The sequence below is a fragment of the Undibacterium sp. WLX3042 genome (genome assembly GCF_049544825.1).
Classification (GTDB): Bacteria; Pseudomonadota; Gammaproteobacteria; order Burkholderiales; family Burkholderiaceae_D; genus Undibacterium.
Window position 1 is genome coordinate 3,284,955 of record NZ_CP186698.1, and the last position, 57,671, is coordinate 3,342,625.

Annotated in this window: 48 protein-coding genes, 2 pseudogenes and 2 riboswitches (2 of these 52 cut by a window edge); of the genes and pseudogenes, 31 read left to right on the forward strand and 19 right to left on the reverse strand. The window is 51.0% G+C overall.

The window, feature by feature from the left end:
- Window positions 1-1,416, reverse strand: the 5' portion of a protein-coding gene (locus ACPAOP_RS14860) for a phosphoethanolamine transferase (RefSeq protein ID WP_423708531.1). The gene continues 459 nt to the left of window position 1, outside the view; only the first 1,416 of its 1,875 coding nucleotides appear in the window; the start codon lies at window positions 1,414-1,416; its stop codon lies off the left edge, out of view.
- 513 nt (window positions 1,417-1,929) lie between these two features.
- On the opposite strand from ACPAOP_RS14860, the gene rpsL reads away from it, so the two are divergent.
- The 6 genes and pseudogenes from rpsL to ACPAOP_RS14890 all read left to right on the forward strand — a co-directional run bounded on the left by rpsL (window position 1,930) and on the right by ACPAOP_RS14890 (window position 6,874).
- Complete coding sequence (rpsL, locus tag ACPAOP_RS14865; RefSeq protein ID WP_153236384.1) at window positions 1,930-2,313, forward strand: 30S ribosomal protein S12; 384 nt, start codon at window positions 1,930-1,932, stop codon at window positions 2,311-2,313.
- Between the two features lie 144 nt (window positions 2,314-2,457).
- Window positions 2,458-2,928, forward strand: a complete 471-nt coding sequence (rpsG, locus tag ACPAOP_RS14870) for a 30S ribosomal protein S7 (RefSeq protein WP_423680633.1) — start codon at window positions 2,458-2,460, stop codon at window positions 2,926-2,928.
- A gap of 128 nt (window positions 2,929-3,056) precedes the next feature.
- Window positions 3,057-5,162, forward strand: coding sequence for an elongation factor G (gene fusA / locus ACPAOP_RS14875; protein ID WP_423680634.1), 2,106 nt, complete (start codon window positions 3,057-3,059; stop codon window positions 5,160-5,162).
- A 77-nt stretch (window positions 5,163-5,239) separates the two neighbouring features.
- Window positions 5,240-5,347, forward strand: a pseudogene (locus tag ACPAOP_RS14880) (GTP-binding protein); the annotation flags it as partial.
- Window positions 5,347-5,460, forward strand: a pseudogene (locus ACPAOP_RS14885) (biopolymer transporter ExbD); the annotation flags it as partial. The pseudogenes ACPAOP_RS14880 and ACPAOP_RS14885, both read left to right, overlap by 1 nt.
- A 166-nt stretch (window positions 5,461-5,626) precedes the next feature.
- On the forward strand, window positions 5,627-6,874 hold the full coding sequence (locus ACPAOP_RS14890; protein ID WP_423708532.1) for a hypothetical protein: 1,248 nt from the start codon (window positions 5,627-5,629) through the stop codon (window positions 6,872-6,874).
- Between the two features lie 94 nt (window positions 6,875-6,968).
- Here the strand turns inward: ACPAOP_RS14890 and ACPAOP_RS14895 are convergent, their stop codons facing one another.
- Window positions 6,969-8,498 (reverse strand): transglycosylase SLT domain-containing protein, encoded by a 1,530-nt coding sequence (locus ACPAOP_RS14895; RefSeq protein ID WP_423708533.1) that lies wholly within the window; start codon window positions 8,496-8,498, stop codon window positions 6,969-6,971.
- 336 nt (window positions 8,499-8,834) lie between these two features.
- On the opposite strand from ACPAOP_RS14895, the gene ACPAOP_RS14900 reads away from it, so the two are divergent.
- Window positions 8,835-10,520, forward strand: coding sequence for an amidohydrolase (locus tag ACPAOP_RS14900; protein WP_423708534.1), 1,686 nt, complete (start codon window positions 8,835-8,837; stop codon window positions 10,518-10,520).
- A gap of 95 nt (window positions 10,521-10,615) precedes the next feature.
- Here the strand turns inward: ACPAOP_RS14900 and ACPAOP_RS14905 are convergent, their stop codons facing one another.
- Window positions 10,616-10,990, reverse strand: a complete 375-nt coding sequence (locus ACPAOP_RS14905; protein ID WP_423679913.1) for a VOC family protein — start codon at window positions 10,988-10,990, stop codon at window positions 10,616-10,618.
- A gap of 94 nt (window positions 10,991-11,084) precedes the next feature.
- A complete protein-coding gene (locus tag ACPAOP_RS14910; RefSeq protein ID WP_423708535.1) occupies window positions 11,085-12,887 on the reverse strand; it encodes an ABC transporter transmembrane domain-containing protein in 1,803 nt (600 codons plus the stop codon).
- A gap of 305 nt (window positions 12,888-13,192) precedes the next feature.
- On the opposite strand from ACPAOP_RS14910, the gene ACPAOP_RS14915 reads away from it, so the two are divergent.
- The 6 genes from ACPAOP_RS14915 to ACPAOP_RS14940 all read left to right on the forward strand — a co-directional run bounded on the left by ACPAOP_RS14915 (window position 13,193) and on the right by ACPAOP_RS14940 (window position 21,702).
- Window positions 13,193-14,545 (forward strand): DUF2799 domain-containing protein, encoded by a 1,353-nt coding sequence (locus ACPAOP_RS14915; RefSeq protein WP_423708536.1) that lies wholly within the window; start codon window positions 13,193-13,195, stop codon window positions 14,543-14,545.
- A 295-nt stretch (window positions 14,546-14,840) separates the two neighbouring features.
- Window positions 14,841-14,948, forward strand: a riboswitch (glycine riboswitch).
- Between the two features lie 9 nt (window positions 14,949-14,957).
- Window positions 14,958-15,096: riboswitch (glycine riboswitch) on the forward strand.
- A 75-nt stretch (window positions 15,097-15,171) separates the two neighbouring features.
- Window positions 15,172-16,302 (forward strand): glycine cleavage system aminomethyltransferase GcvT, encoded by a 1,131-nt coding sequence (gcvT, locus tag ACPAOP_RS14920; protein WP_423708537.1) that lies wholly within the window; start codon window positions 15,172-15,174, stop codon window positions 16,300-16,302.
- Window positions 16,303-16,419: 117 nt separating this feature from the next.
- A complete protein-coding gene (gene gcvH, locus ACPAOP_RS14925) occupies window positions 16,420-16,797 on the forward strand; it encodes a glycine cleavage system protein GcvH (RefSeq protein ID WP_186883752.1) in 378 nt (125 codons plus the stop codon).
- Between the two features lie 89 nt (window positions 16,798-16,886).
- Window positions 16,887-19,766, forward strand: a complete 2,880-nt coding sequence (gcvP, locus tag ACPAOP_RS14930) for an aminomethyl-transferring glycine dehydrogenase (RefSeq protein ID WP_423708538.1) — start codon at window positions 16,887-16,889, stop codon at window positions 19,764-19,766.
- A 177-nt stretch (window positions 19,767-19,943) separates the two neighbouring features.
- On the forward strand, window positions 19,944-20,609 hold the full coding sequence (leuE, locus tag ACPAOP_RS14935) for a leucine efflux protein LeuE (RefSeq protein WP_423679920.1): 666 nt from the start codon (window positions 19,944-19,946) through the stop codon (window positions 20,607-20,609).
- A gap of 148 nt (window positions 20,610-20,757) precedes the next feature.
- Window positions 20,758-21,702, forward strand: coding sequence for a prenyltransferase (locus tag ACPAOP_RS14940; protein WP_423708539.1), 945 nt, complete (start codon window positions 20,758-20,760; stop codon window positions 21,700-21,702).
- Window positions 21,703-21,739: 37 nt separating this feature from the next.
- Here ACPAOP_RS14940 and ACPAOP_RS14945 read toward each other — a convergent pair whose 3' ends face one another.
- Window positions 21,740-22,285: a lipocalin family protein gene (locus ACPAOP_RS14945; protein WP_423708540.1), complete on the reverse strand. Its 546-nt coding sequence runs from the start codon at window positions 22,283-22,285 to the stop codon at window positions 21,740-21,742.
- A 498-nt stretch (window positions 22,286-22,783) separates the two neighbouring features.
- On the opposite strand from ACPAOP_RS14945, the gene ACPAOP_RS14950 reads away from it, so the two are divergent.
- The 3 genes from ACPAOP_RS14950 to ACPAOP_RS14960 all read left to right on the forward strand — a co-directional run bounded on the left by ACPAOP_RS14950 (window position 22,784) and on the right by ACPAOP_RS14960 (window position 25,942).
- Window positions 22,784-23,671: a hypothetical protein gene (locus tag ACPAOP_RS14950; RefSeq protein ID WP_423708541.1), complete on the forward strand. Its 888-nt coding sequence runs from the start codon at window positions 22,784-22,786 to the stop codon at window positions 23,669-23,671.
- Entirely contained in the window at window positions 23,661-24,989 is a 1,329-nt protein-coding gene (locus ACPAOP_RS14955) for a choice-of-anchor X domain-containing protein (RefSeq protein ID WP_423708542.1), read from the forward strand. Before ACPAOP_RS14950 ends, ACPAOP_RS14955 begins: the two co-directional genes overlap by 11 nt.
- 200 nt (window positions 24,990-25,189) lie before the next feature.
- A complete protein-coding gene (locus ACPAOP_RS14960; protein ID WP_423679927.1) occupies window positions 25,190-25,942 on the forward strand; it encodes an SDR family NAD(P)-dependent oxidoreductase in 753 nt (250 codons plus the stop codon).
- A 183-nt stretch (window positions 25,943-26,125) separates the two neighbouring features.
- Here the strand turns inward: ACPAOP_RS14960 and phnE are convergent, their stop codons facing one another.
- The 8 genes from phnE to prpR all read right to left on the reverse strand — a co-directional run bounded on the left by phnE (window position 26,126) and on the right by prpR (window position 33,495).
- On the reverse strand, window positions 26,126-26,947 hold the full coding sequence (gene phnE / locus ACPAOP_RS14965; RefSeq protein WP_423679928.1) for a phosphonate ABC transporter, permease protein PhnE: 822 nt from the start codon (window positions 26,945-26,947) through the stop codon (window positions 26,126-26,128).
- Window positions 26,947-27,810 (reverse strand): PhnE/PtxC family ABC transporter permease, encoded by an 864-nt coding sequence (locus ACPAOP_RS14970; RefSeq protein ID WP_423679930.1) that lies wholly within the window; start codon window positions 27,808-27,810, stop codon window positions 26,947-26,949. The genes phnE and ACPAOP_RS14970 overlap by 1 nt, the downstream gene beginning before the upstream one ends.
- Before the next feature lie 14 nt (window positions 27,811-27,824).
- Entirely contained in the window at window positions 27,825-28,703 is an 879-nt protein-coding gene (locus ACPAOP_RS14975) for a phosphonate ABC transporter ATP-binding protein (protein ID WP_423679932.1), read from the reverse strand.
- On the reverse strand, window positions 28,703-29,611 hold the full coding sequence (locus tag ACPAOP_RS14980) for a putative selenate ABC transporter substrate-binding protein (RefSeq protein ID WP_423708543.1): 909 nt from the start codon (window positions 29,609-29,611) through the stop codon (window positions 28,703-28,705). The genes ACPAOP_RS14975 and ACPAOP_RS14980 overlap by 1 nt, the downstream gene beginning before the upstream one ends.
- A gap of 137 nt (window positions 29,612-29,748) precedes the next feature.
- Window positions 29,749-30,768 carry a diguanylate cyclase gene (locus ACPAOP_RS14985; protein ID WP_423679935.1) on the reverse strand — a complete coding sequence of 340 codons (1,020 nt, stop codon included), beginning with the start codon at window positions 30,766-30,768 and terminating at the stop codon, window positions 29,749-29,751.
- Window positions 30,768-31,379 carry a chemotaxis protein CheX gene (locus ACPAOP_RS14990; protein ID WP_423708544.1) on the reverse strand — a complete coding sequence of 204 codons (612 nt, stop codon included), beginning with the start codon at window positions 31,377-31,379 and terminating at the stop codon, window positions 30,768-30,770. The genes ACPAOP_RS14985 and ACPAOP_RS14990 overlap by 1 nt, the downstream gene beginning before the upstream one ends.
- Complete coding sequence (locus tag ACPAOP_RS14995; RefSeq protein WP_423679937.1) at window positions 31,379-31,741, reverse strand: response regulator transcription factor; 363 nt, start codon at window positions 31,739-31,741, stop codon at window positions 31,379-31,381. Before ACPAOP_RS14995 ends, ACPAOP_RS14990 begins: the two co-directional genes overlap by 1 nt.
- Before the next feature lie 104 nt (window positions 31,742-31,845).
- Complete coding sequence (gene prpR, locus ACPAOP_RS15000) at window positions 31,846-33,495, reverse strand: propionate catabolism operon regulatory protein PrpR (RefSeq protein ID WP_423679938.1); 1,650 nt, start codon at window positions 33,493-33,495, stop codon at window positions 31,846-31,848.
- A gap of 219 nt (window positions 33,496-33,714) precedes the next feature.
- On the opposite strand from prpR, the gene prpB reads away from it, so the two are divergent.
- The 5 genes from prpB to ACPAOP_RS15025 all read left to right on the forward strand — a co-directional run bounded on the left by prpB (window position 33,715) and on the right by ACPAOP_RS15025 (window position 42,113).
- A complete protein-coding gene (gene prpB / locus ACPAOP_RS15005) occupies window positions 33,715-34,605 on the forward strand; it encodes a methylisocitrate lyase (RefSeq protein WP_186883795.1) in 891 nt (296 codons plus the stop codon).
- Window positions 34,606-34,755: 150 nt separating this feature from the next.
- A complete protein-coding gene (prpC, locus tag ACPAOP_RS15010) occupies window positions 34,756-35,904 on the forward strand; it encodes a bifunctional 2-methylcitrate synthase/citrate synthase (protein WP_212678618.1) in 1,149 nt (382 codons plus the stop codon).
- Between the two features lie 133 nt (window positions 35,905-36,037).
- Window positions 36,038-38,629, forward strand: coding sequence for a Fe/S-dependent 2-methylisocitrate dehydratase AcnD (gene acnD, locus ACPAOP_RS15015; RefSeq protein ID WP_423708545.1), 2,592 nt, complete (start codon window positions 36,038-36,040; stop codon window positions 38,627-38,629).
- Window positions 38,630-38,695: 66 nt separating this feature from the next.
- Entirely contained in the window at window positions 38,696-39,886 is a 1,191-nt protein-coding gene (prpF, locus tag ACPAOP_RS15020; RefSeq protein ID WP_423708546.1) for a 2-methylaconitate cis-trans isomerase PrpF, read from the forward strand.
- A gap of 331 nt (window positions 39,887-40,217) precedes the next feature.
- The gene (locus ACPAOP_RS15025; protein ID WP_423708547.1) at window positions 40,218-42,113 is read left to right on the forward strand and encodes a propionate--CoA ligase; all 1,896 of its coding nucleotides are present in this window, start codon (window positions 40,218-40,220) and stop codon (window positions 42,111-42,113) included.
- An 82-nt stretch (window positions 42,114-42,195) separates the two neighbouring features.
- On the opposite strand, the gene ACPAOP_RS15030 is transcribed toward ACPAOP_RS15025, so the two are convergent.
- A complete protein-coding gene (locus tag ACPAOP_RS15030) occupies window positions 42,196-43,077 on the reverse strand; it encodes an HDOD domain-containing protein (protein ID WP_423679942.1) in 882 nt (293 codons plus the stop codon).
- A 266-nt stretch (window positions 43,078-43,343) separates the two neighbouring features.
- A complete protein-coding gene (locus ACPAOP_RS15035) occupies window positions 43,344-45,185 on the reverse strand; it encodes a DUF885 domain-containing protein (protein WP_423708548.1) in 1,842 nt (613 codons plus the stop codon).
- A 192-nt stretch (window positions 45,186-45,377) separates the two neighbouring features.
- Between ACPAOP_RS15035 and ACPAOP_RS15040 the strand changes: the two genes are divergently transcribed.
- A complete protein-coding gene (locus ACPAOP_RS15040; protein ID WP_423679944.1) occupies window positions 45,378-46,367 on the forward strand; it encodes a fumarylacetoacetate hydrolase family protein in 990 nt (329 codons plus the stop codon).
- Window positions 46,368-46,481: 114 nt separating this feature from the next.
- Here ACPAOP_RS15040 and ACPAOP_RS15045 read toward each other — a convergent pair whose 3' ends face one another.
- Complete coding sequence (locus ACPAOP_RS15045) at window positions 46,482-48,659, reverse strand: patatin-like phospholipase family protein (RefSeq protein ID WP_423708549.1); 2,178 nt, start codon at window positions 48,657-48,659, stop codon at window positions 46,482-46,484.
- A gap of 198 nt (window positions 48,660-48,857) precedes the next feature.
- Between ACPAOP_RS15045 and ACPAOP_RS15050 the strand changes: the two genes are divergently transcribed.
- The 4 genes from ACPAOP_RS15050 (at window position 48,858) to ACPAOP_RS15065 (ending at window position 51,318) form a co-directional block, all read left to right on the forward strand.
- Complete coding sequence (locus tag ACPAOP_RS15050; protein ID WP_423708550.1) at window positions 48,858-49,799, forward strand: CysB family HTH-type transcriptional regulator; 942 nt, start codon at window positions 48,858-48,860, stop codon at window positions 49,797-49,799.
- A 93-nt stretch (window positions 49,800-49,892) separates the two neighbouring features.
- The gene (locus ACPAOP_RS15055; protein WP_423708551.1) at window positions 49,893-50,546 is read left to right on the forward strand and encodes a class I SAM-dependent methyltransferase; all 654 of its coding nucleotides are present in this window, start codon (window positions 49,893-49,895) and stop codon (window positions 50,544-50,546) included.
- 89 nt (window positions 50,547-50,635) lie between these two features.
- Window positions 50,636-50,932 (forward strand): SCP2 sterol-binding domain-containing protein, encoded by a 297-nt coding sequence (locus ACPAOP_RS15060; protein WP_186883713.1) that lies wholly within the window; start codon window positions 50,636-50,638, stop codon window positions 50,930-50,932.
- Window positions 50,933-51,018: 86 nt separating this feature from the next.
- Window positions 51,019-51,318, forward strand: coding sequence for a 2Fe-2S iron-sulfur cluster-binding protein (locus tag ACPAOP_RS15065; protein WP_423679948.1), 300 nt, complete (start codon window positions 51,019-51,021; stop codon window positions 51,316-51,318).
- On the opposite strand, the gene ACPAOP_RS15070 is transcribed toward ACPAOP_RS15065, so the two are convergent.
- Window positions 51,305-52,333, reverse strand: coding sequence for a CapA family protein (locus tag ACPAOP_RS15070; RefSeq protein ID WP_423708552.1), 1,029 nt, complete (start codon window positions 52,331-52,333; stop codon window positions 51,305-51,307). The two genes, ACPAOP_RS15065 and ACPAOP_RS15070, sit on opposite strands and share 14 nt — an antisense overlap.
- A 2-nt stretch (window positions 52,334-52,335) precedes the next feature.
- Entirely contained in the window at window positions 52,336-52,689 is a 354-nt protein-coding gene (locus tag ACPAOP_RS15075; protein WP_423708553.1) for a hypothetical protein, read from the reverse strand.
- Window positions 52,690-52,789: 100 nt separating this feature from the next.
- Between ACPAOP_RS15075 and ACPAOP_RS15080 the strand changes: the two genes are divergently transcribed.
- The 3 genes from ACPAOP_RS15080 (at window position 52,790) to ACPAOP_RS15090 (ending at window position 55,370) form a co-directional block, all read left to right on the forward strand.
- The gene (locus tag ACPAOP_RS15080; RefSeq protein WP_423708554.1) at window positions 52,790-53,101 is read left to right on the forward strand and encodes a hypothetical protein; all 312 of its coding nucleotides are present in this window, start codon (window positions 52,790-52,792) and stop codon (window positions 53,099-53,101) included.
- Between the two features lie 127 nt (window positions 53,102-53,228).
- On the forward strand, window positions 53,229-53,432 hold the full coding sequence (locus ACPAOP_RS15085) for a cold-shock protein (RefSeq protein WP_162021796.1): 204 nt from the start codon (window positions 53,229-53,231) through the stop codon (window positions 53,430-53,432).
- 219 nt (window positions 53,433-53,651) lie between these two features.
- On the forward strand, window positions 53,652-55,370 hold the full coding sequence (locus tag ACPAOP_RS15090; RefSeq protein WP_423708555.1) for a methyl-accepting chemotaxis protein: 1,719 nt from the start codon (window positions 53,652-53,654) through the stop codon (window positions 55,368-55,370).
- Window positions 55,371-55,434: 64 nt separating this feature from the next.
- Here ACPAOP_RS15090 and ACPAOP_RS15095 read toward each other — a convergent pair whose 3' ends face one another.
- Window positions 55,435-56,340, reverse strand: coding sequence for a LysR family transcriptional regulator (locus ACPAOP_RS15095; RefSeq protein WP_423679952.1), 906 nt, complete (start codon window positions 56,338-56,340; stop codon window positions 55,435-55,437).
- 176 nt (window positions 56,341-56,516) lie between these two features.
- Here ACPAOP_RS15095 and ACPAOP_RS15100 point away from each other — a divergent pair, with 176 nt between their 5' ends.
- Window positions 56,517-57,194, forward strand: coding sequence for a haloacid dehalogenase type II (locus ACPAOP_RS15100; RefSeq protein WP_423708556.1), 678 nt, complete (start codon window positions 56,517-56,519; stop codon window positions 57,192-57,194).
- 31 nt (window positions 57,195-57,225) lie between these two features.
- Window positions 57,226-57,671, forward strand: partial view of a malate synthase A gene (gene aceB / locus ACPAOP_RS15105; protein ID WP_423679954.1) — the start only. It continues 1,141 nt past the right edge of the window; 446 of the gene's 1,587 nt are visible here — the first part of the coding sequence; the start codon lies at window positions 57,226-57,228; its stop codon lies beyond the right edge, outside the window.

The window sequence follows — 57,671 nt, forward strand, 5'->3', positions numbered from 1 at the left end:
GGAATTGTCATAGCTGTTGCTGAGCGCCGCTTTGTTGTTCAGATCGGTATAGGCGGGGTTGTCAACACCGAACAGCGAGGGCTTCCAGTGGTCGTATTCTTTCGGGTAGCGGTGGCTGTAATTCCAGTGGTTGCCCAGTGTATGCAGAACGATCAGCTTTTTAGGAGCGGCATCGTTCATCGCGCGACTCATGGGATCGAGCAGGATGTCGTCGAAACTGGAATTATTGGTGAAGCCGCCGAGATTCAGAAACTGCGTGACATCGGCTTCTTTGGCGAACACTGAGATCGGTGTATCAAACTGACCAAAGCTCATCTGGTTCGATATCCAGAAGGTTTTGAATCCCGCTTCTTTAAATGCAGACAAAAACGATTTTTCAGAGAACCCCGCCTTCAGACTTTGTGCCGCCGGCTTGCGCGAAACGATGACAGGCACGGATAAGCGTGTCGCAGCGACGGCAGTAATCATGTCGCTGAAGCTGACCAGATTGTCTTCCAGTGACAATAAGGGATTGGTTTCACGTTCGTAGCCATTCAGGCTCCAGCGGTCGTAGCGCGATGATTCTCCGAGCACAACAACGATAGTCTGCGCTAACTTCGGGTCACCTTGCAATGTCGCGTTGAAGCGGAAGTTGCGGCTTTTTTCAGACAGCTTTGATAAATATCCACGTTCGCTCCAGAAATCTGCGATGCGCACCGCGAGACCGAATGGCCAGGTGCTGGTGAAGACATCGTCGTCATAACGTATTCTGGCCCAGGATGGCAGTGGCCCGAGTAGTTTGCTTAATGTCTGACGCTGATGTTCCAGCCACGCCTGCGGAATCACTTTGCCCGTTGATTGTGTGCTTGCAGCTGGTGCCGGCGTATCCTCGTCGTCAGTACTATCGCTGGCGCTGGCCGTCACCGCCGGAGGCGCTGCCCGCACGCCGACATATTCGCCGTAAGCCCAGATCCCGCAGCCCATCACCACCATACTGATCAATGCCCAGCGGCTTGGATGCTGCCAGTGCAGTGCTGGTGTATTCAACGCAATTTTCAGTAGACTCCACCACCACGCCGTAATCATTAACGTCAGAAATAACAGTAACCAGACTTTTTGCCCAAGAAATTCAATCGCCTCTTTGGGGCTGGTTTCCAGTAAAACGCCGAGGTGATGAGTGGAAATACTCTGCCCGAAATACAGTCGCAGATAAATCTCTATCGGTATTGCCAGCATCGCCGGCAGCAACAAAAAATGAAACCAGCGCGGATGTTTGAAGACTGCCCACAGTACCGGCCAGCAGATCACCTCCATCGCCAGCAACTGCCAGCCTTTCTCAACCGGCTTTCCCAGTACCAGAGAGAAAAACGGAATCGCTGAGAGCAGCAGATAACTCAACAGGAGAAAAAGGGGGCTGGGACGGAGTAAAGAACGCATCGGGATGGTAGCTGGCTTGCTTGCGGTAGTTGCTGGGCGAGGGGGTATCGCCATCGACTGCAATAGAGAGTGTGAAATGGTCGCTTAAATAATTCAGGCCGACAATATAAATGATTTATGAAAACATGGTGCGGCTGCCTAAGCGCCTTTTTCGCTCAGGACGATGCAAAGAGTCATGCAAGCTTAAATGAAAACAAACAAAAATCCGGAAATACTTGATTTTCTTATGAAATTTCCTACTCTGATCTGCCACATGCAGGCAGCGTGGGCAACCCGTTGCGTACCGAAAATCGTTGACATGGCTGGATCAGGCGACATAAAATTGCGAGTTCTCGATTTTGGGTTTGCAGTTTTCAACATGTTTCTAGCGGTTTTTTGCGAAAAAATATGCTTAAAAAGCAGGCAGATATTGGGCTCGTCTGAATAATTCGGACGTAAAAAAATTGATTTTTAGTTCCCGGGCAACCGTTTCCGGGTTTGTGTTTAACGTTGTATTTTGTTGGATTAAAAACGATGCCAACCATCAATCAACTGATTCGCCAACCACGTGTTTCTGCAGTGGTTAAGAGCAAATCGCCGGCGCTGGAAAACAGCCCGCAGAAACGTGGCGTTTGCACCCGCGTTTATACGACAACTCCAAAAAAGCCGAACTCGGCTTTGCGTAAAGTTGCCAAAGTTCGCCTGACTAATGGTTTCGAAGTAATTTCGTACATTGGCGGTGAAGGCCATAACTTGCAAGAACATAGCGTAGTCCTGCTGCGCGGTGGTCGTGTAAAGGATTTGCCAGGTGTTCGTTACCATATGGTTCGAGGTGCTTTGGATACTCAAGGCGTTAAAGACCGTAAGCAAGCTCGTTCCAAATATGGTTCTAAGCGCGCTAAGGCAGCTAAGAAGTAATTATCTCGTAATTTAATCTCCGTAAAGTATTACGGATCAGTGTCGGTTCGGAATGAGCCGAGTAAGTGACTGGCTATGATGGCCTGTCGCGAGTGCCGGGTGAATTGTTGCTCAGCGCTCAACTGAAGATTGAAAGGAATTGAAATGCCACGTCGTCGTGAGGTCCCGAAACGGGACGTATTGCCAGATCCAAAATTTGGCAATGTAGAAGTTGCAAAATTTGTTAACGTATTGATGTTGTCAGGCAAGAAGTCTGTTGCTGAAGGTATCATTTACGGTGCTTTTGATCACATCCAGCAAAAATCTGGTAAAGATCCTCTGGAAGTGTTTGCATTGGCTATTAACAATGCTAAACCACTGGTTGAAGTAAAATCCCGCCGTGTTGGTGGCGCGAACTACCAGGTGCCTGTTGAAGTGCGTCCGGTTCGTCGTCTGGCTTTGTCTATGCGTTGGTTGCGTGAAGCTGCAAACAAGCGTAGTGAAAAATCCATGCCACAACGTCTGGCTGGTGAGTTGTTGGAAGCCGCAGAAGGCCGCGGTGGCGCAATGAAGAAACGTGATGAAGTGCATCGTATGGCTGAAGCCAACAAAGCCTTCTCTCACTTCCGCTTCTAAGAGTAAGAGCAAGGAGCCTTTGTGTGATAATTATGCAATGGTTCTGGCAAATATTTTGAATCAGGCCGGGCGCGATTTTTACAAAAAATTGCGCTCGGTTTTGTCTATTAAAAGATTTAGGATTATCTATGGCCCGTAAGACCCCCATTGAGCGCTACCGCAATATCGGTATCTCGGCTCACATTGATGCAGGTAAAACGACGACGACGGAACGTGTTCTGTTCTACACCGGTGTTAACCACAAAATCGGTGAAGTGCATGATGGCGCTGCTACCATGGACTGGATGGAGCAAGAGCAAGAGCGTGGTATCACTATTACTTCTGCAGCGACAACTTGCTACTGGAGTGGTATGGCGAATAATTTCGCTCCGCACCATATCAACATTATTGATACACCGGGTCACGTTGACTTCACTATCGAAGTTGAGCGTTCCATGCGTGTTCTCGATGGCGCCTGCATGGTTTACTGTGCAGTCGGTGGTGTTCAGCCTCAGTCTGAAACCGTATGGCGTCAGGCTAATAAGTACAAAGTCCCACGTTTGGCATTCGTCAACAAGATGGACCGTACTGGTGCGAACTTCTTCAAAGTATACGATCAAATGCGTGCACGCTTGAAGGCGAATCCTATTCCTATTCAAGTGCCTATTGGTGCTGAGGATTCGTTTGAAGGTGTTGTTGATCTGGTTAAGATGAAAGCAATTATCTGGGATGCAGCTTCCCAGGGTATGAAGTTTGAATACGGCGATATCCCTGCGCATCTGGCAGCAGACGCTAAAAAATGGCGTGAAAACATGGTGGAAGCAGCAGCTGAAGCCTCTGAAGAATTGATGAACAAATACCTCGAAGAGGGTGATTTGTCTGAGGCTGATATTAAAGCAGCACTTCGTCAACGTACGATCGCCGGTGAAATTGTTCCAATGATGTGTGGTACTGCCTTTAAAAACAAAGGCGTGCAGGCGATGTTGGACGCGGTTGTTGAATTCCTGCCATCTCCAGTGGATATTCCACCTGTACCTGGTACAAATGAAGATGAAGAGCCAGTGGTTCGTTTGGCAAAAGATGATGAGAAATTCTCTGCGCTGGCATTCAAAATCGCAACCGATCCATTCGTTGGTCAACTGTGCTTTATCCGTTGCTACTCCGGTACTTTGAACTCCGGCGACTCAGTCTATAACTCTGTTAAAGGTAAAAAAGAGCGTATCGGTCGTATTGTTCAGATGCATGCGAATCAACGCGAAGAAATCAAAGAAATGATGGCTGGTGATATCGCTGCGGTTGTTGGTCTGAAAGACACAACAACTGGTGATACGCTGTGTGATGACAAAGCGATCGTTATTCTGGAACGCATGGTATTCCCAGAGCCAGTTATTTCTCAGGCAGTTGAGCCAAAAACAAAAGGCGACCAGGAGAAAATGGGCCTGGCACTGAATCGTCTGGCTGCGGAAGATCCATCTTTCCGTGTGCGTACTGATGAAGAGTCCGGTCAGACTATCATCGCTGGTATGGGTGAATTGCATCTGGATATTATCGTTGATCGTATGAAGCGTGAATTCAACGTGGAAGCGACTGTTGGTAAGCCACAAGTTGCTTACCGCGAGACTATCCGTAAGACTTGCGAAGAGATCGAAGGTAAATTCGTTAAGCAATCCGGTGGTCGTGGTCAGTACGGTCACGTTGTTCTGAAGATCGAACCACAAGAGCCAGGTAAGGGTTTTGAATTCGTCGATGCGATCAAAGGCGGTACAGTTCCACGTGAATACATCCCTGCGGTTGAAAAAGGTGTGCGTGAAACACTGACATCCGGCGTGTTGGCTGGTTATCCAGTGGTTGACGTTAAAGTGACCTTGTTCTTCGGTTCCTACCATGACGTTGACTCCAACGAAAACGCGTTCCGTATGGCGGCTTCGATGGCGTTTAAAGATGGTTGCCGTAAAGCTTCTCCAGTTATTCTGGAGCCAATGATGGCAGTTGAAGTTGAAACGCCAGAAGATTACGCTGGTACAGTCATGGGTGATTTGTCCTCCCGTCGTGGTATGGTTCAGGGTATGGATGAAGTTGCTGGCGGTGGTGGTAAGATCATTAAGGCTGAGGTTCCTTTGTCTGAAATGTTCGGTTATGCCACTTCATTGCGTTCCGCAACACAAGGTCGTGCAACGTACTCGATGGAATTCAAGCATTACTCCGAAGCGCCGAAAAATGTTATCGACGCAATCGTGACATCCAAAGCTAAGTAATTCGTAATCTGAAAGCCTGCTCCTTGCCCGGAGCAGGCATCTTATTGATAAATCGTTCTTTTTGAAGGAAGAATAAAATGGCAAAAGGTAAGTTCGAACGCACCAAGCCGCACGTCAACGTAGGTACAATTGGTCACGTTGATCACGGTAAAACAACATTGACAGCAGCGATTGCAACAGTATTGTGCGTCCGAATGCGGTGGTGCCGTACAAGTCGGTAGCGGCGGTGATGGCTTCGGCACAGCGTCTTGGTGTGACCAAGATCGGTATGGTCGGCAATGAGCAGTTCTTGAAGTGAGCCATATAAATCAAGCTCTGGACACTTCAATGGTCAATTCTTGATGTATTATAAAAAATGGCAGGGGCATCCCTGCCTTTTTTCATATTTGCCAGAATGTGTACTTTCGGGTCACGAATATGTACCTTTCTGAGTTTATTTAATTTATTGATTGAGAGATCAACATATGAAGCAACTTCGCTTTTCTCGTATCGCTGTCATGCTGGCAGCAATCGGCTTTGCTGCCGTACCAGAATTAACCAATATCGCTGCTAATACTGCTTACGCTCAGGAAGCAATGCGTCCTGAAATCGGTCGTATCGTACAGGCGGCAGGTGACTTGTTTAAGGCGAAGAAATATAAAGATGCTTTGTCTAAGATTCATGAGGCTGATAGTGTCAGCGGTAAAACCGTGAACGAAAATTTCACGATAGAGCGTATGCGTTTGTCGATTGCATCTGCTGCCGGTGATAACGATACGGTAATCCGCGCTGCCGAAACGATTATTGCCGCCGGAAAATTGCCTTCAAAAGATCAGTTGCAGATGATACAGGTACTGGCGAATGCTTACTATAAGTCAGGTAATTACTCCAAAGCAGCCCAATGGTACAACCGCTATTATGCCGATGGCGGTACAGATCAGTCCTTGCGTCCTTACCTGATCCAGGCGATGAATCAGGGTGGTGACAGTGCCAAGGCGCTGAAAGAGGTGACGGCAGATCTGGCTGCAGATGAAAAAGCCGGACGTACGCCTAGTCTGGCTAATCTGGAGTTTTATGCTGATGCAGCGCGTAAACAAAAAGATATGGCTGGTTACTCCAGTGCGCTCGAAAAAATGGTCGCATACCACGGTAAGAAAGAATACTGGGTCAACTTGCTGAACAACGTGGAGCGTAAGCCAGGTTATTCCGCACGCCTGAAACTCGATTTATTACGTCTGAAACTGGCTCTGGGTCAGATCACCAAAGCAAATGACTTTATGGATTTGTCTTTGATGGCAATTCAGGCGGGTTATCCTGCCGAAGCAACGAAAATTATCGAGGCAGGTTACAAGGCGGGTGCTTTAGGTACAGGTAATGATGCCGAGCGCCATAAGCGCTTGCGCGATATGGCAGCCAAAGCGCTTGATGAATCAAACAAAGGTGCGGCAGCAGCTGAGACCGAAGCAAAACAAAGTAAAGACGGTAATGGTCTTGTTAATGTCGGTTTTGCGAATGTCACTGCCGGTAAATTTGATCAGGGTCTGTCGATGATGGAAGAGGGCATCAAAAAAGGTTCTCTGAAAAATCCGGAAGACGCTAAATTGCATCTGGGTATTGCGCAATTCCAGGCTGGTAAAAAAGCTAATGCAATCAAAACCTGGAAAACCGTGCAAGGCAATGACGGTACTTCAGATCTGGCGCGTTACTGGGTCATTTACGCGAATCAGAAATAACGCATTTTTACAAGTAAAAAAGGGTGCTGATCACAGCACCCTTTTTTTATTGACTCAGCTTTACAGGTTCATCATGCGGTAATGAAAACCACAATTAACCATGAGGCTTCCTGCTGCTTTTTGCATTTGCGACTAATGTTTTTCCGCTTGATGCCACAAGCTTATTGCGATGTGCTGGCTTAGAGTGAGAGGCAACTGTGATGTGGCGGGATTTTGCGAGAACAGGGACCTGGATTTGCAAATTTTGTCCTGCGTTGACGTTATCACGCTTCAGATTATTCCAGCTCTTTAAATCGGCAATGCTGACCTTGTAGCGCTGGGCGATGCTATTCAGATTGTCTTTTTTTCCAACGCGATAATGTAGTTGGCGCGTGGTTATTCCTTTTTCTATCACCAGTTGGGCTTTGTCTGCGATCTCGGGAGAAATATCCTGATCCGGCGCTTTTTCTGATTTTGGAACCAGAATAGTCGAGCCCGCTTTGACCAGCATACTCGCCGGAATCATATTCACTTCACGGATAAATTCAGGTTTATGTCCGAGTCGGTGTGCAAGTGATTCGATTTTTTCAGTTTTGGCGACGGTGTAAGTGGACCAGCTTGACAGCGGACCTTGCCATTTACTGAGGTTTTCCTTGAACAAAGCAGCATTATCTGTCGGTAATAAAATCTTGGTATCGCTGTTGCCGGTAATGACAGGGCGATTGAATTGCGGGTTGAGTGCCGTGAACTCGTCCATCGACAGTTCTGCCAGCTGAGCAGCCACGCGGACATCGATGTCACGGGTTTTTTCAACGGTGACGAAGTAAGGCTGATTATCGAGCTTGGGCAGTGCAATATTAAATTGCTCAGGATGCGCAATGATGTTTTTGACTGCCTGTAACTTTGGCAGATAATTTCGTGTTTCCAGCGGCATCAGCGGTGACATGCTGTCAAAGTCGATCGGCAATCCCAGTGCCTGCTGTTTTTTTATTGCGCGCTGAACCGAGCCTTCGCCCCAGTTATAGGCAGCAAGTGCAAGCTGCCAGTCTCCGAACATCCCGTACAGGCGTTCAAGATAATTCAAGGCTGCGTCTGTTGAGTCCAGAACACCGCGTCTGTCATCCTTAAACATGTTTTGTTTAAGATTGAAATCTTTCCCGGTGGCCGCCATAAATTGCCACATGCCACTGGCTTTAGCGGTTGAAATCGCTTGCGGATTAAAGGCTGACTCGATGAATGGCAGTAACGCCAGTTCAGACGGCATGCCGCGCTTTTCCAGCTCTTCAACAACATGATACAGATAGCGAGATCCACGCTGAACCGTACGCAAAATGTAGTCGGTTCGTGTGCTGTACCAGGTCAGCTGATTATCCACCAGCTTGTTGCTCAGATCCGGTATCGCATAACCAGCGCGTATACGCTCCCACAAATCGGCTTCCTGATTCGTGTAAACGAAAGGCGTGATTTCGGCCGGAGAATTAACTACAGAGGGGGAGGTGTTGCGACTGATGCTGGCTTCTGGTGCGTTACTCAGAACAGCGAGTGAAGATGAATCTGCGTGGCTGATATTAGGAAGTGCCCAGAATAGTAAGGCAGAGGCCGTAAAAGCAATCAGAGGGCGGGTTTGGTGTCGTAATCGTTTCATAGGCGGGATGATGTGCTCATCGACCATGGTCGACTTTGATAGAAGAATCGTAAGAGTGTACGCAAGGGCAGGCGGGTGCGTCAAGGGAAATGTCGTCGTGCTGACATTTTAACCGGCCTCATAAAGGAGATGCGTGGAGTTAGCGTCTCAATGGCACTACGTTAGATGTGACTTGAATAAAGATGCGGCTTTTGTAATTGTTTGTGACTGTTTTAGTCCTTCTTTTTTAGCTCTTTCTATGAAGTGCGGATAGCTTGAGTGCGGATACAGAATCCTCGATGTCTATTCCGCCATTTATCCTACAATGAATGCCTGTAATTTTCCGACTGGCTCTTTATGATTTTAATTAAAACAGGTTTGTCTTTGATCGTCTTGACGGCGTTGACCTCGATATCAGCGTACGCCACGGCGGATACGATGATTGAAAATGCAAATGGCTATACATTAAACCGTCAGCAAAAGTTGATCCGCTTTGATGCGCTTGTTTTTGATGATAGTGGAAAAATCACCGCGGTCGGGCATAGTAAAAAACTGCTCCGGCAATTTCCTCTGGCGCAGCGTATTAATCTTCACGGCAAAACCTTGTTGCCGGGGCTGATTGACGCACATGGACATGTACTGGCGTTGGGGCACCATCAGGCGCAGTTAAGTTTGCGCGAAACGCGGACGTTGGCTGAGGCGCAGGGGCGCATCAGCGATTATGCACAACGCTTTCCGTCACAGCTATGGATACTTGGCGGTGAATGGAATCAGGTTAACTGGGATTCGGGCCGCTTTCCAACCGCAAGCGATATTGACACCGTTGTCAGCGACCGTCCGGTCTGGCTGAGCCGGGTGGATGGTCATGCAGCGTGGGCAAACAGTCGTGCGATGCAACTGGCTGGTATTGGCCGTGATACGCCTGATTCCGTTGGCGGCAAAATAGAGAGAGATGCGCAGGGTAATCCTACCGGTATATTGATCGACAATGCGATGGATCTGATTCAAGCGGTCATCCCTCCCGCCAGTGATGCCGGTAACCGTATGGCGTTGGATGCAGCTTTACTCACACTTGCGCAGTCCGGTCTGACCAGCGTGCATGACGCCGGTGTGTCTGCCGAAGCTGATCGTTTGTTCCGTGAATATGCTGCAAATAGCAAGCTCAGTGTTCGTATTTACGGCATGATCAGTGGCACCGATGATTTTTTTGAGCGCATTTCCAGAGAGGGGCCTTTACTCAGCGATGGACAGGATCGCTATGCTTTGCGTGCCGTTAAATTGTTTGCGGACGGTGCGCTCGGTAGTCGTGGTGCAGCGCTGGCGGCGCCGTATTCCGATGCGCCCGACACTTCGGGCTTATTGTTTCAAACGAAGTCGGCTATGGCTGCGATGATAAAAAAAGCGGCTGACAAAGGCTATCAGGTCAATGTGCATGCGATAGGCGACGCGGCCAATCGCCAGATACTGGATGGTTTTGCGGCATTACCTGCAGCAGCACGAAAGTTGGCGCGGCACAGGATAGAGCATGCGCAAGTCCTTGCTGTTGAGGATATTCCTCGTTTTAAGTCGCTCAATATTATTCCCTCCATGCAGCCTGTACATGCGACTTCGGATATGAAGATGGCGGAACAAAGGGTGGGACATGAGCGCATCAAGGGGGCTTACGCATGGCGACGCTATCTGAAGCAAGGTTCGCGCATTGCCTGTGGTTCAGATTTTCCGGTCGAGTCAGCCAATCCGTTCTGGGGGATACACGCGGCAGTAACGCGCCGCAGTCGCGATGGTGAACCTTTGCATGGCTGGTATGCCGATCAGGCAATGACTCTGACCGAAGCTTTCCGCTGCTTCACGCTGGATGCCGCGTATGCCGCCCATCAGGAAAATATCATCGGCAGTCTGGAGAAGGGAAAATGGGCTGACTTTATCGTTGTTGATCGTGATATGTTCACGATTCCGGCTCAGCAGATCCATCAGATTCAGGTAGTACAGACCTGGCTTGCGGGGAAAGTGGTTTATCAGAATGAAGCGCCTTCAGTGAAATAAACGCTTCGTCAGATCTGTTGCTATGTGAATCGTATGTTGAATAAGTGTGCCTGCATTCTGGCGAGGTGATGCAGCAGAAATGCAGGCGTCCTTGATCAGGCACTCATGCAGAATACGTTCAGTTTATTGCCATCGAGGTCACGGAAATATCCGGCGTAGAATCCGCTGTCTCCGCGCGGCCCCGCCGCGCCTTCGTCTTTGCCGCCGAGTTCAATCGCTTTGTTGTACACCGCATCCACTTTTTCTTTTGAATCGACGATCAGTGCGACCATCACGCCGTTGCCGACCGTTGCTGCTTGTCCGTCGTAAGGTTTGATAATGCTCAGTCTGGCCTGATTCGGGTTATTGCCCCAGGCGATAAATTCCGGTGATTCCATCGCGCGTTTAGCGCCGATGACCGCCAGTAAGTTGTCATAGAATTGTGCTGCACGTTCAAAGTTGTTTGTTCCTAATGTGACGTAGCCGATCATCTTCTTTCCTTTAGTTTTTAGTATCGTGTCAGGCGCTGAGGCGCATATTTTTATTGCATCAGTATTGTGCCAGCAAAAAGACAGCCTTGCCGGCTCAGGCGTTTTCCGATGTCAGGTTGAACTGCAATGCAGCCAGTTTGGCATAGACGCCGCCTTGCGCAACCAGACTGGCATGGGTGCCGGTTTCAACGATGCGACCATGTTCCATCACGATGATTTTATCGGCCCGCTGCACTGTCGCCAGGCGGTGCGCAATAATCAGCGTGGTGCGGTCTTGCATCGCGACTTCCAGTGCACCTTGCACCAGACGTTCTGATTCTGCATCCAGCGCGCTGGTGGCTTCGTCGAGTAATAGTAATGGCGGATTTTTCAGCAAGGCGCGCGCGATCGCAATCCGCTGCCTTTGTCCGCCCGACAGGCGCACGCCACGTTCACCGAGAAATGACTGATAGCCTTCCGGCAGCTTTTCTATGAATTCATGTGCTGCCGCCATTTTTGCAGCGGCGATCACTTCAGCATCGCTGGCATCGGCGCGGCCATAGCGAATGTTGTCCATCGCATTCGCCGAAAAGATGATGGTCTCTTGCGGTACGACGCCAATCGCATTGCGTAAGGTGTGCAGATCGAGGTCGCGGATATTCACCCCATCGAGCTGGATTTCTCCGCTTTGCGGATCATAAAAGCGCAGCAGTAATTGGAATAAAGTCGTTTTTCCTGCGCCGGAAGAACCGACGACAGCAATCGTCTGTCCGGCGGGAATATCCAGCGTGACACCGGCAATCGAGGCAGTATCCGGGCGGGATGGATAATGAAAGCGGATGTCGCGTATCGATAAACTGGCGCCGCCCGCTTGCTTCACCGTACGTTGCGGCAACTGCAGCGGACGTGCCGGATTTTGTATCGGTGACTGCACTTCCATTAATTCCAGCAGGCGTTCAGTTGCACCGGCAGCGCGTTGGGCGTCGCCCATGACTTCCGATAAAGCGCCCAGCGCACCGGCGACGATGGAGGCATACAGAATGAATTGTCCGAGTTCGCCGCCGCTCATCGTGCCGTCCATGACCGCGCGGGCGCCCAGCCACAGCACAAAGACGATGGCACCGAACACCAGCAAAATCGCCATCATGGTCAGCAGCGAGCGTGCGCGTATGCGGCGCATAGCAGTGCCAAACGCGTTTTCGACCGAATCTGCAAAGCGTCGTGCTTCGATGTGTTCATGTGTAAATGCCTGTACAGTCGGCATTGCATTCAGAATTTCACCGGCAATCGCAGACGCATCAGCGATTTTGTCTTGCGAATCGCGCGACAGCTTGCGAACCCGTCGGCCAAACAAAATGATTGGCAACACCACCAGTGCCAGCATCACGATGATGATGGACGAGAGTTTGATGCTGGTGATAAAGAGCATCACCAGACCGCCGATAAACAGCAGGACATTGCGCAGCGCCATCGAAATGCTGGTGCCGACCACCGTTTGTATCAGTGAGGTGTCGGTGGTCAGGCGCGACAACACTTCGCCGGTTTGCGTTGTTTCAAAAAACTGCGGGCTCTGCGTGACCACATGCGAATACACGGCATTGCGGATGTCGGCGGTGACACGTTCACCCAGCCAGGACACCATGTAAAAGCGGGCCGCCGTTGCGATGCCCAGAACGCAGGCAACGCCAAACAGCGCGAGGAAGGTCAGATCCACATGCTCGATGTTACCTTGCCCGTTGTGGGCAAAGCCCAGATCGATCATTTGCCGGAATGCTGCCGGAATTGCCAGCGTCGCACCGGCGGCAACCAGCAAAGCGATACCGGCAAGAATGAACTGGCGGCGATAGGGGAGCAGGAAAGGGAGCAAGCCTTTGAGTGTGCTCAGGCTGCTGCGTTCCTTGGGAATGTCTGTGCTCATAATGGATATCATTGGTTGGATGGTGATTGGAGTGTATGCGAGATAGCGAAACAGCTACATGAAGACCTTCAGCAGGAAATCAAGCGCGGGCAATGAGCAAGCTGGTATGGAAATGTAACAGGCTGCTGCGGTTTCTGCCGGCGAATATGGGATGAGCTTGTGGCTGGTGAGGTTCGCGCGTTTGTTTTGTCTCGCTGTCAACAATATTGCCGTGGCAGCCGTTGTAGCAGCTCTTCCTGACTTCTCTCTTTTTTATCATGCGCCTTTCTGACTATGGAGTACGTACATTACTGAGTTGCTGCGCCATGACAGTTGTGCTGTTGTTGAGCGCATGTCAGAGCACCATCAATCGCATGAATGACTGTCGCAGTGGTGACTGGCAACTCATAGGTAACAAAGACGGCAAGGATGGTCTGGACAGAAATTTCGAAGAACGCCGTCGTTTTTGCGTCTCGGTGGATGCCGATAAAATCCGCGCCGAATCTGCGGGGTTATATGAAACTGGCTGGGTGACCGGTAACCAGCAATTCTGGTATCAACTCGGACGGGACGATGGGCGCAAAGCTTTTCCGGTAACGCAATATCTGGTGCAAAGCACTTCTGCACGTATCCGCGATCTGCACACGCCCCTGAATCAGCCTTCTTACGAACAGGGATGGCAGCAGGGCATTCATGAATACTGGTTTAATACCGGCATGAACGATGGTAAGGCCGGGCGCAATGCCAGCGAAGAAAAAGTGCATGCGACGAATCCTGGCAGCGCGGGTTTTCGTGCCGATGCTTATCGTCAGGGCTGGAGCGAAGGTAATTACAGCTATTGGGAAAACCTCGGATATCAGGATGCCCACGTCGGCATACCCGATACGACGTTGACAAGCCATGCTGCTGCGGCGAAAAGTCGTGAGCTGCTTGTGCGTGAGGATGCGTATCACAACGGCTGGAACCGTGAGATCGTGGAATACTGGAAGCAATTGGGCTGGAATGATGCCGTCAGCGGACGTGATATTCAGCTGCGCCGCGATGATGCCCGCCGCCGTGGCTTGAAAATCATGGAAGCGGAATACCAGCAACAGTGGCAGCGCCGGCTGATGCAATACTGGGAAGAGGCGGGAACCGCAGATGGTTACGGTCAGCCTTTCCAGCTTGAACAGCGGATGAACAATGCGCGCAACGATCAGGTGTTCGTCATACCGCAGACGCGTGACATCTACACGCAAGCGTGGAATCGCCAGAATGCCGCTTACTGTACGGTCGATAACGCGTTTAACTGGGCGCGCCAGAATCAGCGTATGGCAATTGAAGTCTGCCCTGTGTCTTTGCAGTTTCGTCTGCAACAGGCGCAGATGAGCGGGCGCGATTATGAAGATATCAGCCACCGTTCACGGTCTTTGCATCGCGAGATCGGTGAGCAACAGGATAAATATCGCGATACCGAGCAAAGGCTGAATCGTCTTGAGGCAGAAATACGTCGTAATCAGGATGATAAAAATCGTCCGAATAATCAGGATAACGCGAATGCTGACCGCAAAAATGAACGTGACCGCAACGAGCTGCGCGACCAGTTGCAATCGTTGCGCCGCCGTATCGACGATATGCGCAGCCGTGAATTTCGTTATGAACAGCAATTACAACAAATAAAACGCGATCTGCGGTTGTGAGCGGGCTGACACCGTATTGTGCAACTGCCGGATTGCTATGTAATGGCTACTTCGCGCTAATTTCGGGTGAATTTTCATATACTCCCCCCGATATTTCATATATCTGCCCTGATGTCCTTATAAAAAAAGGGCTTCAGAATATACTGGAGGGGAGTATATTTTTGCCCTAAAAAGGCTTTTGCAAGCATTTCCTGCATCACCTGTCTGAGATAAGACGTTTGTCGCATTTCGCTGAAATAATTGGCTTCTGCTGGCGGCAAAGCTATCCAAGCCGAACTAAGCCTTATATAATCGTGCGACTTGATCGGGAGAGCGCCGTGACATTGATCTGATTGATCGCATGCACAGCCGCCGAAGGGGCTACAACCCAAAAACTCTCAGGCAAAAGGACCGGTCAGCGAGGCATGCAGATGCCTCACACTCTGGAGAGCGGTAGCGGCAAATATGTTTATTTTTATAAATATGCGCCGTACTACCCACCGAAGGTGCGCACGAGACAGCAAATGATTTTGCACTCGTAATCTCTCAGGTATCAGGACAGAGGGGTATGCGATTTTTCGCATGCGGCGAGCCATGTTCGTCAGCGTGCGTTTGTTCGTCCCTTCTAATCTGGTAACGAGGCACTCATGACGCAAGCAGCGACATCACTCAAAGTAACACCTCTCAATGCAGCCCATCGTGCGGCTGGCGCAAAAATGGTTGATTTCGGCGGCTGGGATATGCCCGTCAACTATGGTTCCCAAATCGAAGAACATCATGCGGTACGTACTGATTGCGGTATGTTCGATGTGTCGCACATGTGCGTGGTCGATCTGCGCGGCGACAACGTCCGTGCTTTCCTGCGCGGTCTGGTCGCCAACAACGTCGATAAATTACAAGTGCCGGGCAAAGCGCTGTATTCCTGCATGCTGAAACCAGAAGGCACTGTGATCGACGATCTGATTATTTACTTCTTCAATGAAAACTGGTTCCGCCTCGTCGTCAACGCTGGCACAGCAGAAAAAGATGTCGCCTGGATGAATGCCCGCAACGCTGCAACGAACAGCGGCATCACGATCACTCAGCGTCGCGACGGCGCGAATGCGTTTGCACTGGTCGCAGTACAAGGACCGAATGCGCGCGCCAAAGCATGGGAAGTGCTGCCGGAAACGAAAGCCGCCAGCGCCGACATCAAACCATTCAATGCCGTCATCGTTGAAGGCACTGCATACGGTGAAGTGATGGTGGCGCGCACTGGTTATACCGGCGAAGACGGTTTCGAAATTGCAGTGGCGGCAGACCGTGTCAATGATTTGTGGAATGCACTGGCTGCAGTCGGCGTTAAACCTGCAGGTCTGGGCGCGCGCGATACTTTGCGTCTGGAAGCCGGGATGAATCTCTACGGTCAGGATATGGATGAGTCCGTCAATCCGCTTGACGCCGGTCTGGCATGGACGATCGATCTGGTCAGTGAACGTGATTTCACCGGTAAGCAAGCCTTGCTGGAACAAGGTCAGAAAGCGCAGTTCCTCGGTCTGATTCTGCGCGAAAAAGGCGGCATCCTGCGTGCACATCAACAAGTTGTGACAGCACAAGGCAACGGTGAAATCACCAGCGGTACTTTCAGCCCGACGATGCAACAAGCGATTGCGCTGGCGCGTTTGCCTATGGGTGTTGCCATCGGCGACACTGTGCATGTGGTGATCCGCGATAAGCAACTCGCGGCAACGGTCGTGAAATTGCCATTTGTACGCAACGGTAAAATTCTCGCTGTCTGATTTTTATTACGCAGCAAGCGGCTGCCGGCAATCTGGCAGCCGAAAAATGTCGCCGCAAAATTTAAGCATTATTTTTAGCATTTTCCTTTTTGAAGAATTAACACTCCGGAGTCCACCATGAATGTACCAGCAGATTTGAAATACACATCCTCCCACGAATGGGTACGCGTTGAAGCCGATGGCACGCTGACAGTCGGCATCACCGACTTCGCACAAGATGCACTGGGCGATATCGTGTACGTGGAATTGCCAAAAGTTGGCTCAACGCAGACCGCTGGAAAAGAATGTGCGGTGGTTGAATCCGTCAAAGCAGCTGGTGATATTTATTCACCAGTCAGCGGTGAAGTGGTTGGTGTGAATGAAGCATTGGCTGATGCGCCTGAATCCGTGAATACCGATGCGTTCGGTGCATGGCTGTTCAAGCTGAAACCAGCGAATGCAGCGGACGTTGACGCTTTGCTGAGCGCTGAAGCTTACGCTAAGAATATCGGCTGATCTTGACGCAACTATTTTTCCGACCGGCGCAGGCAACGATGTCAGCGCCGGCGGATTTCCCCCAGAACACTTCCTGCCGTTCATCTACCATGACCCGTCCTTCTTTGTCTCAACTGGAAGCCACTGACGCTTTCATTTCCCGCCATATTGCTCCGTCTGACGCTGAACAAGCGAAGATGCTGGCAGTGCTTGGCTATGCTGACCGTACCGCGCTGATTGATGCGATTGTGCCTGCGAACATTCGTCGTCACGATGTCTTGCCGCTGGCTGATTTTACTGAGCCGAAAACGGAGCAGGCTGCGCTGGCGCAATTGAAAGCGCTTGCAGGTAAAAATAAAGTGCTCAAGTCTTTCATTGGACAAGGCTATTACAACACGCATACGCCGGGCGTAATTCTGCGGAACATCTTTGAAAATCCAGCCTGGTATACGGCCTATACGCCATATCAGCCTGAAATTTCTCAGGGGCGTTTGGAAGCGATGCTGAATTTCCAGACCATGATCACCGATCTGACTGGCATGGATATCGCCAATGCTTCCATGCTCGATGAAGGCACTGCTGCGGCAGAAGCGATGACGCTGATTCAACGTGTCGGCAAATCCAATTCCAATGTGTTTTATGTAGCCGCCGACGTGTTGCCGCAAACCCTGGAAATTATTCACACACGGGCAAAGCCCTTGGGCATTGAAGTGCGTATTTGCAATGGCACAGATGCGCTGGAAAACGAGTGTTTCGGTGTTCTGCTGCAATACCCTGGTGTGAATGGCGATGTGCGTGATTATCGTGAATACGCCGCCGCGATCCATGCAAAAGGCGGCATGGTGATTGCTGCCGCTGACTTGCTGGCGCTGACCTTGATCACGCCACCGGGCGAGTGGGGCGCTGATGTGGTTGTCGGTAACAGCCAGCGTTTTGGTGTGCCGCTGGGTTTTGGTGGCCCCCATGCAGGTTACATGTCGACACGTGATGCGTTCAAGCGCAGCATGCCTGGGCGTCTGGTTGGTGTGACTGTCGATGCGCAAGGTCAGCAAGCGTATCGTCTGGCATTGCAAACCCGCGAACAGCATATCCGCCGCGAAAAAGCGACATCGAATATCTGTACAGCGCAGGTCTTGCTGGCGGTGATGGCGTCGATGTATGCCGTCTATCACGGCCCGGACGGTCTGCGCCGTATCGCCCAGCGCGTACAGCGTTACACGGCAATGCTGGCGGCAGGCGTGCAGCAACTTGGTTTGAGTCTGGCGAACAGTACCTATTTCGATACGCTGACCATCAATGTGAGTGATGCCGCTGCAGTGCATGCAGCAGCAACGGCGGCGGGTATGAATTTGCGTCAGATCAGCAAAAACCAAGTCGGCGTCTCGCTTGACGAAACCGTGGTGCGTGAAGATGTCGTCAGCTTACTGACGGTATTTGCGCAGGGTAAAAATGTGCCTGATTTAACTGCGCTTGAAGCAGCAGCGACAGAAGCCGTACCATCAACACTGGTACGCAGCAGTGCGTTCCTGACGCATCCTACTTTCAGTCGCTATCATGCAGAGCATGAAATGCTGCGTTATCTGCGTAGTCTGGCTGATAAAGATCTGGCGCTGGATCGCAGCATGATTCCGCTGGGCTCCTGCACGATGAAACTCAACGCGACATCTGAAATGATCCCGGTAACCTGGCCTGAGTTTTCCAATATCCATCCATTTGCACCGGATGATCAGACCGTCGGTTATCGCGAAATGATTAACCAGCTCGAGGCGATGTTGTGTGCAGCAACGGGTTACGCGGCTGTCTCCTTGCAACCGAATGCTGGTTCGCAAGGGGAGTACGCAGGTTTGCTGGTCATCAAGAAATATCACGAGTCACGTGGCGATCATCACCGCAATATCTGCCTGATTCCTTCGTCGGCACATGGCACAAATCCGGCGTCCGCTGCAATGGCGGGGATGGAAGTCGTGGTCGTGGCCTGTGATGACCGCGGTAATGTCGATCTGGCAGATTTGCAGGCGAAAGCTGAAAAACACAGTGTTAATCTGGCTGCGGTGATGGTGACGTATCCATCCACTCACGGTGTCTTTGAAGAGGGTATCCAGCAATTATGCGAGATCGTTCATCAGCATGGCGGTCAGGTGTATGTTGACGGTGCGAACATGAATGCGCTGGTTGGCGTGGCGGCACCGGGTAAATTCGGTGGTGACGTCAGCCATCTGAATCTGCATAAAACATTCTGCATTCCGCATGGTGGCGGCGGACCTGGTGTTGGCCCTGTTGCAGTCGGTGCGCATCTGGCGCAATTCCTTCCGAATCAGACATCGACCGGCTATGTTCGTGGCGAACAGGGTATATCTGCTGTCAGTGCCGCTGCGTTTGGCTCTGCATCGATTCTGCCTATCTCATGGATGTATATCGCTATGATGGGTGCCGAGGGTCTGAAGGCCGCTACGGAAACAGCAATCCTGGCAGCGAATTACATCGCCAAGCGCTTGGCACCGCATTACCCTGTGCTGTATGCCGGTCATGATGGTCTGGTAGCGCATGAATGTATTCTTGATCTGCGCCCATTGACTGATGCAACAGGCATTTCGAATGAAGACGTGGCAAAGCGTCTGATCGACTTTGGTTTCCATGCGCCGACCATGAGCTTCCCGGTTCCTGGCACGCTGATGATAGAACCGACAGAAAGTGAATCACTGGCGGAACTGGATCGCTTTATTGACGCCATGATCACTATCCGTGAAGAAATCGCCAAAGTGGCCAGTGGCGAGTTTGATGCGAAAGATAATCCGCTGAAACACGCGCCGCATACCATCCAGACCTTGTTGTCTGCGGAATGGAATCATGCGTACAGCCGTGAAGTGGCGGCTTATCCGGTGGCCAGCCTGCGTCATCAGAAATACTGGGCGCCGGTCGGTCGCGCTGATAATGTGTATGGCGACCGTAATCTGTTCTGCTCTTGCGTACCGCTGTCGGATTATCAGTAATCTCTATTGAGTTCGTAAGTAAAAAAAGGCTGGTGTTTGCACCAGCCTTTTTTACATTTATATTCTGCACCACCAAAAGCACATTCCTTGCATCACATCTCCGATAATCTGGCGGTGTATTTTGATCCCGCGCTGTTATGATGGTGTCCGTTCACCAATATTTATCCGATATTTCACATGAATGCTTTGATTCATGCCAGCTTTGGCATTTCTGATTTCTGGACTTTTCTGTTAGGGACGATTTTTATTGTTTTGCTGCCTGGACCCAATTCACTTTATGTGCTGAGCGTTGCAGCGCAGCGTGGCGTGGGCGCAGGTTATCGTGGTGCTTGCGGAATATTTGTCGGTGATCTGGTGCTGATGGTGCTGTCTGCCGGAGGGATGGCGGCGCTGCTGAAAAGTAATGCCGGTTTGTTTTATGCAGTGAAATATGCCGGTGCTGCGTATCTTGGCTGGATAGGTATTCAGATGTTGCTGCATTGCCTGAACATGCTGAAAGCGAGACAAGTGGTGGTTGCTGCGAAGGTGCTGCCGGTTCAGGCCGGCGATCCGTTTGCAAAAGCCTTAATCATCAGTCTGATGAATCCTAAGGCGATTCTGTTTTTTATCTCTTTCTTCATTCAGTTTGTAGACCCTGAATTCCACGCGCCGCTGCTGTCGTATTGCGTGCTGGGACTGATTTGTCAACTGACCAGTTTCACTTATCTGACACTGATTATTTTCGCCGGAGCCAGACTGGCAGAGTCTTTCCGCCAGCGCCGGCGGCTTGCTGCGGTCATGTCGGGCGGTGTCGGCGCAATGTTTATCGGTTTTGGTGTCAAACTGGCGAGTGCTACGCTGTAAATAAAGCACTTCAGCGCTTCGGTTGAGATAAAGCAAACATTGTTATCGTCATCGGTTCACAGCGTGCTGCAAAATGATGACTGTACTTTTTTTTGACTGGCACTGGTGTACCTGATATCACCAGCATTTTTACTTAGTCTGAGAACTTATGTCTGCGGTTGAACCCACGATCGATAATATGGCAAATCCTGCGTTGCGGTATCTGATGGCAACGCGGCCTGCATTTCTGAGTGTTACCCTGGTTGCGGCCTTAATCGGTCTTGCCAGTGCTTGTGCCGACGGCGTACGGTTACATCCGTTGACGGCAGTGATCACCTTGCTGTTTGCGCTGGTCGCGCATGCCGGTATTAATGTGCTCAATGATTACTATGACGCGCTGAACGGTACCGACGATGTGAACCGCGAACGCATTTTTCCTTTTACGGGAGGCAGTCGCTTCATTCAGAACGGCGTTTTAACACTCCGTGAAACCGCCATCTTCGGCAGCATACTCATGTTGCTGGTGATGGTGGCTGGTGTATGGCTGACCATGATGTCGGATGCCAGCCTGCTATGGATAGGGGCTGCAGGCTTATTCATCGGCTGGGCATACTCTGCTCCGCCATGTAAACTGAATAGCCGCGGATTGGGTGAATTCGCAGTCTGGTCAGGGTTTGCTCTGATCGCGCTGGGAGCGGATGTCGTCCAGCGCGGCGCTGTATCAGCTACACCGCTGATTGCGGTAAGCAGTTACGCTTTACTGGTGACCAATCTGCTGTTCATCAATCAGTTTCCCGACCTGAAAGCGGATGGTGTGGCCGGTAAGCGTCACTGGGTCGTACGCCTGGGACACCATCGGGCACGCTGGTTATATGCGATTATCGCTGCGGCTGCATATGGCTGGCTCGTAGCGGCGGTATGGAGTGGTGCTTTACCGTGGTTGTCGCTGTCAGCTTTAGCTCCGGCAGTTTTTTCGATTCAGGCAAGCACAACCCTGGTGCGGAGTTCCGGTACCCCATCCTTGCTGACGCCCGCCATACAACAGACGATTGCTGCGGCAGTGTTACACGGCTTACTATTATCCACTGCTATCATTGTTGCTTCCATATTCTGAAGAGCAACAATGACAGGCGGGAGCGCTGACATCATTTTTACTTTTCAGATGAGCGCGGGCTGATCTGAAAATCTTGCTGACGATAGCCCAGTGACTCCGCTTTTGCCCATATACGCTGCAGCGTCTCCTGATTCAGTACCGGTGTGCGGGAAAGTATCCAGCCGTATTTTCTTGATGGCTCGCCAACCAGTACCCATTGATAGTCGCGGTCCAGATCGAGTATCCAGTAGTCGCCATAAAACGGGCGGAAAAAGCTGACGCGTAATTTCGCATTGTTACTGCCTGCAACCGGTTCGGCGACGCCAATCGCTTCCTCCATGCGTTGGTCGGCTTTACGACAACGGTTAATCACCCGAATGCTGTCGCCTTGCGCGACATATTCCGCACTGGTGTCACTGACGCACATGGACTGAAAGCGATTTGGAATCAGAGCAATCTGATACCACTTACCCTCATAGCGTTGCAGATTGACTTCACTGACAACAGGCATGGGGGGATATGACGTACTGGTACATGCCATCAGCTCTATTGCCGATACGCTGATCAGCAGGAACTTCATCAAAGAACTTAAGGTTTTACGCATGGAGTTAGTCTTGTGATCTGTGGAAGAAAATACCTTTCACCTGATTTGACTCTGGTTTGCGGCGACTGAATTTTACTATTGTTCCCGGATATGCGTGGCTGCCGGTATGCACATGGATGTACAGTGAATGACGTACTCTGATCCTGAGTATTTTTATCTCGGTCTGCACTTTTTATGTGACCGGTAATTGGTCACGCGGCTTGCCGTATGTTGTTTAGAGACTTAACTCTAATTCGCGGGATATGTTTCCGCATCCATAGTGTTTTTATCAGCTTTACTGCTTTCCGCCGTCTTTTGCCCGCGATCAGAAGAGACTTTTTTGTTGCATTGCCAGTTGACATCATAGTCATTGATTTCGATACTGCGCTGCGATCTGGCTGTCTGTGTTCGCGGCTACCGGCGGACGTATGCGCGCGCGTCGGATGGCTCGGTTGTTTTCGTTCCTGTTTTTTTGTATTCCATGGTTTTTCGTCCAGGCTGTACTCAACAAGGAGTTGAATGATGAAGTTAATGCGGATAATGATTGCCCTGATGCTATTATCGCTCGCCGCGATTTCCAGCATCGCCAGTGCGACTAATTACACCCTGTGGATTAATGGCCGCGGCGGCGGTGGTGTGGTCGGTGATTACAACAGCTTCACTTACTGGGGACCTTCGTCCACGGCAGCCGGCGTGAATAAAAAAGCGGTGAACTGGGATGGCTACAACAGCATTGCGTCTGAAAACGGCAAGATACGTGATGCGCTTGATTGTTTCTGCACCGGCAATAACTGGTGTTATGTCGCCACGCACAGCGCCGGTGACCTGATGCTGGGTTACACACTGGCCAATTACGGTGGCTCGACACGAACCAAGAAAAATGCGGTCGCCAATTCCTCTGGGCAGTGCGGTAACAGCGACGGTACGACGCAGGTAGGCTGGAATATCAAGTGGGTCAGAACGGCGTCGGGCGCAGGCGGTGGTTCGGAATTGTCTGATGTTGGTTCTTGGGCGTTGTCTGAACCGCTGGTGAAAGATCTGAAAACCACGACTGCCAGGGCCATGTACAACCACAATCAGACCCGTAATATCTGGTTCTATATGTACGCCGGTGCCAAAGGCACAGTGTATTCCGGGATATTGCCAGGTCAGGATGATGAAGCGGTGGCTTATCACAGCACTGGTGGCGTTGCCGGTTCCGCCGGGCAATCCTTATGCAATCCGAGTGACTGGCTCTGTAATGATCTGACGCTGGGGACTGCGGCGAACGAGGGCGGCTCGGTCAAATGGAGCTATCACTCCGTCAGCTTCAGGGATGATGCGGAAGCCTACAATCACTACGCCAACAGTAACTGGCAGGGCATTATTTCTGTCGTGCGTGCGGCGATGGTAAGTAATGCGACGTAAGCCTGCATCTTCACGCTCAAGACACCAGCAGCAACCGCCATCAGTTGGTGGCGGTCAGGCTTCCGGTGCCGGTGGATTTCTGCGTTACAAGTTCATTGCCATCATCGTCCTGGTGTTGGCCGTGATAGTGGCAGCAGGCTGGAACTGGTTTCCCGAAACACCGGCCGCTCAGGTTGCTGCGACCGCTCCAAAGAGTGAGCGGTTTCTCGCTATGCCACCGGTGGCAGGTGCGACGCCAGCAACAGAAACCTTATCCAGAGAAGCGCAGCGCCAGTTGCTGGTGGCGCAGCTGGAGCAGGCGGATCAGACGCTGTGCAATTATGTTGAGTCAACCCGCTACCCGCATCATTCCCGCCCGATGAGTGAGCATCCGGATCAGGTTTATCCGAATCAGCCGGTGGCGGAATCGCATCCTATGCGGAAAAAAGGCGGTGGAACGGACAAAGAAATTCAGATCCAGACGACACAGTCACGTGTTTATCTGGCGGCCGGAGAAAGCGTCATATTCACCATCAGGGCGACTGACCCGTCCGGCAAGCCTCTCATACTCAGTGTCGATAAAGCCATTGCGCGCGGGTTGGTGTATGCGGGCGCGCGTGAAACGTCTCCCGTGCCGGTACCGTTGTCAGATACCGGCCGCGAAGGCGATGCGATCGCCGGCGATGGCGTATATAGCGGCATGCTGGCACCAGCTCAGACCGGCTTTGCCGGTTTCAACGGCACGATACGCACTGAATTAAATTATGTGGTGAATGGGCAGACCGGCGTCGTTTTTTTCGATGTGATTTACTCACCTGAAACACCCGCCATCTGGACCGGTCATATCCGTGAATCGACCGAGGGCGGGTCACTCAGATTTATCCTGAAAGCCAACGTCAACACGCCGGGGCGTTACATTGTTAATGGCCGAGTCGATGATGCGAAAGGGAAACCATTTGCGCTGGTGACTTTCAACGATCTGCTGCCGCAGGGCAGCAATGATATTCCACTGACGGTGGCTGGTAATCTGCTACGCGACCAGCAACCGGCCATGCCGCTGACCTTGCGTGATGTCGATGCCTATCTGCTCAAGGAAAATACCGATCCTGACCGTGCGCTGATGCCGCGTCTGCAAGGAAGCGCCTATATCAGCAAAACTTATCCGCTGAAGACTTTTTCGGATGCCGAATGGAATAGCGAGGAACGCAGCCGTTACATCACCGAATTCAGCAAGGATGTGGCGCAGGCCAAATCTGCTTTGTTGAAATTTGATCCGGAGATGGAGCGTCAGGCCTTGCCACAAAGCGAGTGCAGCAGAAATAAAAAAGCGAAAAGCTGAGCCGGATCCGGATATGAACGCCGCCGCGGTGCTTCAACATCAGCGGATAATTGACGCCCCGGTTCAGCTCAGGTTACCTGCTTTATTTTTGCGTTTTCTCATCACGTTAATGGCGAAATGGATGTAATCTGATTAAGCATGATCGTGCTCATCCGACATGAGCAGTATGAGTGTCCCGTGTTAACTTCAGGAGAACTATGATGCGTTTGAAAGATAAAAACATTGTCATCACCGGCGGTGCCAGCGGTATCGGGCTTGCAACTGCAGAACGTTGTCTGCAAGAAGGGGCGAATGTTGTAATTGCTGATTTAGCGACTGCAGCCAACGAAAAGACTGCCCGCGATCTGGATGCGCGCTTTGCCGGAAAGTGTCTTTTTATGGCGGCAGATGTGACCTCGACTGTACAGGCCGACGAGCTGATTGCGCGCACGGTGTCTGCATTGGGCAGCGTCGATGGTGTGTTCAATAACGCTGGCATAGGCGGCATGAGCCCGGCCGATACTTACACCGATGAAGAGTTTCTGCGCGTGATCGATATCAACCTGATGGGGGTGTTCCGGATCGCCCGCGCTGCCTTGCGTCAGATGTATCAGCAGGGGAGTGGCAGCATCGTTAACTGTGCATCGATACTCGGTGTGTTCGGCCAGAGCATGACGGCGGCGTATTCTGCGGCGAAAGGTGGCGTAGTCAATCTGACCCGCACGCTGGCGCTGGAATCGGCGGCAAAAGGTGTGCGGGTCAATGCTGTTGCGCCGGGCTATATCGACACACCTTTGCTGTCGCTGCTGGACGAGAATATGCGCAAAGCTTTAATCAGTCTGCATCCTGTCGGTCGCCTCGGGCGCCCTGAGGAAGTGGCGAATGCGGTCGTGTTTTTGCTGAGTGACGAAGCCAGTTTTGTGACCGGCGCTAATTTGCTGGTCGATGGTGGTTTTACTGCCGGTAAATCCTGATTTTCTATACCGCTGTGATCAAGGCCGCTTAGCGGCCTTTTTTTTATCCACCCAAACGGCTTAAATATACTGGGGGGAGTATTTTATAAGCCCCTTTATTGACGCTGAGATTATCGCGAAATGAATGGATACTCCCCATTTTTGATGAAAATCAGATCTCGCTGCAAACAGGTTGTGTGGCTGCTAGCGCATCAGCCAGCGCCGTATCGCAAAACTGAGTGCATCCACCAGAGCGACCAGGATCAGCATGGCGATAATGACGGTCGCCGCTGTCGGCATCTGAAACAGTGATAAGTGGTATTTCAGCATTTGCCCGAGTCCGCCTGCACCGACAACACCGAGAATAGCGGCGGCGCGGATATTGTTTTCCCAGCGGTACAAAGTGTACGACAGCATCTGCGGTAAACCTTGTGGCAAGGTCGCATACAGGAAAGCGCTGCTGGCGCTGACACCGTTTGTACGCAGAGTCGTTTCCGCATGTGGTGGCAGGTTTTCCAGTGTTTCAGCAAACAGGCGACCCAGCACACCAGTGGTATGCGCTGCCAGCGCGACGGTGCCTGCAAATGGCCCCAGCCCGGCGGCGATCAGCATGATAGATGCCCATACCAGTTCGGGAATTGCCCGCAGGATATTCAGCAGCAGTCGCATACTGCGCATGGCAACGACGCCGAAACGACCGCTGGCGGGCAAAGCCATCGCTAATCCCAGTAAGGCGGCAATCAGGGTGCCGAGGGCGGACATTGCCAGTGTCTCCAGCGCTGCAAAAAATACTTTTTGCAACAATCCGCTGCCGGTATCCGGTGGCGTGAAACCGCGCAGGAACTCTGCCGAGGTCCGGATCGCGTCTTCGCTGAGCAGCGCGCGCCAGTCGATTTGCAGACTGTAAAAACTGGCGGCCACCATTAGCAATAGCGTCAGCAACACCAGTGCCGTATTGCGACTGATAAGGGCTGGTGCTGGCGGTAATGCAAGCGGATCTGTCTGGTTGATAGGCGACGGTTTCATCATTCCAGACCTTTGCGGAAAAACTGACTGAGTGCATCCGCTGCTGCCACCAGCAAGACGAACACGATCAGCATCGTCGATACTTCGGCGCCTGCCAGCATTTTCATGGACTCGTCCATACGTTGACCTAATCCGCCCGCGCCGACGAAGCCCATCACCACCGAACCACGTATCGCACACTCCCAGCGATACACCGTATATGACACCAGCTCCGACGCTGCATTCGGCAGCGTGCCATAGAAAAATGCGGCCAGCCGTGAGCTGCCATTGTCGAGTAATACCCGGGTAGCCTGCGGTTCGCTGGCTTCGATAATCTCAGCATACACTTTGCCCAGCATACCGCAGTAGGTGAGGGCGATTGCCAGTACGCCTGCGGTAGGGCCAAGCCCGACGATGCGCACGAAAAGTAAAGCCCAGACCAGTTCCGGCACGCTGCGCAATAACACCAGCAGCCAGCGCACACTTTGTCGCAGCACATACGCGACGAAATGCATGCGGCCAGTGCCGAGGCGCGAAATCGATAACTGCTCATTCACCACCAGCGTCATCGGGATCGCGGCGACGATGGCGAGTGTGACGCCAGCGGTTGCCATCGCGATGGTTTGCCAGGTCGCTTCGAGCACGATCAGCAAAAATTCTTTGTCATGCGCCGGCGGGAAAAAATTGGCAAGGAAGCGTCCGGTTGCGCTGAGGCTTTGTGCATCCATCAGTGCCCAGGGCCGGAACTCGGTCAGCTGCAAGGCTGGCCACAGTAAGATCAGCGCCAGTAGTGTCAGCGTGACACGGCTGCGCCATGCTGGATCGCTTGGCATTTCTGCGGTAATCGCCTGCGTGGTGGAAAGTGAATCAGAAACGGTGTGCATGAGCTCAGAACAATTCAGAAACAACGAGCCTGGCCGGTTGCTGTTGCGCTGGAAAAAGCCACATCCGGCGCGTCTGCATTCGTGTTTGCAGACGGCATGTCAGAATCGCTAAGCGATTGCGCGTTTTTGTATAAATCCGCGATCATCTGGTCACTGACATGTTTGCTGTCGAACAGGATTTTGCCGTCACGTAAGCCGATAATCCGGCTGAAATGACTGCGGGCGAGTTCGACCTGATGCAGGCTGCAGATCAGAGTGGCATTGCGGTCACGCGCCTCCTGCTGCAGCGTCCCCAGCGTTTGCTGTGCCAGTGTCGGGTCAAGTGCTGACAGCGGTTCATCGACCACAAACAGCTGCGCGTCTGACAGCAGCAAACGGGCAAGGCCGCAACGCTGACGTTCACCACCGGACAATTTATCGACGCGCGCATACAGCTTGTGTTGCAGATGAAAGCGCGACAGCGCCCCAAACGCTGCGCGCGGATCAACAGGTCTGATCAGGTTACGCAGGGCGGTCAGCAGAGACCAGCGCGGCAGACATCCCGCCAGTACAGAAGTGACGACACGCTGACGCGCAGGCAGGGGCGGTGTTTGCGGCGCCAGAAATAACTGGCGGCGCAGCTGGTGACGCGCCGTGTGCGACAGTTGCCAGACTGACTGTCCCTGAAACATTAATTCACCCTGCGCCGGCTGATAAGCGCAGGCCAGCGTATGCAGCAAGGTGGTTTTGCCAGCGCCGGACGGGCCGATGATGGCAATCTGCTCGCCTTGCATGATCTGCAGATCGATATCCTGCAGCGCAAATGAAGGTTTGCCGCCAGACGTAGCAGCGGTTTGCGGATGCCTGACAGACAAACTCCGCAAGAGCACTTGCGGTTGCGGAGAACTATCCATTACTTCAACAATCCGGCATTGTGTGCCGCAGCTTCAATCGCTTTGTAGTTTTCCGCTTTGGTTGGAATAAAGCGGCTGGCGCGTTGCAGCTCCAGAATTTCTTTATCTTCAGCTTTGCTTGCGTCCAGAGACAGGAAGGCATCCGTGATTTTCTTGCGCAGATCAGCTGGCATATCGGCGCGGACTGTCCAGTTGTAATCGAAGTAGCCGGGTGTTGTGTAAAACACGCGTACCTGTTTGGTATCGACTTTGTTCTGCGCTACCAGTTTGTCCCAGACCGAGATATTTAATGCACCAGCATCAACCTTGCCGCCGGAAACCGCAGCGACAGTCGCATCATGCGCACCCGAAAACGCAATGCGCTTCAGATCGGTATCCGGATTGATTTTTGCCGCCAGCAAATAAGAGCGCGGCATCAGGTGGCCGGACGTCGACGATTCGGAACCGAAAGTGAAGGTCTTTCCTTTCAGGTCTTCCAGCTTGTGTATGTCTTTGTTGGTGGTGATGAAAACGGATTTGAATTTTTCATCCTCTTCACGTTGCACCAGCGGGATCACCTGATCTTTACTGCGTACTTTGGCTTGCACGAAAGTGAAGCCGCCAAACCAGACCATATCCAGTTTTTTATTGATCAGGCCTTCAACTGACGCCGCGTAATCGGTCACTGGAATGAATTCGATTTTCATGCCGGTTTTCTTTTCCAGATATGCGCCCAGAGGTTTGAATTTACGTTGCAATTCGGTTGGTGCTTCATCCGGAATCGCCGACACACGTAATACTTGCTGAACTTGCGACTGCGCCATGCTTAACCCGCTGAAACCGAGCAGACCCAGTAAACCGGCTGCGAGCAAAGCTGTACTGCGACGGCGCGAAGGGCGGGAAATATGTAAGGAATGAGTTGGCAACATGATTCTCTCTGTGTCGGTTGATTCGAGGATGGTAAGGATGACAGCCGTGCTGTCATTGCGCTTGCCGCTGGTTGTTTATTTAGTGCTCGTTTAGCTTTTTGATGACTTGATGATGCTTACTGCCGGACTGAAGAATCTTATGCCGCACTGTTTTTGCTCTGCGCTTGTTTCGTATTGTCAGCCGTTTGGGGTAACTGCGGCAGTTTCAGAAAAATTGCTTTGTTCCGGCCATTGTTTTTAGCGGCATACAGAGCCGCATCGGCTGTCTTCAGTAACAGCGCGGGATCGCTGCCATCTGCATTGCAATAGCAGCTGTAACCGATACTGATACTGACGTGCTCGCTGATCGGCGATTTCTCATGCCGGATCGCCAGATTGGCCACGGCGGCTCTGATTTTTTCGGCAAACTGTATGGCGCCTTCTTTGCTCATATCCGGCATGATGACGATAAATTCTTCACCGCCAAAGCGCGCAATCGCATCACTGGCTCTGACCAACTGGCTTTTGAGTCCGGTTGCGACCTGTACCAAGGCTTTATCACCTGCGACATGACCATAGTGATCGTTGTAATCTTTAAAGAAATCAATATCGATCATGAAGACGGCCAGCGATGTTTGCTGGCGAGCGGCATTGGCCAGGGCGATTTTATAATGTTCATCAAAGAAGCGGCGGTTGTAGATGCCGGTCAGGCTGTCTGTCGTCGCTTCTTTTTTCAGCATTTCAGAATGGGAGCGCAGAATTTTTTCACGCTTGATGGATGCACTGGAATCTGAAATTTGTACCATGCACCAGCGTTCCCCATCAACATTCAGCGGCGTCAGGGTAATCGACTGATGCAGACGTTTTTTCTCTCCAACATCGTCGGCCTGCTCAAATAAGGCGAGCGGAAAACGGTGCAGGGCGTTTGATAACACGACCGGTAAGCCGTAATTCAGCGTATTGCCGAGTGCAGTCAAAAATGCCCGCGCCGGTGCTTCTGCGAACGCAGAGTTGATGTGCTGACCTTGCGCCTCGCCGGCGCTGACGCCGCTGTATTTTTCAACCCAACCATTCCACAGTACGACGTGTTGCTGCGCATTGACAACAATCAGACCTAAATTGATGGTCTTTAAGATTTCCGCTGTTGCGGACGGCGCCAGCGGTAAGGAAGCTGACATCAGATTTCTCCCAGATAACGTTCTATCTGAAAAATCAGACTTTCAAGCGATGTCGAACTCAGCAGAAAAATCAGGTGTCCCTCGGAACGGCGTTTTTCTATGGCAAGATCTATATGCAGTAACAACACGTAAGGCTGCGTTTGATCGTTGGCAACGCGCCTGAAGATTTCTTCGGTGGTGGCAACGGTGTAGTCAGGTAGTGAACAGTCGAGCGGGATGTTGAGCATATCCGCCATCGCCGACAGGCAGGCATTGAGGATGATGTTGCCGAGTTCACACATTGCTTCCTGTTCAAATTCGGCAAGGTCCTCCAGGCTGATTTGTGAGCCCATCATGTCGCGCACGATTTCGAGCGCATGTTCTTCGGTGAATAACAGCAAGGCTTCAGCCTGAAATGAGCCGCGGAAGGTCTGATGCACAGTACCAAAACGGTTGCTGTCAAGCGAGATCGCAGTTAAATCCAGCTCAGAAGATTTGCGTATTTCCACCGAGGGAACGGAAAGCCGAACTTCGTCACCAACGATTTCAGACAGGCTGGCAGCTGCTCTGCCGGCACCGACATTGAAGACTTCGCTTAATGCATCGAGATGAAGTTCGCTTAAAGAGTTCATTATGCGCCCGTGAAGTGATGGATAACGATGGCAATCGATTTTTCTGTGACTGGTTTGGCGACAAAAACAGCGCCGAGTGCATGCGCGCGTGTTTGCATGGTGTCCTGCACATTCGCAGAGAAAATAGCAATGCGCATGTGCGGGTGAGCTTGCAGTATCTGTTCAGCTGCATCGGTCCCCAGCATGCCCGGCATGTTGATGTCCATGGTGCAAAAGTCTGGTGCATGTTGCTCTACCATCCTGATCGCTTCCTCTCCGGAGGCCGCTTCAATGAATTCCCAGTCAGGTTGAACTGCTTTCACGTGGGCACGGATCACCATGCGCGAGACTTTACTATCATCAACAATCAGTAATTTTTTCATATTTCAACATTGCAATTCGGTAGTGGGACAGTCATCGGGATTTGGGGACTCATTTTACCTTACGGCCTGATGATTTTCACCTTTGACTTTCAGCATGAATGATTTCACGCTTTACTCTGATTTTTTAATTTACGCCATAAGGTGGTTCTGCTGATACCTAAATACGCGGCGACAGCATCGCGCTGATGGCCGAACCGTTGCATGATTTCTTCCAGCGATTCGTCGCTGGCAACGGGAATATCTGGTAACTGGTTTTTCCCCGGGAGAACGATGCTCATTGTTTTAGCTGTTTCGTTCGTCGCGATTCCAGATGCTAGTTCCGGTAAAATTTTGCCGACAAACGCCGGACTCAGCGCCTGTAATGGTTCTGCAGCAAGGAACAGACCGAGCCGCTCCATCATGTTGCGCATCTCCCTGACATTACCTGGCCAGGGATAGGTTTCAAATAAACTGGTGCAACTGCTGATTTCTGCATGCAGATTCGGGTGGGGGCGGGCGCCCATCGCCGCCAGAGCATGTTTCAGGGACCATTCTGCCAGCGGCATAATGTCTGCTTGCCGTTCGCGCAGCGGTGGCAGTTGCAGGCGCAACACCGCAAGCCGGTAAAACAGATCTGAGCGGAATTTCCCTTCTCTGACTCTGGCTTCAAGATCGCAGTGGGTTGCGCTGATGATGCGTACATCGACCGCGACCGGACGCACCCCGCCGACCCTGACAATTTCGCGTTCTTCCAGAACGCGTAGCAGACGGGTTTGCAGGTTCAGCGGCATTTCGCCGATTTCATCCAGAAATAAGGTGCCGCGATTGGCGGCCTCAAATAAGCCTGCATGACCACCGCGCCGCGCGCCGGTGAATGCACCTTCGTCGTAACCGAATAATTCTGATTCCAGCAGCGATTCCGCAATCGCACCGCAATTGACGGCAACAAAAGGCTGCCTTGCGCGCGGGCTTTCGCTATGTATGGCTTGCGCAGCCAGCTCTTTACCGGTGCCGGTTTCGCCTTGCAGCAACACTGTGGCGGGAGAGCGCGCAAATAAGCTGATCGCGCGGCGGGTGCTTTCCATGACGGCCGACTCACCGCGCAGATCGCTTAAGCCGTGTTTGGTACGTAATGCGTCAGCGGCCGGATGATGCCTTCCCCGCTGTGACTCCAGTCGGGTCAGGCGGGCGATTTCAAGTGCGTCGTCAAAAGCCTGACGAATCGACGTGGCGGAGTACATAAAAATACCGGTCAGACCCGCTTCGACCGCCAGATCGGTAATCAGGCCGGCGCCGACGATTGCCTGTATGCCGCTGGCCTTGAGTTCGCTGATCTGCGCCCGCGCATCTTCTTCGGTCACATAAGTGCGCTGTTCTATCTTGAAGCCGAAGGTATTTTTGAAATCGACCAGTTCGGGCATGGTTTCCTGATAGGTAATCAGAGCGATTTCGCTCGATACCTTGCGCGCCCGTGCCAAAGCCTGCATCACGTCAAAACCGCTGGCCTTGGCGGTGACGACCGGAATTGGCAGGCGATTTTTCAGGTACGCGGCATTGGAGCCGGCGGCGACGACGGCATCGCAACGTTCGGTTTGCAGACGTTCGCGGATATGCTGTACCGCTTCCTCAAAACCCATATTCAGTGGAACGATATCGGCATTCGCGTCGTATTCCACCATGATGTCGCGGAACATGTCGAACAAGCGGGAAATCGACACTGTCCAGATAACGGGTTTGTCCTGCGTTTCACGCAGCGGTAATGGCGGTTGTTTCACATTTGTTTCAATTCTGAAAAACGTGTTTCATTTTTTGTTTAATGAAACATCATTATGAAACATCTTATCTGAAATACGCAATTGATTATTCTCAAATTGTGCTGCTTAAGTCCTTGATTTTTAACATTCCCAGTCTAAGCTGTTGCGATGCTGGTTCGCGCTGGCATGTTGATTGCAATAGACGCTCGCAACTTCATTAACCTGAAAGACATCAACGATATGAGCAACTACTCCGCAGGTGCCGCCTTCCGTAAGGCGATGCAAGAAGAATCCCCGTTACAAGTGGTTGGCGCGATCAACGCGAACCATGCTTTGCTGGCCAAACGCGCTGGTTTCAAGGCTATTTATCTGTCCGGTGGCGGTGTCGCTGCCGGTTCTCTCGGTTTGCCTGATCTGGGTATTTCCAATCTGGATGACGTGCTGACCGATGTGCGCCGTATTACTGATGTGTGTGATTTGCCTTTGCTGGTGGATGTGGATACCGGTTTCGGTTCATCTGCGTTCAACGTGGCACGCACAGTCAAATCGATGATCAAATTCGGCGCTGCGGCGATGCATATCGAAGATCAGGTCGGCGCCAAGCGTTGCGGCCATCGTCCGAACAAAGAAATCGTCACCAAGCAGGAAATGGTTGACCGCATCAAAGCCGCAGTCGATGCGCGTACTGATGAAAATTTCGTGATCATGGCGCGTACCGATGCGCTCGCCGTCGAAGGTCTGGAAGCCGCGATTGATCGCGCTCAGGCTTGCGTTGAAGCGGGTGCCGACATGATTTTCCCTGAAGCGATTACCGAACTGGCGATGTACAAACAATTCGCTAACGCGGTCAAAGTACCGATCCTGGCCAACATTACCGAGTTCGGTGCGACACCGTTGTACACCGTCGAAGAATTAGCCGCAGTCGATGTCGGTCTCGTGTTGTATCCATTGTCCGCATTCCGCGCAATGAACAAAGCGGCTGAGAATGTGTACACCGCGATTCGCCGCGACGGTTCGCAAAAGAACGTGGTCGATACCATGCAAACCCGGATGGAATTGTACGAGCGCATCAATTATCACGATTTCGAGCAAAAACTGGATGCCTTGTTTGCGCAGCAAAAGAACAAATAATTTCTTATTTTCTACCGGATTCCATTCATTTTAAAACCGTATAAAAACACATACTCCCCCTGTTTTTTTAAATAATCGCCTTATTCTCAGCAGATTCATTGGGCGCTAAAAAATACTGGGGGGAGTATCTAATTATCTCAGGAGAGCACCATGACCGAAGCAGTTCCTTTCAAACCAAAGAAATCCGTTGCCTTGTCTGGCGTAACTGCGGGTAATACCGCTTTGTGTACCGTGGGTAAAACCGGTAACGACCTGCATTACCGTGGTTACGATATTCTCGACGTGGCCGATGCCTGCGAGTTTGAAGAAATCGCCCATTTGCTGGTACATGGCAAGTTGCCGACCGTCGCCGAATTGCATGCCTACAAAGCAAAATTGAAAGCATTGCGCGGCTTGCCTGCGAATGTGAAAGCGGCGCTCGAATGGTTGCCAGCATCCTCGCATCCTATGGATGTGATGCGTACCGGTGTTTCCGCACTCGGTTGCGTTTTACCGGAAAAAGATGACCACAACACACCGGGCGCACGCGATATCGCTGATCGTCTGATGGCGTCGCTGGGTTCCATGCTGCTGTACTGGTACCACTACAGCCATAACGGTAAACGCATAGAAACTGAAACTGACGACGAATCGATCGGTGGCCATTTCCTGCATCTGCTGCATGGTCAGAAGCCAAGCAAGCTGTGGGAAAAAGCGATGCATACTTCACTGATTCTGTATGCAGAGCATGAATTCAATGCATCAACATTTACCGGTCGTGTCATCGCCGGTACCGGTTCCGATATGTATTCTGCGATTACCGGTGCGATCGGCGCACTGCGCGGTCCTAAACACGGCGGCGCGAATGAAGTCGCGTTTGAAATTCAGAAGCGTTACGACAATCCGGATGAGGCAGAAGCCGACATCAAAAAACGGGTTGAAAATAAAGAAGTCGTGATCGGTTTCGGTCACCCTGTCTATACGATCTCTGATCCACGCAACAAAGTGATCAAAGAAGTTGCGCGCAACCTGTCGAAAGATGCGGGCTCTATGAAGATGTACGACATCGCTGAACGTCTGGAAACAGTGATGTGGGACATCAAAAAAATGTTCCCGAATCTGGACTGGTTCTCTGCTGTGTCGTATCACATGATGGGTGTGCCAACAGCGATGTTCACACCATTGTTTGTGATCGCCCGCACATCCGGCTGGGCGGCACACATCATAGAACAGCGTATCGATAACAAGATCATTCGTCCTAGCGCAAATTATGTCGGTCCTGAGGACTTGAAATTTGTGCCGATCAAGAGCCGCAAATAATCTGTCATTTGTCTGAGTCGCTGACGCTGCTTACTCATGTGTAAGCAGCGTCAGCGCAGAAAAGAGGGCAAAGACGCAGCAAGAGATTGCCACGCGTCTCTCTCCCGGAACATCCATTATTCCTGAATAAGCCATGAACACTGCAAACCGCAAACCACTCCCCGGCACCCAACTGGATTTTTTCGACGCTCGTGCAGCGGTCGATGCAATTCAACCCGGCGCCTATGACAAGCTGCCATACACTTCACGCGTACTGGCTGAAAATCTGGTGCGTCGTTGCGACCCGGCGACGCTGACTGAATCGCTGAAGCAATTCATCGAACGCAAACGCGAACTCGATTTTCCATGGTTTCCGGCGCGTGTAGTCTGTCACGATATTCTGGGACAAACCGCGCTGGTCGATCTGGCCGGTTTGCGTGATGCGATTGCCGATCAGGGCGGTGATCCGGCGCAAGTCAATCCGGTCGTGCCGGTACAACTGATTGTCGATCACTCGCTGGCAGTGGAATGCGGTGGTTTTGATCCTGACGCGTTTGCTAAAAACCGCGCGATTGAAGACCGTCGTAATGAAGACCGCTTTGATTTCATCAACTGGACCAAAAAAGCCTTCAAAAATGTCGATGTGATCCCACCGGGTAACGGCATCATGCATCAGATCAATCTGGAACGCATGTCACCGGTGATTCATGCGAAAGATGGCGTGGCGTTTCCTGATACGCTGGTCGGTACCGACAGCCATACGCCGCACGTTGATGCGCTGGGAGTGATCGCGATTGGTGTTGGTGGTCTGGAAGCAGAAAACGTTATGCTTGGTCGTGCATCGTGGATGCGTCTGCCGGACATCATCGGCGTGGAACTCACAGGTCGTCCGCAACCAGGCATCACTGCGACTGACGTGGTGCTGGCATTGACTGAATTCCTGCGCAAACAAAAAGTGGTCGGCGCTTACCTTGAGTTCTACGGCGCTGGCGCTGCTGCGCTGACGCTCGGTGACCGTGCAACGATTTCGAATATGGCGCCGGAATATGGTGCAACAGCGGCGATGTTCGCAATTGATCAGCAAACCATTGATTATCTGAAACTGACAGGCCGCAGTGATGAACAGGTGAAACTGGTTGAGACTTATGCGAAAGCCGCCGGTCTGTGGGCGGACAGTCTGATCAATGCTGAGTATGAACGCGTATTGACATTCGATTTGTCCAGTGTCGTGCGTAATATGGCTGGTCCTTCGAATCCGCATGCACGTGTTGCGACAACGGATCTGGCTGCCAAAGGCATTGCTGCAAAATGGGAAAATGTTCCAGGACAAATGCCGGATGGCGCCGTGATTATCGCGGCGATTACCAGCTGCACCAACACCAGTAATCCGCGTAATGTGATTGCTGCAGCGCTGCTGGCACGCAATGCGAATAAGCTGGGACTGACACGTAAGCCATGGGTGAAATCTTCTTTAGCGCCAGGCTCGAAAGCTGTCACGCTGTATCTGGAAGAAGCCGGTCTGATGGATGATCTGGAAAAACTGGGCTTCGGCGTCGTAGCCTATGCCTGCACGTCTTGCAACGGTATGTCCGGTGCGCTTGATCCTGTGATCCAGCAAGAAATTATTGATCGTGATTTATACGCGACAGCGGTGTTGTCTGGTAACCGTAATTTTGACGGTCGTATTCACCCGTATGCAAAACAGGCTTTCCTCGCATCGCCACCGTTGGTGGTTGCGTATGCGATTGCCGGTACCATCCGTTTTGATATTGAAAAAGATGTGCTGGCTGTTGTGGATGGCAAAGAAATCCGTTTGAAAGACATCTGGCCTACCGATGAAGAAATTGATGCGATTGTGAAATCCAGCGTCAAACCGGAAATGTTCCGTCAGGTGTACGAGCCTATGTTTGCGATTCAGGCCGACAACGGTGAGAAGGTCAGCCCGTTGTATGACTGGCGTCCGCAAAGTACGTATATCCGCCGTCCACCGTACTGGGAGGGTGCACTCGCTGCGCCACGCACGATGACAGGCATGCGTCCTCTGGCAGTTTTAGGCGACAACATTACGACAGATCATTTGTCACCATCGAACGCGATTATGCTCGACAGCGCCGCTGGTGCTTACCTGGCAAAAATGGGTTTGCCGGAAGAGGACTTCAATTCCTACGCAACCCATCGCGGCGATCATCTGACAGCGCAGCGCGCGACCTTTGCGAACCCGACCTTGAAAAATGAAATGGTGCAGGTCGATGGCAAAGTGAAAGCCGGTTCGCTGGCACGTATCGAGCCGGAAGGCAAAGTGACCCGCATGTGGGAAGCGATTGAAACCTACATGGAACGCAAGCAACCATTGATCATCATTGCTGGCGCGGATTACGGTCAGGGTTCTTCGCGTGACTGGGCTGCCAAAGGTGTGCGTCTGGCGGGCGTGGAAGCGATTGTTGCCGAAGGCTTTGAGCGTATCCACCGCACGAATCTGGTCGGTATGGGCGTTTTGCCGCTGGAATTTAAACCTGGCGTGAACCGTCTGACACTGAATATCGACGGAAGTGAAACCTTTGATGTGGTTGGCGAACGTACTCCACGTGCCACACTGACGCTGATTATCCATCGCAAGAATGGTGAACGTGTCGAGGTGCCGGTGACTTGCCGCTTGGATACCGCAGAAGAAGTCTCGATTTATGAGGCCGGTGGCGTATTGCAGCGTTTTGCTCAAGACTTTTTGGAATCGACGAAGAAAGTGTAAGTGATGAAATAAGTCCCTCTCCCGAAAGCGGGAGAGGGAACCTGAAACCAAGTACAGAAGAGAATGATGGCTCATCCAGCTCAAATTAAAATTCCTGCGACGTATATCCGTGGCGGTACCAGCAAAGGCGTGTTTTTCCGTTTGCAGGATTTGCCGCCGGCGGCGCAGGTGCCCAGTGCGGCGCGTGACGCGATTCTGTTGCGCGTGATCGGCAGCCCAGATCCTTACGGTAAACAAATCGACGGTATGGGTGGTGCAACATCCAGTACCAGTAAGACCGTGATTCTGTCGAAAAGCAGCAAGGCGGATCATGATGTTGACTACCTGTTCGGTCAGGTCTCGATTGATAAAGCTTTCGTTGACTGGAGCGGCAATTGCGGCAATCTGTCGGCGGCAGTCGGTTCCTTCGCGATCAGCGCCGGTCTGGTGGATGCGAGCCGTGTACCACAAAACGGCATCGCGGTAGTGCGTATCTGGCAGGCAAATATCAGTAAAACCATCATCGCCCATGTACCGATCACGAATGGGGAAGTACAGGAAACCGGTGATTTTGAACTGGATGGCGTGACCTTTCCAGCTGCGGAAGTGCAACTTGAATTTATGGACCCTGCAGCCGATGAAGAAGGTGCGGGCGGCTCCATGTTCCCGACCGGCAATCTGGTTGATGATCTGGAGGTTCCCGGCGTCGGCACACTGAAAGCGACGATGATCAATGCCGGTATTCCGACGATATTTGTGAACGCCGAAGCGATAGGTTATACCGGTACTGAGTTGCAAGACGCTATCAACAGTGACGCTGCGGCACTCGCTAAGTTCGAGACGATTCGTGCTTACGGTGCAGTCCGCATGGGCTTGATCAGTCATATTGATGAAGCCGTACAGCGTCAGCATACGCCTAAGGTGGCGTTTGTCGCCAAACCACAGTCGTATGTGTCGTCGAGTGGTAAGCAAGTGAACGCCGCAGACATTGATTTGCTGGTACGCGCTTTGTCGATGGGGAAGCTGCATCACGCGATGATGGGTACGGCAGCAGTGGCGATCGGCACTGCGGCAGCGATTCCCGGCACACTTGTCAATCTGGCGGCAGGTGGTGGTGAGCGTACCGCGGTGCGCTTCGGACATCCTTCCGGCACTTTGCGGGTTGGCGCCGAAGCCAAACAGGAAAATGGCGAATGGACAGTGAAAAAAGCCATCATGAGCCGCAGTGCACGTGTATTGATGGAAGGCTGGGTACGTATTCCCGGCGACACCTTCTGATTTTATCTGTCATTTATGCAAGCTGACCGTATTCACCGCACTTATCGCCGTTTTGTCATGACGAATCTCCTTAGCAACGAGAGCTGTCATGGGCTGTTGCGGTCAGCTTTTTCCTGCGCCGGAGCTGATCAGCCGTGGTTGACGGGGATAATGCAAAGAACAGGCGAGTGTCCGCATTCGTATCGCCATTTATGCTCGGAAATAACGCAAAAATTTATCAGACGCGACCGCTTAAACGGTCGCGTTTTTTCTTGGTCGCTTACATAAAACTTACAGATTCATTCGCATTTCCCTGACCCGGGAAGCAACACAATAAAAAACAGGAGAGACTATGTCATACGCAGAGTTTTATCAGCAGTCGATACAAAATCCAGCCACGTTCTGGGATGATCAGGCTAAATTGATCGACTGGCATAAACCTTATCAGCAGGTACTTGATACCAGCAAAGCACCGTTTACCAAATGGTTTGTCGGTGGTGAAACGAATCTTTGCTATAACGCAGTCGATCGCTGGGCCGCGACGCAGCCGGATAAAGCCGCACTGATTGCGATTTCCACCGAAACCAATACGGAAAAAGTGTATAGCTTTGCTGAGTTGCATCAGGAAGTGCAACGTATGGCCGCCATCATGCTGTCGCTCGGTGTGCAGCGCGGTGACCGTGTCCTGATTTATATGCCGATGATTGCTGAGGCCGCGTTTGCGATGCTGGCCTGCGCCCGTATCGGTGCTGTGCATTCAGTGGTATTCGGTGGTTTTGCCTCGAAAAGTCTGGCTACCCGCATTGACGACGCCAAGCCGGTGCTGGTTGTTTCTGCTGATGCTGGTATGCGCGGCGGCAAGGCAGTGCCGTATAAACCTTTGTTGAATGATGCAATTGAGTTGGCTGAACATAAACCAGCGCATGTGCTGATTGTGAATCGCGGTCTTGATGCAATGACGCTGGTGGCGGGGCGTGATGTCGATTACGCGGCATTGCGCGCACAACATATGCAGGCACAGGTGCCGGTAACCTGGCTCGAATCGAACGAGATGTCGTATGTGTTGTATACGTCCGGCACCACAGGTAAGCCGAAAGGTGTGCAGCGCGATGTCGGTGGTTATGCGGTGGCACTGGCGGCATCGATGAAGCATATTTATTGCGGTAATGCCGGTGAAACCTACTTTGCGACATCCGATATCGGTTGGGTAGTCGGACACTCTTACATCGTCTATGGCCCGCTGATTGCCGGTATGGCAACGATTATGTACGAAGGTACGCCAATCCGCCCCGATGCCGGTATCTGGTGGAGCATCGTTGAAAAATATAAAGTGGCGCGCATGTTTTCTGCACCGACCGCGATCCGTGTGCTGAAAAAACATCCGCCTGAGCTGATGAAGAAATACGATTTATCATCGTTAAAGGCACTCTATCTGGCGGGTGAACCACTGGATGAAACCACGTCAAGCTGGATCGCAACTGAGCTTGGTGTGCCGATCATCGATAATTACTGGCAGACTGAAACCGGCTGGCCGATTCTGTCGGTTGCCCGTGCCATTGAAAATACCCCGACCCGGCTGGGTAGCCCCGGTGTTGCGATGTACGGTTACAACGTTCAGATCATCAATGAAATGACGGGCGCTGAATGTGGCCCGAATGAAAAAGGTGTCGTGGCGATTCGCGGTCCTTTGCCGCCGGGTTGTATGCAAACGGTGTATGGCGACGATCAGCGTTTTGTCAGTACCTATTGGACAAATTTTGCGCATGAACAGCTGTATTCGACGTTTGACTGGGGCATCAAAGACGAGGATGGTTATTACTTCATTCTCGGACGTACCGACGATGTGATTAATGTCGCTGGTCATCGCCTTGGTACGCGTGAAATCGAGGAGAGCATTTCCAGTCATCCGCAGATTTCTGAAGTTGCCGTGGTCGGTGTTGAAGATAAACTCAAAGGGCAGGTGGCTGTCGCCTTTGCGACACTGAAGCATCCGGAAGCCGCAAGCACACCGGAGCAAAAACACGCACTGGAAGCGGAGGTGATGGCTGTTGTAGATAAACAACTTGGTGCGGTTGCCAGACCGTCCCGGGTATATTTCGTCGGTGTGTTGCCGAAAACCCGTTCCGGTAAATTACTGCGTCGTTCTATCCAGGCGATTTGCGAGGGCAGGGATGCGGGTGACCTCACAACGATAGAAGATCCTCATTCACTGGCGCAAATTAAGGATGTCGTCGCTCATCAGGGTTAATCGGATATTCTCTGCATAAAAAAAGAGGTGGATAGTTTTATCCACCTCTTTTTTACTTTGTGTCCTTATCTTTGTGTCAGTATTACACCAATAATGCCGATGTCAGACTGCTGACCTCTTCATCAGATTCTTCCAGTATGCTGTTGAGCGTGCCGTCACCGACCACAAAATCAATTTCGGAGGCGAACTGTCCGGCTTCAGCATAAGAATTGTAGTCAAAAGGAGACTTCGTTCTGGCCAGCTCATTCGCCAGTAAAATGGTGTCGCCCAGCGTTTCAGGCGGCATTGCCCGCAGACCAAACCACAATGCCTCCAGTGCCTCTACCACGGTTGGTGGCAGTTGCAGAGTGTGGATTACCGCGCGACCGATGATGGCTTCGTTGGAATCGCCTTCTTCTTCATCCAGAGGATCTTCGGAAACTGATTTTTCCGTTGTTTCTATGATCGGGTATTCGATTTCGAGTAAAGACGGGAATTCTTCAGCGCGGGATAACAGATAGAAATTACCGACTTCATGCACGATGCCAGCGAACATCGCGGTGTCCGGATCCACTTTCGTTATTTTGCGTGCAATGACGCGTGACAGTGCGGCAACCTGAGCAGAATGTTCCCACAGCGTACTGACCATGCTCTGTATGCGTTTATCTTTGCTGCTTCCTGCCAACTGACGTACTACAATCGATGCGACGATCGCATTCAGGGTGCTGAATCCCAACCGGTTGATCGCTGCTTTCACGTTATTGACGACGTTACCCCTGCTATAAGCTGCTGAGTTCGCCGTTGCAACCACACGTGCTGCGAGCAAGGGCTCATTCAGCACCAGTCGGGCAGCGAGATCTGCTGAACATTCGGGGTCTCTGATCGCTTGTTGAATTTTAACGGACGCGGCGATATTTGTCGGGAATACCAGGTCGCCGGTGTTTGCTTGTTCAACAATGTATTTAAGCGCTGTTGATCTGTTCATCGCAGAGGTCATAATGGTTAAACTTCGCTGATGTTTCCGGTTTGCGTTTGCCTGCAACACCACCGGAGAAAGAAAGCCCGGCTTACTACTTCTGTCACCGTTGCTATGGCCAAGCCTCAGATACCATGCATTACATTGTAAATGTTAATTCTGATAAGGAAGTTCTGAGGCAATGAATATCATTGCCTCATTCTGCTCGACTTGACACTGAAGGTCAATCAAGCTTCTGTAAAAATACGTAAATGTTTCTTCGTTTATTTCATTTTTTATTTCACTTGCTTCTGATTATTAATCCACATCAATACCTTTGTTTCAAGTAAGGACAGCGGCAACGTACCATCGCTCAATACAACGTTATGGAAACCCCGCAAATTAAAACGATCGCCCAGTTCAGCCTGGGCTTTCTGGCGTAACTCCATGATTTTGAGTGAGCCTATCTTATATCCTAATGCCTGCCCCGGCCATGCCATGTAGCGCTCTATACACTGGCGCGAGACCGCCTCGCTGTAACCCAGCGTTTGCTGCAGGTATTGAATTCCCTGTTCCCGCGTCCAGCCTTTGGCATGCATGCCGGTATCGACTACCAGTCTGGTTGCACGCAGCATTTCATCGCTGAGGTGGCCGTAATATGCGGCCGGGTCATTGTCAAATAAACCCATTTCCCGTCCCAGGGTTTCTGCGTAGAGCGCCCATCCCTCTGTATAGGCATTATTTCCACCGACCTTGCGGAATTTCGGTACATCGAGTTCTTGTAAGGTCGCGAGATGAAAATGGTGACCCGGTTGTCCCTCGTGCAGGAATAAAGTTTTCATTCCGGTCGTTGCGTAATCTTCAGGCTTATTAATGACTGCCCAGAATACACCCGGGCGAGAGCCGTCAATCGCCGGTGCCGTATAGTGATCAGATGCGGTCGCACGGCTGATTTCAGGTTCGGGGCGAATTTCCAGCGATGCTTTTGGGGTCTTTTCAAAGAACTCCGGCAGTTTTTGTCTGACAACGGTATCAATCGCTCTATAGGCGTCCAGCACTTCTGTTTCTGTTTTGAACGGGCGATAGTTTGTCTGTGCTTCCATCCATTCAGGCAGAGATTCAGGTTTGCCCTGATAACCGAGTTTTGGTCCCAGTATTGCGTATTCACGCTGGATACGGGCAACCTCCCGCAGACCGGTTGCGTGGATTTGTTCCGGTGTGAGGCGGGTCGTGGTCTGATCTTCGACCCATGCCTGATACCATTCAGCCCCGCCAGGTAACGCGCTCCAGCCTGTACTGTCACGGCTTACCGGTAAATACTCGTCTTTCAGGAACTGATGAAAGCGGCGCAGCGCTGGCAGTACTTGTGTCTGTATCACGGTCTGATAGTCGTTGCTCAGGCGGACTTTGTCCGCTTCGGTAAATTCAGCCGGAAAATTTTTGACTGGCAGAAAATACGGATGCTCAGCTGCCTGCTCCGTTACCAGTTGTTCATACTGCGGCAGCATAGAAATCACCAGTGCTTTTGGCAGCACGATTTTGCGGCGCATACCTTCACGCATATTGATCTTTGCCTGTTTTAACCAATCGGGTAATTGCCGGAGACGGTTCAGGTAATTATTGTATTGCGCAACGGACTTTAATAATTGCGCACTTTGTCCGCTGGCGAAATGCGCCAGCGTCAGTGGCACGCTATCCATCTGATTCACGGGCATCAGCCTGTCGTCAAATTTCGACATACGTATGGCTGCATCGATCTCAAATTGCAGACAGTCATAAGTGACCTGATCTTGTGTACTCAGCGTTTTGCGCGGGATCGCTGACAGAGCCTTCGATATCTGTCGCAACCGGGCTATTTGTTTCGCTTTGATTGCCGGATTCAATGTCTGCGGCAGTTTGTCATCGTAGCGGCTGTCGCCGTTATAGGTGGCGGTGATCGGTTCAAATTCGGCCTGGGTTTCATAATAAAGTTCCGCCAGTGCAGCCAGTTTTTTTGCTGCATTCACTGAAGATGCCGGATAAGACCTTGTTGTCGCGGAAGATGGCAGATGCTCCGCAAACGCCAGTGGTATGCCGCTGCCGAGGCAGCAGATGCTGAGAGCAAGCACAGATAAAGAGATGGAACGGGGTAGCAACATGTGACGATATCCTGAAATAGTATTGACCAGCGTGTTTTTTGAGCGGGGTATTCCGGCTGGCAGATCTGGCCGCTATTTTATGTCAGCAGTCGTTGTTGCTCCGAGCAATTTATTACCATTGACGTACTGAGCGATTTCTCTGAAATTTCTTCAGGTAAAATCAGGCTTAACCGAATTAACTCAGGAATGTTGATGAAGCTTGCTACTCTTAAAGATGGATCGCGCGACGGGCAATTAATGGTCGTGGCCAGGGATTTAAAAACGGCCTGTATTGCAGATGGTATTGCTCCGACTTTGCAACGCGCTCTGGATGACTGGAATTTCATTGCTCCACAGCTCGGTGAGTTGTATGACAGATTAAATGCAGGCAGGGCGGTGAATAGTTTTGACTTTGAACCGCAACGTTGTATGGCACCTTTGCCGCGTGCGTTTCAATGGGCTGACGGCTCATCCTACGTGAATCATGTTGAGCTGGTGCGTAAAGCCAGAAATGCCGAGATGCCCGACAGTTTCTGGCATGATCCCCTGATGTATCAGGGCGGCAGCGACGATTTTATCGGACCTTGCGATGACATCGTGGTCCGTTCTGCGGAATGGGGTATCGATTTTGAAAGTGAAATCGCCGTGATTACCGGCGATGTATCTATGGGCGTGAAAGTGCAGCATGCAGGTGAAGCGATACGCTTACTGATGCTGGTGAACGACGTCTCTCTGCGGAATCTGATTCCGGCTGAACTGGCAAAAGGATTCGGTTTTTTACAGTCTAAGCCTGCAACCAGTTTTTCTCCGGTAGCCGTAACGCCCGATGAACTAGGTGAGGCATGGAAAGACGGGAAGGTGCATTTGCCGCTGAGATCTAGTTGGAATGGTAATTTGGTCGGCCAGCCGAACGCGGGTGTGGATATGGTGTTTTCTTTCCCTCAATTGATTACCCATTTGTGTAAAACACGAAATGTGAGAGCCGGTTCCATCGTTGGTTCGGGAACCGTATCGAATAAAGATGCTGCGAAGGGTTATAGCTGTATCGCGGAAAAGCGTGCACTGGAAATGATTGCAACCGGTGAGCCTGTAACGCCATTCATGCAGTATGGTGACAGCATTAAAATCGAGATGCTGGATAAGAATGGAAAATCAATTTTTGGTGCGATTGAGCAGAGTGTTGTTGAGGCGGACGGAGTCTGATGTGCCGCGTGTTTATTGAGTAAGAACTGCCTGGCCAGTATACTTGCCCCATCTGTTTTAATACACTTTCTCGAATAAAAAAGCTGCGATGCCGTATAGCATCGCAGCTTTTCATTATTGCCTGCCCAACTGAAAGAAAATATTTCTTGCACCATTCTGCCCGAATGCGAAGCCGAGGTAGATAGGGCCGATGAAGCTGTTAAATCCGGCGAACAGACTCATGCTTTTGCGTAAAGAAGACGCGGATATTTCTTTGCTGGTATTCCAAGTGTTGCCGGCTTCTAACGAGGTACCGAGAAACAGGCTTTGCCCCGCCATTTCAAAATTCACTGCACGTAATAAATACGTGGCGCTGCCATACAGCATGTAGTTGCCGCTGAACTGGTCGGGCTGGTAGGCGGAAAGTTTCTGAAAACCTCCCAGCATAGAACCTATTCCCCGGATTTGTGCATCGTTCTGGAATAAACCCGCACCACTGAGTTTCAGATTGACGCTATGGTTGTTGACACTCTTCGCCCATATTGCATTCAGGTTCAGCTCCTGATAAGTTTTCTTAGGACTGTTCAGTCCAAGGAACAGACTACTGTCAAATTTGTAGCCTTCACGTGGAAAGCTTGGGTCGCTGAGCTGATCAATGATGACGCTGGTTTTGATGCCCACCTGTTGTAAGTCAGCGCTGGGAAGGCTGCCGTTTGACTGACTGCCATCCTGGTTATTGATGATGATGCCGCCGAGTTTGGGACGGACGCTGTAACTGTTGAAATTCACGCCCACTCGCGCTTCGCCCAGAACGCTTTGTTCACCGATACGGAAGGCAAGATCGACGCCGGCTTTTTCCGAGCGCAAGGTATATTCTGCGAGTCTGACATCGTCTTTATAATAGTTCAGCGTATTTTCGTTGTAGGCAAGATAGGGTGAGACATACATGCCTTCGCGTTCAAAAAGAGGCTGGCGCAATTCGGTGTGCAGTTTGATCACATTACCGAATTCAAGGTCATTTCGCCATTCAAGACCACCTGTGGTCAGCCAGGGGCGACGATGTCCTACTTGCAACCGGTAGCCGCCAGCGCCTTCAAAGCCACTGGAAAGACTGAGACCGAAACGCAGGAAGTGTGGCCCCCAGTTTCTCCCTGTGGCGTTGATGCGTATGCCGTATTCATCGCCACGCTGGACGAGTTCGTGGTTGATGCTGTCAAATTCACGCGCATTGTTCAGAATGGCGAGCTTGCGATTAATTTCTTCGGCATCGTACATCGTACCGACTTTGATCGATAACTGACGCCGGATGTCGCTCTCAGGGATCGCGCCATTGGTTTCAATGTCAACAAATCCTATGCGTAGCGGGGGAAGTTGCGGATTCAGACGCAGTTGCTGGGTTGCGGTATGCAGATGATCTGGTAGCTGCAGCGCGGCAAGTTTGATGGCGATATTCTGTGTTGCTTTCTCTCCGATGGCCGTGGCTTCTTTTGAACGGTCAAAATTCATGAAACCGATATTGCCCAATTGGGGTTCAATCAGAATGTCTTTTGGACGGAGCAGACCTTTTTGTACGTTAACATTTTGTTCGGTCAGAATATTCACCATTTGCTGGCTGACCTTGAATAAGGTTTGCAACTGATCTCTGGGCATTAATGGTGTTCCGATATTTACTGCAATGATGATATCTGCACCCATATCGCGTGCGATATCGACCGGCAGGTTGCGAACCAGACCGCCGTCGGATAATAATTTTCCATCGATTTCTATCGGTGCAAAGACGCCGGGCGCAGCCATGCTGGCACGCACTGCTTTGTGCAGTGAGCCTTTGTTGAAGACGATCATTTTTCCCGTTTCGAGGTCAGTTGCGACTGCTCTGAATGGAATCGGCAGGTTGTCAAAGTTGATATCCGGCGGAAGGTGTGCAGTCCAGTTTTGTAACAGCTCCTGAAACTGCGTCGCCTGTACGACTCCTGCTGGTAGCTTCACGCCATTCGCGCTCAGCCCGAGCGTGGCGCCGAGCGGGTATTGCTCGTCCTCTTCGCGCACTGACTGCGGCAGCAGGCGACGATCGACGCGGTCCAGTGCGATGTCATTCAGTTTCAGGCTTGACAGCCTTTTTTCGATTTCTGTCGCAGGCAAGCCTGCTGCATACAGTCCGCCGACCACCGCGCCCATGCTGGTTCCCGCGATACAGTCAATGGGGATATGCATTGCTTCGAGTTGTTTCAATACGCCGATGTGGGCAAAACCGCGGGCACCGCCTCCGGACAATACCAGGCAGATTTTAGGTGCCTTGGTTTGCAGGGATTGCACAGTCGTGCTTTCGGCATGTGCATGTGGTGTGCTTAAAACGAGGCTGAACCAGGAAAGTAAACTGATAAAAAGCAGTTTCCAACTAAATGAAAGTCGATTGAGCATGGAATTCTTGTCTTGGTCTCTATATACTGCTGGAAGTATATCAACTTAGCTTTTTTTAAGTTAAAAGCATAAGCCAACTATTTAGCGCTCCCCATGAACTTACATCAATTACGTTTTGTACGAGAAGCCGTCAGGCAGAATTATAATCTGACTGAGGCGGCGAAAGCTTTGTTTACTTCGCAACCAGGTGTTTCAAAGGCAATTATCGAGTTGGAAGAAGAGTTGGGGGTTGATATATTTACCCGCCATGGCAAGCGGATACGTGGTTTGACTGAGCCCGGTCGGGCGGTGCTGAAATCGGTAGAATTGATCATGCAAGAGATCGATGGTCTCAAGCGCATAGGCAAGGAATATGCGGCGCAGGACAGCGGCAGCTTTACCATCGCCACGACGCACACGCAGGCTCGTTATGCTTTGCCTAAGGTGGTGCAGGCGTTTATGCAAAAGTATCCAAAGGTTCGCTTATCTCTGCTGCAGGGGAATCCCAAGCAGATCGCCGAAATGGTCATGCGTGATCAGGCAGATCTGGTGATTGCAACGGAGTCTATCGCTGGCTTTGACGGCCTGATTTCTTTGCCTTGCTATCAATGGGAGCATGTGGTGATCGTCCCCCCCGAACATCCTTTGTTAAAACTGAAGAATGTGACACTGGAAGAAATCGCTCATTATCCGCTCGTCACTTACGATTCTGCATTCGCGGGACGCAGCAAAATTGACCACGCATTTCAGTTGCGGGATTTAAAGCCTGATGTGTTACTGGAAGCAATTGATGCTGACGTGATTAAGACTTATGTCGAACTTGGCATGGGCATCGGCATCATTGCCGGTATGGCTTTTGATGCTGAGCGTGACAAGCATTTACGGGCAATTCCTGTCGGCCATTTGTTCGGCATGAATGTATCGCGGGTCGCGATCAAGCAGGGGGCGTATTTGCGCAGCTATATTTACACCTTTATTGAATTACTGAACCCGACGCTGACGCGCAAGATGGTGGATAGTGTTTTGCAAGGTAATAAGGATAATTACGACTTGTGATCACCGTACAATTCTTTGCGATCAGGCGTTGCAAAGAAAATCCGGTGAAGTGGAGCGGGTCTTTGAATAAATTTTATTAGATTAGAAATAAGTATGATTGAAAAAACGATGCAGGACTATTATGCGCAGCGCGCAAACAGTCTCGAGCAGATTTACCAGCTTCCGGAACGTCAGCAGGACTTGCAGGATATGGAGCAACGCATTGCGGACTTATTGCAGAGTCACAGAGTCATTGAGCTCGCTTGCGGAACCGGTTACTGGACAGAAAAATACGCTCCCGTTGCTGACTCAGTCTATGCCACGGATGTAAATCAGGTGATGCTCGATATTGCGCAGACTAAGAGCTATCCATCGGATAAAGTCCGTTTCGGTATTGCTGATGTTTTTGATTTGCCAGAAGCAAGTGCTGGTGAATACACGGCCTGTTTCGTTGGTTTTTTATGGTCGCATATTAAGCGCGAGCAGCAAAACGATCTGTTGACGAGAGTCAGACGGGGGGCAGGTAAGGGAAGTTTGCTGGTATTAATGGATAACAATTATGTAGAGGGCAGCAGTACGCCGGTTGCACGCACAGATACAGAGGGAAATACCTATCAACTGCGTGTGCAGGAAGATGGCAGCCGCGTTGAAATAGTCAAAAATTTCCCGACCGATAGCGCGTTGCGTAAAAAAATTGCGCCCGTAGCCAGAGATATCCGTATTTATCGGAACGAACACTATTGGTTGCTCAGTTGCATCCTTAAGTGAAAGGGGGATGATTCTAGTATTCATCCTCCATTGTTTCCCGATTCTTTCCTATGCTACATTGCGGGTCATTTCAATATAAAGGAGCAGACATGGATTTGCAGGCTTGCACAGAAACGATACGTTCTAAAGTTGGTGATAACAGTGGTTTGAACGCGACTTTGAAATTCGACTGCGGCGCTGATGGCGTAGTTTTCGTTGATGCGGTTGCGTCTCCGAATACAGTTTCCAATGAAAATAAAGAAGCATCCTGCACGATCACGATTGCACTGGCTGACTTAGCCGCATTGCTGACCGGACAGTTGAATCCTATGAACGGATTTATGATGGGCAAACTGAAAGTTGCCGGTGATATGGGCGTGGCTATGCGTTTGCAAACCGTCGTCTGACATCGTACAGACAGTTTTTTGTCAGAAAAAGCCGCAGATCATGATTGATGCTGCGGCTTTTTCATATCGTGTTCAGTGAGGTAAATATGGACGAAGTCAGAGACTGGCAGATCAGTGTGCAGCCCTCAGGTTGGCAATGTACTGTTGCCCCCGGCGACAGCTTGCTTGAGGCAGCATTATTGTCCGGCATACGCTTACCGAACTCCTGCCGCAACGGAACCTGCCGGACCTGCATGTGCAAGCTGTTGCGAGGTTCCGTTTCCTATCGTATCGAGTGGCCGGGACTGAGTGCTGAAGAGAAAACCGAGGGATGGATACTCCCTTGTGTTGCCCTCGCTGAAAACGACGTCACTATCGATGTTCCGGAAGCCATTAAGGTTTGGTAGCAGACAGGAAGCCGGATTTTGCGTTACTGCAGAGTTTGCCACCGGCGTCTTCCTTATTCCAGCAAGGTGTGGCAGCGTCTGGTACCGGAGCCGGGATGCCATCCTGACTGATTTTTGCGAGCCGCGTATCCCATGCTGCGACACCGGATTTGTCGAGTTCCAGTCTCACAATCCAGCCGCGGGTTTGCGGCTCATTGTCTAATTCATCAATAACGAAATTACCCAAGCTGTAAATAATCGGCTTGCCTTTGTATTGTTCAGTTTCCTGAATAACGTGAGGATGTCCGCCGATGACAGCGTCAGCGCCTGCATCTATCATCAGATGTGCCAGTTGTTGTTGGCGTGCAGTTGAATGTTTGTCGTTTTCCCAACCCCAGTGCATAAACGGGATAACGAGGTCCGCACCGTATTCGGTACGCGCTTTCCGGATGTCCGCGACGACCTGTTCATCTTCACTCCAGGCGACACCGGCTTCGCGTGCGGTCGCTTCAAAGCTGCGTGGCATAAACTCGTTATATCCGAGTAGCGCAATGCTGAGTCCATTTTTCCGGATTAGCAAAGGTGTGTGCGCCTCATGCAGATCACGTCCGCCACCAAAATACTTCACCTGATAATGATTCAGATGACTGAGCATCTCGGTGAACGCCTCGCGTCCAAAATCTCCGGAATGATTATTCGCGATTGAAACTGCGTCAAAATGACGACGCAAGGTAGTAAGAGTTTTCGGTGCTGCCCGGAATGTGAAATTTTTATCTGCTGCATGACCCGTGGTGGCAACGACGCACTCTAGGTTAGCGATGCGAATATCGGTCGTATTGATGATGTCGGAAAAATGAGCCAACGGGTCAGCTCCCGCAGCGATCAGTTTTCCCGGTGTGCCATCCAGAACAATATCACCCGCAAATAAAATGCTGACACGATTTTTCTGCTCATCTGCGTGCGCCTGTTGCAACAGTAAGTTCAGGGTCAGAGATGCCGCGAGGAGTTTTTTTATAGACGAGAGACTGAGCATCATGGTTATTTATCTTCCAGCGTGCATTGATATTGCAATTCGCGTTCGACATCTCCTGCGTACAGGGAATTTTTCGGGGTGAACGGCGTTTCTTGTTTGCGGAGTGGGAGTGGCGGGTAGTAGCTTGCCTGATGAATCGGAATATCAGCAGACCTTGTCTGAAAAAAAGCGTAGAGCTTAATGTAGTTGATGTCGCTGTCGCTGCCTGTCATCACTGCTTTAAATTTGAAGCGTCCTTGGATATCGACTGATTCAACCGCGTAAGGATCGTTGGTGATTCCGGTTTCTACGATTTGCGTACTACCGGCATAGCTGACCTGGCAGCGTAACCAGGGGGCTGAATGGGCATTAACAGACACCACACATAAGGATATTAAAAACGATGCTGTTGTAAATAATCGTCGGTAAAGTTGAAGAAGGCCGTTAGCTTGTATTGTTGTGTATTTCTTCGGTCTCATGTTGACGGCGCTTTTCATTGAAAAATGGAAAAGTATTATTGCAGTGATTGTTCGGCTTGCAAAGAGGACTGTCACTTGCGCTGTTGTTCGTGCCAGCACCGCAGCATATGACCAAGCAGGTGCTGATCAGATTTTAAGTACGAGTGACTATCTGCGCAGACTGACTTTTCGCGTTGGCATCGGTGCGACGATTTACCGGTGTTTTGAGCCCGTAAGTCGCGCGATGTCTTGGAGATGTGATCGTTCAGCAAGAAAAAAGATCAAAAATGAGGATAATTCGCATTATTCACATTTTTATTTTACTTTCTCTTAAAAATTGTGCGTATAATCAGCTAGTCGTTGAGATTCAAAGTGGTAGTGCAGTATCAGTCTGTCATTTCTTACTTGGTTGAAACGATTTACCGGGCAGACGCCCACATTAACTGAAATAGGAAATAGTAATGGCAACAGGTATTGTTAAATGGTTCAATGATTCTAAAGGTTTTGGTTTCATTACTCCAGACGAAGGTGGTGAAGATTTGTTCGCGCACTTCTCCGCAATCGTATCCTCCGGCTTCAAATCTCTGAAAGAAAACCAACGCGTTTCTTTTGAAGTAACGACAGGCCCTAAAGGCAAACAAGCTTCTAACATTCAGCCTCTGTAATTCAGACGTTAAATGGCGTAGTAAGCCTTGTTGTAAAAATCCCCGATTCGTCGGGGATTTTTTTTTACCTTTTTAAAAAAAAGTCAGTCGCTAAACTGTCATAAGAACTTTATACTGCGATTTCAGGTATAAGAATTATGTTGTCTTAAATCAACATGTTTCCTCTCAAATTTTGTATTCTTCTTTGAACCTATCCGGGCATAAAAAGGAAATTTAATAATGATCAACTTAACGATTCGATTGCGGCTCATCGGTACTATGGGAGTGATGGCGATTATGCTGACCATAGGCGGATTGATGGGTATCTATGGTGTTCATAACAGTAACACTGTCATCAATCAGTTGTTTACGAATCAATTGCCGTCGGTACAGGCATTAGCGGAAACAAGGGTTAATTTACTAAGATCGCGTACCGTGATTGATCGTGCTGTTTCTCACCCGGATAGTGCTACAGCTGCAGCCACGATCGCACGTGCCGAAGATTTTTTGAAAAAATCAGATGAGGCATGGAATAAATATCTGAGCTTGCCGCAAGATAGTGAAGAGAAAAAAGTTTCTGATGTTGTGGCCGCAGCGCGGGATGATTTCCTGAAGAAAGCGTATCTGCCTTTATTGGCAGCGCTGAAAGCAGGAAATGTGGAGGAGGCGGATAAGTTCAACGTCACCAGTGTGCCCGCACTTTACACTGTCTATTCTGAAAATGTGGCAAAGTTGGCGGAATATCAGTTTGCATCATCATCTCAACTGTTAACGAAGAGTGAAAACGAATTCAAAATATTCGTCTGGGTCGATATTATAGGCGTAGCCGCTGGCCTCATTGCAGTATTTATCTCCGCTTATCTGTTGTTGCGTGCGATTTCTCATCCATTACGATTTGCGCTCAAGCAGTTTGATGCTATTGGTCACGGCGATTTATCGCAACAGATCAAACCCGATTCAAACGATGAAATGGGGCAGTTGTTAACTGGTCTGGAAAACATGCGTCAAAGCCTGATTCAGACCGTGACTATCGTACGTCAGGGAAGTAGTTCCATTGCTTTGTCTGCAGATGAAATTGCCACCGGTAATATGGACTTGTCTTCCCGTACTGAGCAGCAGGCAGCGAGTCTGGAAGAGACTGCATCTTCAATGGAAGAACTGACATCGACAGTGCACCAGAATGCTGACAATGCGCGTCAGGCGAATACGCTTGCAGTTGCTGCATCGCAGGTGGCGGTGCGTGGCGGACAAGTGGTTGGTGACGTTGTGCATACGATGTCGTCGATCAAAGACAGTTCGAAAAAGATCGTCGATATTATCGGCGTCATCGATGGTATTGCCTTCCAGACCAATATTCTGGCGCTGAATGCAGCCGTTGAAGCTGCCCGTGCCGGTGAGCAGGGACGAGGTTTTGCGGTGGTGGCAACCGAAGTGCGTAATCTGGCGCAACGTTCAGCCGGTGCGGCAAAAGAAATTAAAACGCTGATTGCTGATTCGGTTGATAAGGTTGAAGCCGGAACCCGTCTGGTGGATGATGCTGGTAAAACGATGGATGAAATTGTCTCCTCGATCCAGAGCGTTGCCGATATCATGGCGGAAATCACTGCTGCCAGCGCAGAACAAAGCGATGGTATTCAGCAGGTCAATCAGGCTATTACAAAAATGGATGAGGCAACTCAGCAAAACGCGGCGCTGGTTGAGGAAGCAGCCGCTGCTGCCGGCAGTATGCGCGATCAGGCGAATAATCTGAATCAGGCAGTGGGTATTTTTAAATTGCAGGAAAATGTGACTGGCGCATCACACAAGCCTGCAGCTCCGGCAGTGCCGCGCGCTGTCGTTAAGCCGGCACCAGCATCGGTAACGCCCGCAAAAACACCTAAAGTAGCGGCGATACCAGCAGCATCTGCTTCTGACAAAGTCAGCAAGCAAGCGAAAGAAGATGACTGGGAAGAATTTTAAGCAAAATTGATTATTGAAAAAAAGGGCGCATTGAGCGCCCTTTTTTTCTGATGGTTTTTCGTGCTCAGAATTTTTTCCAGTAGTCGGGCTTGTTGTATGCCTGTCTTAAAAAATCGACGAAAGCTCTGATCCGTAAGGGCAGGTGGCGACGTTGCGCGAATATCGCATAAATATCGTTTCCCGGCGCTGTGTACTCATCAAGCACCGTTATCAACTGACCTGATTCAATCTCGGCACCGACTTCCCACATCGAGCGCCACGCCAGTCCTTTGCCGGAAACGGCCCAGTCATGCAGGACTTCGCCGTCATTGCAAACCATATTGCCTTCTACTTTGACCGTCATGTTTTTTCCATTCTGGCGGAAGGTCCAGCCGCGCTGACTGCCGTCCGCACTGAATGCAAGGCAGTTGTGACTGCTTAATTCATCAATACTGCGCGGCGCGCCATGTCGTTTGATGTAATCAGGTGAGGCAACGACAACACGTTTGTTGTCTGCGAGTTTGACGCCAATCAGGTTAGAGTCTGTCAGTGAGGCAATGCGGATTGCAACATCCACGCCTTCGCCGATCAGATCGACGACCCTGTCATTCAGACTCAGCGTCAGTTTTAAATCCTGATGCTCGCTCAGAAAAGACGGAATCAGCGGTGCCACATGCTGGCGGCCGAAGCCAGCGGGCGCAGAGACGGTCAGTAGCCCGCTGGCGTGCGCATTGCGTTCTGACACAGATGATTCCGCCGCTTCGAGGTCGGTGAGTATACGTTGGCAATCTTCCAGAAACGAGGCGCCTTCGTTGGTTAACGCAATTTTTCTGGTTGTACGCTGCAATAACTTCACGCCCAGACGCTCCTCGAGTGCATCGAGTCTTCTGCTGATCATGGCCGGAGCAACGCCCTCGGCACGTGCGGCTGCTGAGAGACTGCCACGACTCGCAACTTCTGCAAAAGTTGATATTTGTTTGAATTGATCCATAGGCGCTCGCGGGGTGATAATCGGGACTTAATAAGCATACAAGGATTATTGTGTACCCATCTTTGACTTAAAGTAAAAGATAAAGTGATAAAACTGTATGTTTATGTTGGTTTTTATTGAATATACTCTTCACATCGGGAATGCAATCTGCATTTATTGTCTGTTTGAGGAGTGAAATGTCTATCAGCGCGATCGCTTTTGATGCTTACGGCACTTTGTTTGATGTGTACTCCATCAGCCAGCTGGGGGAAAAATTATTTCCCGGTAAGGGGGAAGCATTGGCCTTATTGTGGCGCAACAAGCAGATTGAATACACGCAATTGCGCACGATGTGCAGCATGTACAAACCATTCTGGGAAGTGACCCAGGACGCCCTGATTTTTGTATGCAAGAAATTACAGCTGGATCTGACGCTGGATGCACAGAATGCACTAATGGGGCAGTATGCGAGGCTGGATGCATTTCCCGAAAATCTTGAGGTATTACAGCAGTTGCGCGCCAGCGGAATAAAGTTATCCATTTTATCTAACGGAACCACGCACATGCTGCAGTCTGCTGTGGATGCTGCCGGCATGCAAGGGATCTTCAGTCATTTATTGTCTGTTGATTCAGTGAAAAAATACAAAACAGCGCCGGAGGCCTATCAGCTGGGGCCGGATGTTTTCGGATTACCTGCAAAAAATATTTTATTTGTTTCGGGGAATGCCTGGGATATTTGTTGTGCGACGTGGTTCGGGTACACAACATTCTGGGTTAACCGTCACGATGCGCCACTCGAAGAGCTAGGTGTGACGCCGCATGGCACCGGGCGTTCACTCAGGGATGTAGCTGGTTTTATTGAACAAATGCAGTAATTATTTTTGTTTTATTTTCTAGGAGAGCAGCATGACACAACTGAATTTACCTGCAGGTATGCAGATTACTGGTGAAATCAAGCCAGGTTTTGAACAGATTCTGACACCAGAAGCGCTGGCGCTGGTTGCCAAACTGAGCCGTGCGTTTGAGCCGCGCCGTCAGGAATTACTCGCCGCACGTGTTGAGCGCGCAAAACGCCTGGATGCTGGCGAGACACCTGACTTTTTGCCAGAAACCAAACACATCCGCGAAGGCGACTGGAAAATCGCACCTATCCCACAGGCACTGGAATGCCGCCGCGTAGAGATCACGGGTCCTGTTGAGCGCAAAATGGTGATTAATGCGCTGAACTCCGGCGCAGATAGTTACATGACCGACTTTGAAGATTCCAATACGCCTAACTGGGATAACCAGATCACTGGCCAGATCAATATGCGCGACGCTGTTCGCCGCACGATCAGCCTGGAACAAAACGG

Excerpts from the sequence above, each read along its gene's own strand:
- ACPAOP_RS15030 (WP_423679942.1), bottom strand. The coding sequence starts at position 43,077 with ATGAACAGATCAACAGCGCTTAAATACATTGTTGAACAAGCAAACACC.
- ACPAOP_RS15090 (WP_423708555.1), top strand. The coding sequence starts at position 53,652 with ATGATCAACTTAACGATTCGATTGCGGCTCATCGGTACTATGGGAGTG.
- ACPAOP_RS14915 (WP_423708536.1), top strand. The coding sequence starts at position 13,193 with ATGACAGTTGTGCTGTTGTTGAGCGCATGTCAGAGCACCATCAATCGC.
- ACPAOP_RS15060 (WP_186883713.1), top strand. The coding sequence starts at position 50,636 with ATGGATTTGCAGGCTTGCACAGAAACGATACGTTCTAAAGTTGGTGAT.
- ACPAOP_RS15035 (WP_423708548.1), bottom strand. The coding sequence starts at position 45,185 with ATGTTGCTACCCCGTTCCATCTCTTTATCTGTGCTTGCTCTCAGCATC.
- ACPAOP_RS14955 (WP_423708542.1), top strand. The coding sequence starts at position 23,661 with ATGCGACGTAAGCCTGCATCTTCACGCTCAAGACACCAGCAGCAACCG.
- prpB (WP_186883795.1), top strand. The coding sequence starts at position 33,715 with ATGAGCAACTACTCCGCAGGTGCCGCCTTCCGTAAGGCGATGCAAGAA.
- leuE (WP_423679920.1), top strand. The coding sequence starts at position 19,944 with ATGAATGCTTTGATTCATGCCAGCTTTGGCATTTCTGATTTCTGGACT.
- rpsG (WP_423680633.1), top strand. The coding sequence starts at position 2,458 with ATGCCACGTCGTCGTGAGGTCCCGAAACGGGACGTATTGCCAGATCCA.
- ACPAOP_RS14980 (WP_423708543.1), bottom strand. The coding sequence starts at position 29,611 with ATGTTGCCAACTCATTCCTTACATATTTCCCGCCCTTCGCGCCGTCGC.
- ACPAOP_RS15040 (WP_423679944.1), top strand. The coding sequence starts at position 45,378 with ATGAAGCTTGCTACTCTTAAAGATGGATCGCGCGACGGGCAATTAATG.
- ACPAOP_RS14950 (WP_423708541.1), top strand. The coding sequence starts at position 22,784 with ATGATGAAGTTAATGCGGATAATGATTGCCCTGATGCTATTATCGCTC.
- ACPAOP_RS14940 (WP_423708539.1), top strand. The coding sequence starts at position 20,758 with ATGTCTGCGGTTGAACCCACGATCGATAATATGGCAAATCCTGCGTTG.
- phnE (WP_423679928.1), bottom strand. The coding sequence starts at position 26,947 with ATGAAACCGTCGCCTATCAACCAGACAGATCCGCTTGCATTACCGCCA.
- gcvH (WP_186883752.1), top strand. The coding sequence starts at position 16,420 with ATGAATGTACCAGCAGATTTGAAATACACATCCTCCCACGAATGGGTA.
- ACPAOP_RS15095 (WP_423679952.1), bottom strand. The coding sequence starts at position 56,340 with ATGGATCAATTCAAACAAATATCAACTTTTGCAGAAGTTGCGAGTCGT.
- ACPAOP_RS15085 (WP_162021796.1), top strand. The coding sequence starts at position 53,229 with ATGGCAACAGGTATTGTTAAATGGTTCAATGATTCTAAAGGTTTTGGT.
- acnD (WP_423708545.1), top strand. The coding sequence starts at position 36,038 with ATGAACACTGCAAACCGCAAACCACTCCCCGGCACCCAACTGGATTTT.
- ACPAOP_RS15070 (WP_423708552.1), bottom strand. The coding sequence starts at position 52,333 with ATGATGCTCAGTCTCTCGTCTATAAAAAAACTCCTCGCGGCATCTCTG.
- ACPAOP_RS15025 (WP_423708547.1), top strand. The coding sequence starts at position 40,218 with ATGTCATACGCAGAGTTTTATCAGCAGTCGATACAAAATCCAGCCACG.
- gcvT (WP_423708537.1), top strand. The coding sequence starts at position 15,172 with ATGACGCAAGCAGCGACATCACTCAAAGTAACACCTCTCAATGCAGCC.
- ACPAOP_RS14890 (WP_423708532.1), top strand. The coding sequence starts at position 5,627 with ATGAAGCAACTTCGCTTTTCTCGTATCGCTGTCATGCTGGCAGCAATC.
- prpF (WP_423708546.1), top strand. The coding sequence starts at position 38,696 with ATGGCTCATCCAGCTCAAATTAAAATTCCTGCGACGTATATCCGTGGC.
- ACPAOP_RS15050 (WP_423708550.1), top strand. The coding sequence starts at position 48,858 with ATGAACTTACATCAATTACGTTTTGTACGAGAAGCCGTCAGGCAGAAT.
- ACPAOP_RS14905 (WP_423679913.1), bottom strand. The coding sequence starts at position 10,990 with ATGATCGGCTACGTCACATTAGGAACAAACAACTTTGAACGTGCAGCA.
- ACPAOP_RS14975 (WP_423679932.1), bottom strand. The coding sequence starts at position 28,703 with ATGGATAGTTCTCCGCAACCGCAAGTGCTCTTGCGGAGTTTGTCTGTC.
- ACPAOP_RS14900 (WP_423708534.1), top strand. The coding sequence starts at position 8,835 with ATGATTTTAATTAAAACAGGTTTGTCTTTGATCGTCTTGACGGCGTTG.
- ACPAOP_RS14970 (WP_423679930.1), bottom strand. The coding sequence starts at position 27,810 with ATGCACACCGTTTCTGATTCACTTTCCACCACGCAGGCGATTACCGCA.
- ACPAOP_RS14910 (WP_423708535.1), bottom strand. The coding sequence starts at position 12,887 with ATGAGCACAGACATTCCCAAGGAACGCAGCAGCCTGAGCACACTCAAA.
- fusA (WP_423680634.1), top strand. The coding sequence starts at position 3,057 with ATGGCCCGTAAGACCCCCATTGAGCGCTACCGCAATATCGGTATCTCG.
- ACPAOP_RS14990 (WP_423708544.1), bottom strand. The coding sequence starts at position 31,379 with ATGAACTCTTTAAGCGAACTTCATCTCGATGCATTAAGCGAAGTCTTC.
- ACPAOP_RS15100 (WP_423708556.1), top strand. The coding sequence starts at position 56,517 with ATGTCTATCAGCGCGATCGCTTTTGATGCTTACGGCACTTTGTTTGAT.
- rpsL (WP_153236384.1), top strand. The coding sequence starts at position 1,930 with ATGCCAACCATCAATCAACTGATTCGCCAACCACGTGTTTCTGCAGTG.
- ACPAOP_RS14985 (WP_423679935.1), bottom strand. The coding sequence starts at position 30,768 with ATGTCAGCTTCCTTACCGCTGGCGCCGTCCGCAACAGCGGAAATCTTA.
- ACPAOP_RS14960 (WP_423679927.1), top strand. The coding sequence starts at position 25,190 with ATGCGTTTGAAAGATAAAAACATTGTCATCACCGGCGGTGCCAGCGGT.
- prpC (WP_212678618.1), top strand. The coding sequence starts at position 34,756 with ATGACCGAAGCAGTTCCTTTCAAACCAAAGAAATCCGTTGCCTTGTCT.
- ACPAOP_RS14895 (WP_423708533.1), bottom strand. The coding sequence starts at position 8,498 with ATGAAACGATTACGACACCAAACCCGCCCTCTGATTGCTTTTACGGCC.
- ACPAOP_RS14945 (WP_423708540.1), bottom strand. The coding sequence starts at position 22,285 with ATGCGTAAAACCTTAAGTTCTTTGATGAAGTTCCTGCTGATCAGCGTA.
- ACPAOP_RS15065 (WP_423679948.1), top strand. The coding sequence starts at position 51,019 with ATGGACGAAGTCAGAGACTGGCAGATCAGTGTGCAGCCCTCAGGTTGG.
- ACPAOP_RS14995 (WP_423679937.1), bottom strand. The coding sequence starts at position 31,741 with ATGAAAAAATTACTGATTGTTGATGATAGTAAAGTCTCGCGCATGGTG.
- ACPAOP_RS15055 (WP_423708551.1), top strand. The coding sequence starts at position 49,893 with ATGATTGAAAAAACGATGCAGGACTATTATGCGCAGCGCGCAAACAGT.
- gcvP (WP_423708538.1), top strand. The coding sequence starts at position 16,887 with ATGACCCGTCCTTCTTTGTCTCAACTGGAAGCCACTGACGCTTTCATT.